At 66.8% G+C, this 57,671-nt stretch carries 48 protein-coding genes (2 of these 48 running past the window's edge); 24 read left to right on the top strand and 24 right to left on the bottom strand.

All coding sequences use genetic code 11. The features are described 5' to 3' along the window. A protein-coding gene (locus tag WJ542_RS16010; protein WP_411190183.1) for a glycosyltransferase family 2 protein crosses the window boundary here: on the top strand, position 1 shows a 1-nt sliver of it. The gene continues 833 nt to the left of window position 1, outside the view; just 1 of its 834 coding nucleotides falls inside the window; the start codon falls outside the window, past its left edge; only part of the stop codon is in view: it crosses the left edge, with 1 base visible at position 1. A gap of 24 nt (positions 2–25) precedes the next feature. Here WJ542_RS16010 and dnaE read toward each other — a convergent pair whose 3' ends face one another. Then, the gene (gene dnaE, locus WJ542_RS16015; protein ID WP_411190185.1) at positions 26–3,574 is read right to left on the bottom strand and encodes a DNA polymerase III subunit alpha; all 3,549 of its coding nucleotides are present in this window, start codon (positions 3,572–3,574) and stop codon (positions 26–28) included. A 228-nt stretch (positions 3,575–3,802) separates the two neighbouring features. Between dnaE and WJ542_RS16020 the strand changes: the two genes are divergently transcribed. Together WJ542_RS16020 and gluQRS are read left to right on the top strand one after the other, a co-directional pair. Beyond that, on the top strand, positions 3,803–4,687 hold the full coding sequence (locus WJ542_RS16020; RefSeq protein WP_411190187.1) for a sulfurtransferase: 885 nt from the start codon (positions 3,803–3,805) through the stop codon (positions 4,685–4,687). A 13-nt stretch (positions 4,688–4,700) separates the two neighbouring features. Further along, positions 4,701–5,633 (top strand): tRNA glutamyl-Q(34) synthetase GluQRS, encoded by a 933-nt coding sequence (gene gluQRS, locus WJ542_RS16025; RefSeq protein ID WP_411190189.1) that lies wholly within the window; start codon positions 4,701–4,703, stop codon positions 5,631–5,633. 85 nt (positions 5,634–5,718) lie between these two features. Here the strand turns inward: gluQRS and WJ542_RS16030 are convergent, their stop codons facing one another. The 5 genes from WJ542_RS16030 to purT form a co-directional block, all read right to left on the bottom strand. Next, complete coding sequence (locus WJ542_RS16030; protein WP_411190191.1) at positions 5,719–7,194, bottom strand: DEAD/DEAH box helicase; 1,476 nt, start codon at positions 7,192–7,194, stop codon at positions 5,719–5,721. 418 nt (positions 7,195–7,612) lie between these two features. Further along, the gene (locus tag WJ542_RS16035) at positions 7,613–9,049 is read right to left on the bottom strand and encodes an aldehyde dehydrogenase family protein (protein WP_411190193.1); all 1,437 of its coding nucleotides are present in this window, start codon (positions 9,047–9,049) and stop codon (positions 7,613–7,615) included. A gap of 17 nt (positions 9,050–9,066) precedes the next feature. After that, positions 9,067–10,713: an acetolactate synthase large subunit gene (locus WJ542_RS16040; RefSeq protein ID WP_411190195.1), complete on the bottom strand. Its 1,647-nt coding sequence runs from the start codon at positions 10,711–10,713 to the stop codon at positions 9,067–9,069. 125 nt (positions 10,714–10,838) lie between these two features. Then, complete coding sequence (locus WJ542_RS16045; RefSeq protein WP_411190197.1) at positions 10,839–11,225, bottom strand: MliC family protein; 387 nt, start codon at positions 11,223–11,225, stop codon at positions 10,839–10,841. 27 nt (positions 11,226–11,252) lie between these two features. After that, a complete protein-coding gene (gene purT / locus WJ542_RS16050) occupies positions 11,253–12,491 on the bottom strand; it encodes a formate-dependent phosphoribosylglycinamide formyltransferase (RefSeq protein WP_411190583.1) in 1,239 nt (412 codons plus the stop codon). 323 nt (positions 12,492–12,814) lie between these two features. Between purT and WJ542_RS16055 the strand changes: the two genes are divergently transcribed. Continuing rightward, positions 12,815–13,372: an META domain-containing protein gene (locus WJ542_RS16055; RefSeq protein WP_411190584.1), complete on the top strand. Its 558-nt coding sequence runs from the start codon at positions 12,815–12,817 to the stop codon at positions 13,370–13,372. A 191-nt stretch (positions 13,373–13,563) separates the two neighbouring features. Beyond that, positions 13,564–17,754 (top strand): FtsK/SpoIIIE family DNA translocase, encoded by a 4,191-nt coding sequence (locus tag WJ542_RS16060; protein WP_411190198.1) that lies wholly within the window; start codon positions 13,564–13,566, stop codon positions 17,752–17,754. Positions 17,755–17,799: 45 nt separating this feature from the next. Here the strand turns inward: WJ542_RS16060 and WJ542_RS16065 are convergent, their stop codons facing one another. Next, on the bottom strand, positions 17,800–19,032 hold the full coding sequence (locus WJ542_RS16065; RefSeq protein WP_411190585.1) for a lactonase family protein: 1,233 nt from the start codon (positions 19,030–19,032) through the stop codon (positions 17,800–17,802). Between the two features lie 178 nt (positions 19,033–19,210). On the opposite strand from WJ542_RS16065, the gene WJ542_RS16070 reads away from it, so the two are divergent. The 3 genes from WJ542_RS16070 to WJ542_RS16080 all read left to right on the top strand — a co-directional run bounded on the left by WJ542_RS16070 (position 19,211) and on the right by WJ542_RS16080 (position 22,877). After that, the gene (locus tag WJ542_RS16070; RefSeq protein WP_411190200.1) at positions 19,211–19,360 is read left to right on the top strand and encodes a DUF3096 domain-containing protein; all 150 of its coding nucleotides are present in this window, start codon (positions 19,211–19,213) and stop codon (positions 19,358–19,360) included. Positions 19,361–19,531: 171 nt separating this feature from the next. Continuing rightward, positions 19,532–21,385, top strand: coding sequence for a glycoside hydrolase family 15 protein (locus WJ542_RS16075; RefSeq protein WP_411190201.1), 1,854 nt, complete (start codon positions 19,532–19,534; stop codon positions 21,383–21,385). Between the two features lie 214 nt (positions 21,386–21,599). Further along, positions 21,600–22,877: a polyhydroxyalkanoate depolymerase gene (locus WJ542_RS16080; RefSeq protein WP_411190203.1), complete on the top strand. Its 1,278-nt coding sequence runs from the start codon at positions 21,600–21,602 to the stop codon at positions 22,875–22,877. A gap of 105 nt (positions 22,878–22,982) precedes the next feature. Here WJ542_RS16080 and WJ542_RS16085 read toward each other — a convergent pair whose 3' ends face one another. Beyond that, complete coding sequence (locus tag WJ542_RS16085) at positions 22,983–23,615, bottom strand: TetR family transcriptional regulator (RefSeq protein WP_411190205.1); 633 nt, start codon at positions 23,613–23,615, stop codon at positions 22,983–22,985. Between the two features lie 468 nt (positions 23,616–24,083). On the opposite strand from WJ542_RS16085, the gene rsxB reads away from it, so the two are divergent. From rsxB to WJ542_RS16100, 3 genes are all read left to right on the top strand, one after another. Beyond that, a complete protein-coding gene (gene rsxB, locus WJ542_RS16090) occupies positions 24,084–24,938 on the top strand; it encodes an electron transport complex subunit RsxB (protein WP_411190586.1) in 855 nt (284 codons plus the stop codon). Between the two features lie 18 nt (positions 24,939–24,956). Next, positions 24,957–25,601, top strand: a complete 645-nt coding sequence (gene nth / locus WJ542_RS16095; protein ID WP_411190207.1) for an endonuclease III — start codon at positions 24,957–24,959, stop codon at positions 25,599–25,601. A 78-nt stretch (positions 25,602–25,679) separates the two neighbouring features. Continuing rightward, positions 25,680–26,114 carry a DUF1841 family protein gene (locus WJ542_RS16100; RefSeq protein WP_411190209.1) on the top strand — a complete coding sequence of 145 codons (435 nt, stop codon included), beginning with the start codon at positions 25,680–25,682 and terminating at the stop codon, positions 26,112–26,114. A 139-nt stretch (positions 26,115–26,253) separates the two neighbouring features. Here the strand turns inward: WJ542_RS16100 and WJ542_RS16105 are convergent, their stop codons facing one another. Both WJ542_RS16105 and WJ542_RS16110 read right to left on the bottom strand, forming a co-directional pair. Then, positions 26,254–26,652 (bottom strand): c-type cytochrome, encoded by a 399-nt coding sequence (locus WJ542_RS16105; protein WP_411190211.1) that lies wholly within the window; start codon positions 26,650–26,652, stop codon positions 26,254–26,256. Between the two features lie 38 nt (positions 26,653–26,690). Next, complete coding sequence (locus tag WJ542_RS16110; RefSeq protein ID WP_411190213.1) at positions 26,691–27,068, bottom strand: c-type cytochrome; 378 nt, start codon at positions 27,066–27,068, stop codon at positions 26,691–26,693. A gap of 321 nt (positions 27,069–27,389) precedes the next feature. Between WJ542_RS16110 and WJ542_RS16115 the strand changes: the two genes are divergently transcribed. The 5 genes from WJ542_RS16115 to WJ542_RS16135 all read left to right on the top strand — a co-directional run bounded on the left by WJ542_RS16115 (position 27,390) and on the right by WJ542_RS16135 (position 32,608). Continuing rightward, positions 27,390–28,241: an AAA family ATPase gene (locus tag WJ542_RS16115; RefSeq protein WP_411190215.1), complete on the top strand. Its 852-nt coding sequence runs from the start codon at positions 27,390–27,392 to the stop codon at positions 28,239–28,241. A 27-nt stretch (positions 28,242–28,268) separates the two neighbouring features. Continuing rightward, positions 28,269–29,441: a vWA domain-containing protein gene (locus WJ542_RS16120; protein WP_411190217.1), complete on the top strand. Its 1,173-nt coding sequence runs from the start codon at positions 28,269–28,271 to the stop codon at positions 29,439–29,441. Positions 29,442–29,526: 85 nt separating this feature from the next. Further along, positions 29,527–30,750: a benzoate/H(+) symporter BenE family transporter gene (locus WJ542_RS16125; protein ID WP_411190219.1), complete on the top strand. Its 1,224-nt coding sequence runs from the start codon at positions 29,527–29,529 to the stop codon at positions 30,748–30,750. 256 nt (positions 30,751–31,006) lie between these two features. Then, complete coding sequence (gene tal / locus WJ542_RS16130; RefSeq protein ID WP_411190221.1) at positions 31,007–31,966, top strand: transaldolase; 960 nt, start codon at positions 31,007–31,009, stop codon at positions 31,964–31,966. A gap of 210 nt (positions 31,967–32,176) precedes the next feature. Next, positions 32,177–32,608, top strand: coding sequence for a VOC family protein (locus WJ542_RS16135; RefSeq protein WP_411190223.1), 432 nt, complete (start codon positions 32,177–32,179; stop codon positions 32,606–32,608). 79 nt (positions 32,609–32,687) lie between these two features. Here WJ542_RS16135 and WJ542_RS16140 read toward each other — a convergent pair whose 3' ends face one another. From WJ542_RS16140 to WJ542_RS16160, 5 genes are all read right to left on the bottom strand, one after another. Continuing rightward, complete coding sequence (locus tag WJ542_RS16140) at positions 32,688–33,869, bottom strand: FUSC family protein (protein WP_411190225.1); 1,182 nt, start codon at positions 33,867–33,869, stop codon at positions 32,688–32,690. Between the two features lie 35 nt (positions 33,870–33,904). Beyond that, positions 33,905–35,455, bottom strand: coding sequence for a monocarboxylate uptake permease MctP (gene mctP, locus WJ542_RS16145; protein ID WP_411190227.1), 1,551 nt, complete (start codon positions 35,453–35,455; stop codon positions 33,905–33,907). Then, positions 35,452–35,700, bottom strand: coding sequence for a DUF3311 domain-containing protein (locus tag WJ542_RS16150; RefSeq protein ID WP_411190229.1), 249 nt, complete (start codon positions 35,698–35,700; stop codon positions 35,452–35,454). The genes mctP and WJ542_RS16150 overlap by 4 nt, the downstream gene beginning before the upstream one ends. A gap of 169 nt (positions 35,701–35,869) precedes the next feature. Further along, positions 35,870–36,802 (bottom strand): class I SAM-dependent methyltransferase, encoded by a 933-nt coding sequence (locus WJ542_RS16155; RefSeq protein ID WP_411190231.1) that lies wholly within the window; start codon positions 36,800–36,802, stop codon positions 35,870–35,872. Positions 36,803–36,911: 109 nt separating this feature from the next. Further along, positions 36,912–37,499 carry an energy transducer TonB gene (locus WJ542_RS16160; protein WP_411190232.1) on the bottom strand — a complete coding sequence of 196 codons (588 nt, stop codon included), beginning with the start codon at positions 37,497–37,499 and terminating at the stop codon, positions 36,912–36,914. Positions 37,500–37,806: 307 nt separating this feature from the next. Between WJ542_RS16160 and WJ542_RS16165 the strand changes: the two genes are divergently transcribed. Together WJ542_RS16165 and WJ542_RS16170 are read left to right on the top strand one after the other, a co-directional pair. Further along, positions 37,807–38,169: a type II toxin-antitoxin system RelE/ParE family toxin gene (locus WJ542_RS16165; RefSeq protein ID WP_411190234.1), complete on the top strand. Its 363-nt coding sequence runs from the start codon at positions 37,807–37,809 to the stop codon at positions 38,167–38,169. Then, on the top strand, positions 38,166–38,489 hold the full coding sequence (locus tag WJ542_RS16170; protein WP_411190236.1) for a helix-turn-helix domain-containing protein: 324 nt from the start codon (positions 38,166–38,168) through the stop codon (positions 38,487–38,489). Before WJ542_RS16165 ends, WJ542_RS16170 begins: the two co-directional genes overlap by 4 nt. Positions 38,490–38,545: 56 nt before the next feature. Here the strand turns inward: WJ542_RS16170 and WJ542_RS16175 are convergent, their stop codons facing one another. The 4 genes from WJ542_RS16175 to WJ542_RS16190 form a co-directional block, all read right to left on the bottom strand. Next, entirely contained in the window at positions 38,546–39,055 is a 510-nt protein-coding gene (locus WJ542_RS16175) for a DNA-deoxyinosine glycosylase (protein WP_411190238.1), read from the bottom strand. 20 nt (positions 39,056–39,075) lie between these two features. Then, positions 39,076–39,741 (bottom strand): chorismate--pyruvate lyase family protein, encoded by a 666-nt coding sequence (locus tag WJ542_RS16180; protein ID WP_411190240.1) that lies wholly within the window; start codon positions 39,739–39,741, stop codon positions 39,076–39,078. 134 nt (positions 39,742–39,875) lie between these two features. Next, positions 39,876–41,783 carry a molecular chaperone HtpG gene (htpG, locus tag WJ542_RS16185; protein WP_411190241.1) on the bottom strand — a complete coding sequence of 636 codons (1,908 nt, stop codon included), beginning with the start codon at positions 41,781–41,783 and terminating at the stop codon, positions 39,876–39,878. A gap of 97 nt (positions 41,784–41,880) precedes the next feature. Beyond that, positions 41,881–43,383, bottom strand: a complete 1,503-nt coding sequence (locus WJ542_RS16190) for an aminotransferase-like domain-containing protein (RefSeq protein ID WP_411190243.1) — start codon at positions 43,381–43,383, stop codon at positions 41,881–41,883. A 180-nt stretch (positions 43,384–43,563) separates the two neighbouring features. Here WJ542_RS16190 and WJ542_RS16195 point away from each other — a divergent pair, with 180 nt between their 5' ends. The 5 genes from WJ542_RS16195 (at position 43,564) to WJ542_RS16215 (ending at position 50,032) form a co-directional block, all read left to right on the top strand. After that, positions 43,564–44,472, top strand: a complete 909-nt coding sequence (locus WJ542_RS16195; protein WP_411190245.1) for a DMT family transporter — start codon at positions 43,564–43,566, stop codon at positions 44,470–44,472. A 115-nt stretch (positions 44,473–44,587) separates the two neighbouring features. Continuing rightward, positions 44,588–45,787: an aminotransferase-like domain-containing protein gene (locus tag WJ542_RS16200; RefSeq protein WP_411190247.1), complete on the top strand. Its 1,200-nt coding sequence runs from the start codon at positions 44,588–44,590 to the stop codon at positions 45,785–45,787. Between the two features lie 55 nt (positions 45,788–45,842). Continuing rightward, entirely contained in the window at positions 45,843–46,307 is a 465-nt protein-coding gene (locus WJ542_RS16205; RefSeq protein WP_411190249.1) for a RidA family protein, read from the top strand. 113 nt (positions 46,308–46,420) lie between these two features. Continuing rightward, positions 46,421–47,326: a PhzF family phenazine biosynthesis protein gene (locus WJ542_RS16210; RefSeq protein WP_411190251.1), complete on the top strand. Its 906-nt coding sequence runs from the start codon at positions 46,421–46,423 to the stop codon at positions 47,324–47,326. A gap of 345 nt (positions 47,327–47,671) precedes the next feature. Next, positions 47,672–50,032, top strand: a complete 2,361-nt coding sequence (locus WJ542_RS16215; RefSeq protein WP_411190253.1) for a bifunctional diguanylate cyclase/phosphodiesterase — start codon at positions 47,672–47,674, stop codon at positions 50,030–50,032. 35 nt (positions 50,033–50,067) lie between these two features. On the opposite strand, the gene WJ542_RS16220 is transcribed toward WJ542_RS16215, so the two are convergent. From WJ542_RS16220 to WJ542_RS16230, 3 genes are read right to left on the bottom strand one after another with little or no spacing between them, the layout of a single operon-like run. Then, positions 50,068–51,096: a histone deacetylase family protein gene (locus WJ542_RS16220; protein WP_411190255.1), complete on the bottom strand. Its 1,029-nt coding sequence runs from the start codon at positions 51,094–51,096 to the stop codon at positions 50,068–50,070. A 16-nt stretch (positions 51,097–51,112) separates the two neighbouring features. Continuing rightward, positions 51,113–52,372 (bottom strand): Zn-dependent hydrolase, encoded by a 1,260-nt coding sequence (locus tag WJ542_RS16225; RefSeq protein WP_411190587.1) that lies wholly within the window; start codon positions 52,370–52,372, stop codon positions 51,113–51,115. Positions 52,373–52,403: 31 nt separating this feature from the next. Continuing rightward, positions 52,404–53,732, bottom strand: coding sequence for an MFS transporter (locus tag WJ542_RS16230; RefSeq protein ID WP_411190257.1), 1,329 nt, complete (start codon positions 53,730–53,732; stop codon positions 52,404–52,406). A 142-nt stretch (positions 53,733–53,874) separates the two neighbouring features. Between WJ542_RS16230 and WJ542_RS16235 the strand changes: the two genes are divergently transcribed. Continuing rightward, the gene (locus WJ542_RS16235; RefSeq protein WP_411190259.1) at positions 53,875–54,825 is read left to right on the top strand and encodes a LysR family transcriptional regulator; all 951 of its coding nucleotides are present in this window, start codon (positions 53,875–53,877) and stop codon (positions 54,823–54,825) included. Positions 54,826–54,845: 20 nt separating this feature from the next. On the opposite strand, the gene WJ542_RS16240 is transcribed toward WJ542_RS16235, so the two are convergent. Together WJ542_RS16240 and parC are read right to left on the bottom strand one after the other, a co-directional pair. Beyond that, complete coding sequence (locus WJ542_RS16240) at positions 54,846–55,304, bottom strand: CopD family protein (protein ID WP_411190261.1); 459 nt, start codon at positions 55,302–55,304, stop codon at positions 54,846–54,848. A gap of 158 nt (positions 55,305–55,462) precedes the next feature. Further along, positions 55,463–57,671, bottom strand: the 3' portion of a protein-coding gene (gene parC, locus WJ542_RS16245) for a DNA topoisomerase IV subunit A (protein ID WP_411190263.1). 107 nt of this gene lie beyond the right edge of the window; 2,209 of the gene's 2,316 nt are visible here — the last part of the coding sequence; the start codon falls outside the window, past its right edge — the gene reads right to left on this strand; it ends in the stop codon at positions 55,463–55,465.

Raw genomic sequence — 57,671 nt, forward strand, 5'->3', positions numbered from 1 at the left:
AACGCCCCGTGGGCACCCCGTTGCCTCAGTAAACGATCTCGATCGAGCTGTCGGCGAACTCGCCTCGCAGCGCTGCGAGCAGGTCATCGCTAGGCTTGACGCGCCAGGCGTCGCCGAGGCGCACCTCGCCCTCGGCGCGCTCGTTGCGGTAGACGATCTGGACGGCGAGCCCGTTGGGAATCGCGGCTTGCGTGCGTTCGCCGCGATCACGCCCGAAGCCGCCGCGTCCGCGCGCCTCGACCACCGGTGCCGGCAGCGTGTCGTCGGGCTTCGCGCGATGCGCTTCCAGCACGGCGCGCAACGTGTGCGCGTCGGCGTTGCCGTTCATCTGCAGCTTCACGGCCTGCGCATAGCGGCTGCGCGCGCGCTCCAGATCCATGACCGTATCCACCGTAAAGCGGATGCCGCCCGTGAACGCGTCGTTGCGCGCCCCGCCCTGCACGACGAGCAGTTCGTCTTCCTTGAAGAGCGCCTTGTGCGCCTCGTACTGCTCGTTGAACACCGTCACTTCGCACTGGCCGGAGCCGTCGTCGAGCAGCGCGATCAGCATCTTGCCGCGCTGGGTCATCTGCGTGCGCAGCGAGGCGATCACGCCCGCGATGAGCTTGTCGCGCCCTTCCTTCAGGTCGCCGATCTTCTGGCGTACGAAGCGGCGGACTTCGTCCTTGTACGCATCGAAGAGGTGGCCCGAGAGATAGAAACCAAGCGCGCCCTTCTCCTCCTGGAGCTTGCGCTTTTCGGCCCATGCCGGTTCGTCGACGAGTTCGTGCGCGGCGAGCGGCGCGTCGCCCATGTCGAAGAGGCCGGCCTGCATGGCATTGGCGCTCGCCTGATCGGCGGCTTCCATCGCCATCGACACGGAAGCAAGCAACTGCGCGCGGTTCGCGTGCACCGTGTCGAACGCGCCCGCGCGGATCATCGCTTCGATCGTGCGGCGGTTCACCACGCGGCGATCGATGCGCTCGCAGAAGTCGAACAGGTCCTTGAAGAGGCCGCCTTCTTCGCGAGCGCGCAGAATTTCTTCGATGGCGCTCTGGCCGCTGCCCTTGATCGCGCCGAGGCCGTAGCGGATCGTGCGCGAGCGCGAGCCGTCCGCCTCGGCTACCGGCTCGAAGCGGTACGCCGACGCGTTGATGTCCGGCGGCAGCACGACCATCTTGTTCGTCAGGCAGTCCTCGAAGAGGATCTTCACCTTGTCGGTGTCGTCCATGGCGAGCGACATATTGGCCGCCATGAATTCGGCCGGATGGTGCGCCTTGAGCCATGCCGTGTGATAGGCGAGCAGCGCATACGCGGCCGCGTGCGACTTGTTGAAGCCGTAGCCCGCGAACTTCTCCATCAAGTCGAAGGTTTCGTCGGCCTTCTCGCGCGTGAGGCCGTTCTTCGCGGCGCCCTCGGCGAAAATCTCGCGGTGCTGGGCCATCTCCTCGGGCTTCTTCTTGCCCATCGCGCGGCGCAGCAAGTCCGCGCCGCCGAGCGAGTAGCCGCCGATGATCTGCGCCATCTGCATCACCTGCTCCTGATAGACCATGATGCCGTAGGTCTCTTTCAGGACGGGCTCGACGCGCGGATCGGGATATTCCACCACTTCGCGGCCGTGCTTACGCGCGCAGAAGCTCGGGATCAGGTCCATCGGGCCCGGACGGTACAAGGCCACGAGCGCGATGATGTCCTCGAAGCGGTCGGGCTGGGCGTCCTTCAGCATGCCCTGCATGCCGCGGCTTTCCAACTGGAACACGGCGACCGTATTCGCTTTCTTGAGGATCTGGAACGAGGCCGCGTCGTCGAGTGGCACCTGGGCGAGCGACCAGTCCTGCTTCGACGGGTCGAGCATGCGGATATAGCGCTCGGCCCAGTCGAGAATCGTGAGCGTGGTCAGGCCCAGAAAGTCGAACTTCACGAGGCCGACGGCTTCCACGTCGTCCTTGTCGTACTGGCTCACCACGCCGCTTTCGTCGCCCTGTGTGTAGAGCGGGCAGAAGTCGGTGAGCTTGCCCGGCGCGATCAGCACGCCGCCCGCGTGCATGCCCACGTTACGCGTGAGCCCTTCCACGCGCTGCGCGAGGTCGAGCAGTTGGTGCACTTCGTCTTCGTTGTCGTAGCGCTCCTGCAGAAGCGGCTCTTCCTTCATCGCGTCCGCGATGGTGACGTGCTTGCCCGGCTTGAACGGGATCAGCTTCGCCACGCCGTCGGTGAAGTTGTAGCCGAGGTCGAGCACGCGGCCGATGTCGCGCACGGCCGCCTTCGCGGCCATCGTGCCGAAGGTGGCGATCTGCGAGACCGCGTCGGCGCCGTACTTCTCCTTCACGTACTGAATGACGCGGTCGCGCCCGTGCTGGCAGAAGTCGATGTCGAAGTCGGGCATCGACACGCGCTCCGGATTCAGGAAGCGCTCGAACAGCAGGTTGTAGCGCAGCGGATCGAGGTCGGTAATGCCAAGCGCGTAGGCGACGAGCGAGCCCGCGCCCGAGCCCCGGCCCGGCCCCACCGGCACGCCGTTGTTCTTCGCCCAGTTGATGAAGTCCGCGACGATCAGGAAGTAGCCCGGGAAGCCCATCTTGATGATGGTCTTGCACTCGAAATCGAGGCGCTCGTAATAGCGCGCGCGTTCGCTCTCGCGCCCGGCTTCGTTCGGATAAAGCTGTACGAGGCGCTTTTCGAGGCCCTCTTTCGAAAGCTGCACGAGGTAGTCGTCGAGCGACATGCCGTCGGGCGTCGGGAACAGCGGCAGCTTCGGCTTGCCGAGTTCGAGCTTGAGATTGCAGCGCTTCGCGATCTCGACCGTGTTCGCGACCGCCGACGGAATGTCCGCAAAGAGCACGGCCATTTCTTCCTGGGTCTGGAAGCGCTGGTCGGTGGTGAAGCGCTTCTGGCGGCGCGGATTCGCGAGAATGTCGCCTTCGGAAATACACACGCGCGCTTCGTGCGCCGTGTACTCGTCACCTTCCATGAACTGCATGGGATGCGTGGCGACCACGGGCAGCTTCAGTTCCGCCGCAATTGCCACGGCCTGCTGGACATACTGCTCGCCGCCGGGCTGCCCGCAGCGTTGCAGTTCGACATAGAAGCCGTTCGGGAAAAGGTTCGCCCAGCGCTGCGCATGGCGCTTCGCGCTTTCGACGTTGCCCGCCGCGAGCGCGAGGCCGATGTCGCCCTGCTGCGCGCCCGAAAGCGCGAGCAGCCCTTCTCCCAGTCCCGCTTCCAGCCACGCGACGTCCACCTCGGCGCGGCCCCGGTACTGGTTCGTGAGCCACGCCTTCGAAAGCAGCTCGCACAGATTCAGATAACCGCGCTTGTCCTTCACGAGCAGCAGCAGACGCGATGGCTTGTCGCGGTCGTCCGGATTCATGACCCAGACGTCGCAGCCGGCGATGGGTTTGACCCCTTTGCCGCGCGCTTCCTGATAGAAACGGACGAGGCCGAACGCGTTGCCGAGGTCGGTGAGTGCGAGCGCCCCCTGGCCGTCTTTGGCCGCAGCCTTGACGAGGTCGTCAAGGCGCACGATGCCGTCGGCAATCGAGAATTCGGAGTGGACGCGAAGATGAACGAAGCGGGGATCTGACATGGACGTCATTGTAACGCCTGCCTCGCGCGAATTCCGGTGGCAAGACGGTCCAGTGAAACGGGCCAACGGACCTGGTGTTTCAACGCCGCACTCGCTGCCGCGTCAAACGCTCGCACCGCCGCCGGGCGCCCCGGGTTCCCGCTTGAGGGATAATAGCGGATTGCGCCCGCCGCCTTACGCAAGTCCAAAGCCGCCCCAACGCGGATTTCAGGCGGGCGGGTTTTACCGGTTCAAGCCATGCCCATTCTCAATCTCTCCGCCTACCAGTTCGCGACGCTCGACAAGACCGCCGAGTGGCGCCCGCAAGTCCTCGATCGCTGCAAGTCGCTCGATTTGCGGGGCACGATCCTGCTCGCGCCGGAAGGCATCAACCTGTTCGTCGCCGGCGAGGAAGCTGCCGTTCGCACGTTCATGGATTACATCAACCACGACCCGCTGTTCGAAGGCAAGTTCGCGACGCTCCGGTTCAAGGAAAGCTTCTCGGATACCCGCCCCTTCAATCGCATGCTCGTGCGCCTGAAGCGCGAGATCATCACGATGAAGAAGCCCGCGATCCGTCCCGAAGAGGGTCGCGCGCCGTCGGTCGCGCCCGCCACGCTCAAGACCTGGCTCGACCGCGGCCATGACGACGAAGGCCGCCCCGTCGTGATGCTCGATACGCGCAATGCCTTCGAGGTGGATGTCGGCACGTTCGAGCGTGCGCTCGACTACCGCATCAGCAAGTTCAGCGAATTCCCCGGCGTGATCGAGGCGAACCGCGCGGATCTGGAAGGCAAGACGGTGGTGTCGTTCTGCACGGGCGGCATTCGCTGCGAAAAGGCCGCGATCCATATGAAGGAAGTGGGGATCGAGAGCGTCTATCAACTCGAAGGCGGCATTCTCAAGTATTTCGAGGAAGTGGGCGGCGCGCACTACACGGGCGACTGCTTCGTATTCGACCAGCGCACCGCGCTCAACCCCGAGCTCGAACCGACCGACACGGTGCAGTGCTTTGCGTGCCGCGCCATCGTCACGCCGGCCGAGCAGGCTTCGTCGCTCTACGTCGCGGGCAAGAGCTGCCCGGCGTGCCATCCGGCGCGCAATGAGGGCGGCGCAACGGCACAAGCCGACGCGGCGGCGTGAAGCCCGGGTTGGCATGAGCGTGACGGCGGCAGGCAGCGGCTCCCATCGCACGTACCGCGGCCGCTTCGCGCCCTCGCCCACCGGCCCGCTGCACTTCGGCTCGCTCGTCTCGGCGCTCGCGAGCTGGCTCGACGCGCGCGCACATAGCGGCGCGTGGCTCGTGCGAATCGAGAACATCGACGAGCCACGCACGGTACCCGGCGCCGCCGAGGACATTCTCGCGACGCTCGAACGCTTCGGCTTTCACCCCGACGAGGCGCCCGCCTGGCAGAGCGCGCGCCTCGATCTTTACCGCGCGGCGCTGGACCGTCTGCTCGCGACAGGCCACGTTTATCCTTGCGGCTGCACGCGCAAGGAAATCGCCGATTCGCAACTTCACGTCCACCGGCGCAACACCACGCTGATCTACCCCGGCACCTGCCGCGACGGCCTGCACGGCAAGCGCGCGCGGGCCTGGCGCCTGCGCGTGCCGGACGATGCCGATACGGATGCCACGATCCGCTTCGACGACCGCTGGCAAGGCCCGCAATCGCAGGACCTGGCGACCGAGGTCGGCGACTTCGTGTTGCTGCGCGCCGACGGCCAGTGGGCCTATCAGTTGGCGGTGGTCGTGGACGACGCCGAGCAAGGCATCACGCACGTGGTGCGCGGCGCGGACCTGCTCGACTCCACGGCGCGGCAGATCTGGCTGCAGCAGTGCCTCGGCGTGCCAACGCCCGCCTGGCTGCACGTGCCGGTCGTGACCAACGCCGAGGGCGAAAAACTGTCAAAGCAGACTGGCGCGCAACCGCTCGACCCGTCGCGGCCGCTCGATGCGCTCGTTGCGGCCGCACGGCATCTGGAACTCGATTTGCACGATCCGGCGCCAGCGTCGCTCGAAGCGTTCCAGGCCGATGCGATCGCCGCGTGGCGGCGCAGGCTTGCGCAACGGTCCGCTGCGGCCTGAACGCGGCGATGCTGAAAGCGCCGCCCAGAAATGCAAAACGGCGTGCCCCAAAGCACGCCGTTTCCTTACCCCTCAACGCCTCGCGTCAGCTCGACGAAGACGACGAAGGCTTGTTGCGCCACGCCGACCCAAGGCCACCCAGCAGCGCCGCGAGCGGCTGTTTCGACTGCGGTTTCTGCGACGCGCCGGTGTTCGCAGCCGGCTGGTCTTCGGCGGCCTTGCGCGCGCTCGGCGACGGTTCATAGGGCTTCAGGAAGAACTCGTCGACCGGCTGCGCGCGGTGATGCGGCCGGTCGAACGACGCCGTGCGGCGATGGCCGGCACGCTCGCCGCGTCCTTCGTAGCCGTCCCGCTCGCGCCGGCCGCGGCTGCCGCTCTCGTGATGCGGCACGGGCGTGTCGACGGTGAGCCGCTCCACGGTGAGCGGACGCTTGATGAGTTTTTCGATGTCGGCAAGCTGCTTCTTCTCGCTCGGGCTGCACAGCGAGAGCGCGTCGCCCGAGGCGCCCGCGCGGCCCGTACGGCCAATACGGTGCACGTAGTCTTCCGCGTTGAACGGCAGGTCGAAGTTGATGACGGCCGGCAGTTCGGCGATGTCGAGGCCGCGCGCGGCCACGTCGGTCGCGACGAGCGCCTCGATCTCGCCGCGCTTGAAGGCGTCGAGCGCCTGCATGCGCTCGCTCTGCGAACGGTCGCCGTGAATCGCCGTCGCGACGATGCCCTGCTTCTCGATCAGGCGCGCGAGACGGCTCGCGCCGATCTTGCTGTTGCAGAACACGATCACCTGCTTCAGGCCGCGATCGCGGATCAGCTGGACGACGGCGCCAGTCTTGTCGCCCTCGGGCACCTCATACACGATCTGCGTGACGTTGGTGGCCGTCGAATTGCTGCGCGCGACCTCGATGGTCTGCGGCGAACGCAGATAGGTCGAGGCGAGCTTCTTGATTTCGGGCGAGAACGTGGCCGAAAACAGAAGCGTCTGACGCTCCTTCGGCAGCAGGTTGATGATGCGCTGCAGGTCCGGCAGGAAGCCCATGTCGAGCATGCGGTCGGCTTCGTCGAGCACGAGCATCTGCACCTGGCCGAGATTCGTGGTCTTCTGCTGGACGTGGTCGAGCAGACGGCCCGGCGTCGCGATCAGGATCTCGACGCCGCGGCGCAATTCGTCGGACTGCGGATTCATGTCCACGCCGCCGAACACCACGGCGCTGCGCAGCGGCGTGTGCACGGCGTACGAGCGCACGTTGGCGGCGACCTGGTCGGCCAGCTCCCGCGTGGGCGTGAGGATCAGCGCGCGCACCGGGTGGCGTGCGGGCGAGGCGCTCGTGCTGGCGCCGGGCAACAGGCGCTGGATGATCGGCAGCGAGAAGCTCGCGGTCTTGCCGGTGCCGGTCTGCGCGGCGCCCATCACGTCGCGGCCCGTGAGCACGACAGGAATCGCCTGCGCCTGGATCGGCGTAGGCGTCGTGTAGCCCTGGTCCTTGATGGCCTTGAGAATTTCAGGTGCAAGGCCGAACTGGTCGAAGGTCGCAGTGCTGGGCTTGACGTCGGTGTCGGACATGGTGGCTTCGCTATAAAGGCGCTTTGGCGCATGGCGCGGTGGCATTTGCGCCACCCGTATCAACAGATCGCGGGTCGCCGCGGGTCACCGGGGGTCGCAAGTGGTACGCCCGGCGCAGGTCACCCGGCGTACGGCCGGGGTGGCCTCGGGGTGGTCGCGGGATTGCCTCGAAGGTCGGGGGTACCTTGAAGGTGCTTCTCACGCTCACAGCTCGGCCGTCAGGCAGACAGGCGCAGCAACGCGTACCCCCGCCGAAAGGGCGGTATTGTAGCACTGCGACATGAATCCCACGGGCAGCGCGCGACAGACCGCTTTCGCGGTGCTCCGGGCTGCCGGCATCAACCTCGGCATCCCAGCCCGGGCGCACGTTCAGGCCCCACATATCCGCAGGGGACGGCGGCGAGACCTGCCCGCGCCCTCACCACGTCTCGCGCATCACCATCAGCCGCAGTTCGGTCATGTCTTCGATGGCGTAGCGCACACCCTCGCGCCCCAGCCCCGAATCCTTCACGCCGCCATATGGCATGTTATCGACGCGAAATGACGGAATATCGTTGATCACCACGCCTCCCACTTCGAGCGTGTCCCAGGCGCGATGGGCGTTCGCGAGCGAATCGGTGAACACGCCCGCCTGCAGGCCGAAATCGCTGTCGTTGACGACCTTCAAAGCCTCGCCGAAATCGTCGAAACTCTCGAGGATCGCCACCGGTCCGAACGCCTCGCGGCGGTAGAGATCGGTGTCGCGGCCCACGTTCTCCAGCAGCGTCGCCTCGAACATCGCGCCGTCCACCTTGCCGCCCGCGATGATCTTCGCGCCCGCCAGCACCGCCGCCTCCATCCAGCCCGCGAGGCGTTTCGACTCCGACTCCGAGATCATCGGCCCCACGAAAGTCTTTTCGTCCTTCGGGTCGCCCATTTTCAGCGACTTCGTCTTCGCGATCAGCTTCTCGCGCAGCGCGTCGTAGATCGAGGCGTGCACGAGAATGCGCTGCACACCGATGCAGCTTTGCCCCGATTGGTAGTACGCACCGAACGCGAGTCGATCCACCACATAGTCGAGCTTGCCGCCCTGGTCCGCGTCGACGACAGCCGCCGCGTTGCCGCCCAGCTCCAGCACCACCTTCTTCTTGCCCGCCTTCGCCTTCAGGTCCCAACCGACTGCGGGCGAGCCCGTGAATGAGAGCAGCTTGAAGCGCTCGTCGGTGGTGAAAAGATCCGCGCCGTCGCGGTGGGCCGGCAGGATCGAGAACGCGCCCTTCGGCAGGTCGGTTTCCGCCAGCACCTCGCCGATGATGAGCGCGCCCACCGGCGTGCGGCTAGCGGGCTTGAGCACGAACGGCACGCCGGCCGCGAGCGCGGGCGCGACCTTGTGCGCCGCGAGATTGAGCGGGAAGTTGAACGGCGAGATGAACGAGCACGGCCCGATCGGCACGCGCTTCACGTAGCCGTGATAACCCTTCGCGCGCGCCGAGATTTCGAGGTTGACGATCTCGCCATCGATGCGCACCGACTCCTCGGCGGCGACGCGGAACGTGTCGATGAGGCGCGTGGCCTCGCCGCGCGAGTCGTTGATCGGCTTGCCCGCCTCGATGCACAGCGCCATCGCGAGCTCGTCGAAGCGTTCGCGAAAGCGCGCGACGCAGTGGTCGAGCACCGCCTGACGCTTGAAGGGCGGGAACGCGCGCATCGCGGGCATGGCCGCCTCGGCAGCGGCGATCGCCTGATCGATCGCCTTCGCATCGGCGAGCGCGACGCGGGTGGCGACCTCGCCGCTGTACTTGTCGGTGACTTCGAGGTCGGTGTTCGCCGCTACCGCGACGTTCGCGAGATAGTACGGGTAGGTCGGTTTCAGCATGACGGGGCTCCGTGAAGTCAGAGCTGCGCGGAAAGCCGCTTGATCTCGCGGTTCAGCACGCGCTCGTTGTCGGTGTAGTCGATCGGCACGTCGATCACATGCACGCCCGGCGTCGCGAAGCACTGTTCGAGAAGCGGCGCGAGCTCGTCCGCGGCCTGCACGCGGTGGCCGAACGCACCGTAGCTCTGCGCGTAGGCGACGAAGTCCGGGTTCTGCAGCGTCATGCCGTAATCGGGGAAGTTCATGTTTTCCTGCTTCCAGCGGATCATGCCGAACGCGTCGTCGCGCAACAGCAGCACGACGAGGTCGAGCTTCAGGCGCACGGCCGTCTCCAGCTCCTGGGAGTTCATCATGAAACCGCCGTCGCCGCACACGGCCATCACGCGCCGCTCGGGATGCACGATCTTCGTGGCGATCGCCGAAGGCAACCCCGCGCCCATCGAGGCGAGCGCGTTGTCGAGCAGCAGCGAATTCGGCTCGTGGGCGCGGTAGTAGCGCGCGAACCAGATCTTGTACATGCCGTTGTCGAGGCACAGGATGCCGTCCTCGGGCATGGTCTCGTAGACGTCGTGCACGAGCCGCACGGGATAGATCGGAAAGCGCGGATCGTGCTGCCCCTTGGCGAGATGGGCGTCGAAATGGCGCTTGATTTCCTCGAAGCGCGTGAAGTCCCACGCGTGTTCGCGCGTCTTCAGGCTCTCCTTCATCTGCCACACGGCGTTGGCGATGTCGCCCACCACCTCGATCTGCGGGAAGTACACCGGATCGACTTCCGCGCCGAGAAAGTTCACGTGGATCACGGTCCTCGCATCGGAGCTGCGCATGAAGAACGGCGGTTTTTCGATGACGTCGTGGCCGACGTTGATGATGCAGTCGGCATGCTCGATCGCGCGGTGGACGAAGTCGCCGTCGGAAAGCGTGGCGTTGCCGAGCCACAGCGGGTGCGATTCGTCGATCACGCCCTTGCCCATCTGCGTGGTGAAGAACGGGATGCCGGTGGCGTCCACCAGCTCGCGCAGCACGTTGCGCGTGGTCTTGCGGTTGCCGCCCGCGCCGATCATGAGAACGGGATAGCGCGCCGAGCAGATCGCCGCCACCGCATGCGCGACGGCCTTTTCCTCGGCAACCGGCCGGCGGCTATAGCTCTTCGGGATGGGCTTGCCGTCGCCCTCTTCGTCGGCCACGTCCTCGGGCAGCTCCAGATGCACGGCGCCCGGACGCTCCTGCTCCGCCTGGCGAAACGCCTCGCGCACAAGCGCCGGGATATTGCCGATGGAGACGATCTGGCGCGCGTACTTCGTGAGCGGCTCCATCATGCGCACGACGTCGACGATCTGGAAGTGGCCCTGCTTGCTCGACTTGATGGGCTTTTGCCCCGTGACCATCAGCATCGGCATGCCGCCGAGCTGCGCGTAGGCCGCGGCCGTGACGAAATTGGTCGCGCCGGGGCCGAGCGTGGCGAGACATACGCCGGTGCGGCCGGTGAGCCGCCCGTAGGTGGCGGCCATGAAACCGGCGGCCTGCTCGTGGCGCGTGACGATCAGGCGGATGTTCGAGCGCCGCAGCGATTCGAGCAGATCGAGGTTTTCCTCGCCGGGAATCCCGAACACGTACTCGACGCCTTCGGCCTCGAGCGCTTTGACGAACAGATCCGATGCCTTCATCGACTACCTCGCGAACGGGGACAGACAATGCCCGACAGCGTACTACCGTCGAGGATTTTCCGCCGTGACGCGGGCAGCGAGGCGCCGGTGCCCGCGGAGCGCGGGCTGCGGCGGCAGGGGCGCGCCTAGCGCATGATCGTCGCGCAGCCCGCGAGCACGGGCGCGGCGTTTTCGCCCGCCATCGCGTCGTAGAGATCGGCGCGCGGGCCCTTGGTCCACCACGTATAGCGATCGGCCTGGTACTTCACGCCCGAAGCCGCGAGGGTGGCGACGAACAGCAGGCTGCGCCCCGCCACCGGCACGACCGCGAAGCTCTGGCCGTTCTTCGCGTTGAGGTAGGAAACCTTGAAGGTCTTGCCGTTCGCGCAGGTGTAGCTGTACGTGTGGCGCATCTGCGTCTGGATCTCGCCTACGCTCAACGGCGCGGCGGAAACTGCCGCGGCAGCGGCGAGGCCAGCGACGGCCAGCAGCGCGGCGTGGACCGTACGGGCGGCAAACGGGGCGATTCTCATCGTGTCCTCCAGGTGTGACCGCTTTCCTCAGGGGAGATCCGCCGCCTCGACTGCCTTGGCCGGTACGGGCCGCACGGCCGCCGCCGCGGCGCGGGCACGCGTGCGCGCCTCGTCGATATCAGCGCCGCTCGCGAGCGCCACGCCCATGCGGCGCTTGACGAAGCTCTCCGGCTTGCCGAAGAGGCGCAGGTCCGCGCCCGGCACCGCCAGCGCCTGCGCCACCCCTTCGAAAGCGATGCCGCGCGCTTCGAGCCCGCCGTAGATCACCGCCGAGGCGCCCGGCGCACGCGCCGTCGTGTCGACGGGCAGGCCGAGGATCGCGCGCGCATGCAGCTCGAACTCCGAAAAGCGCTGCGACGCGAGCGTGACGAGCCCCGTATCGTGCGGACGCGGGCTCACTTCCGAGAACCACACATCGTCGCCGCGCACGAACAGCTCTACGCCGAAGAGACCGCGCCCGCCCAGCGCCGCAGTGACCTTGTGCGCAACCTCGCGCGAACGCTCCAGGGCCTTCGCGCTCATCGGCTGCGGCTGCCACGATTCCACGTAGTCGCCGTCCACCTGCAGATGGCCGATCGGATCGCAGAAATACGTCTGAACCAGGCCGCTCGCGGGGTCGATCGCGCGCACGGTGAGCAAGGTGATCTCGTAGTCGAAGTTGATGAAGCCCTCGACGATCACGCGGCCGCGATTCACGCGGGCGCCCGCGAGCGCGTACTGCCATGCCCGCTCCACGTCGGCTTCGCTCTTCACCACCGACTGCCCCTTGCCCGACGACGACATCACCGGCTTCACCACGCACGGATAGCCCACCTTCGCGATGCCCGCCTTCAGTTCGTCGAGCGAGTCGGCGAACGCGTACGGCGACGTGGGCAGGCCGAGTTCCTCGGCGGCGAGGCGCCGGATGCCCTCGCGGTTCATCGTGAGCTGCGTGGCGCGCGCGGTGGGAATCACTTCGGCCACGCCTTCGGATTCGACCGCCGCGAGCGCGTCGGTGGCGATCGCCTCGATCTCGGGCACGACGAGGTGCGGACGCTCGGCGTCGATGAGTGCGCGCAGCGCCTGCGGATCGGCCATGTCAATCACGTGCGCGCGATGCGCGACCTGATGTCCCGGCGCGTTCTCGTAGCGGTCCACGGCAATCACTTCGACGCCGAGGCGCTGCAGCGCGATGATCACTTCCTTGCCCAGTTCGCCGGCGCCGAGCAGCATGACGCGCGTGGCCGAGGCGGAAAGCGGCGTGCCGATGCGTTGCGCCGTTTGCAGGGTCTCCATGATGTCTCCGGAATGACGGTGTTGCACGATGCGAAAGAGCGCCGATGTTAACATGCGACCCGGCCGTCACGGTGCATGCGCGCGAACCCGAAAAGCCGCGCAGACGCACGCGATTCAACGTTTGCGCTCGCATGCAGCGCCACTACTGCGTTACGCTTACGCCTTCGCCGTTTTTTGCCGCTTTTTTTGCCGTTTACGAGAACGAGAGGACCCATGCGATGCCCATCCGTTTGAGCGCGCGCCCCGGCGGGCGCCCTTCCGAGCGCAACGTGCGCCTGCACGCGGGATGGATCGCGTCGCGCGTGGCGCCCCTCATGGTGCCCCTCGGGGCCGCCCTGATGCTGGCCGCCTGCAAGATGCCGGTCCACCAGGACTCATCCGCGCCGCCGCCCGATCCGTTTACGCCCGCCACGACGCAACTGCTCGACAACACGCAGTGGCAACTCGCCGAGTGGAAAAAGGCCGACGGCACGCTGCGCGCGCTGCCGGGCGCCGCCGATACCTCTGTCGCGTCGGCCGCCTCGGCAGCCGCCAGCAGCGCCGCGCCGAACGCGCGGGCAATCACGCTCGATCTCTCGGCGGCCACCGGCCAGCGCCGCGCAAGCGGTTTCTCGGGCTGCAACCGCTACTCCGGCAGCTACACCCTCAAGAACGGCCTGCTTTCGTTCGGGCCGCTCGCGGCCACACGCATGGCATGTGTTGGCGCGGGCGGCGACATCGAAGGCGCGTACCTCGACGCCCTCACGCATATTTCCCGTACAGGCGTGGAGATGCGCGCGCCGCAGGCGCTCTTCGTCATCCTCGATAACGGCGACCGCCTCACCTTCACGCATCCGGCCGGCGACGCGGGCGCCGGGCAGCCGGGACAGTGAGCGGCCAGCCCGACGCCAGCGGCGCCATGCCACGGCAGCGCCACCGCTTCATCGCTTGCGCCGGGGTTGACGGCGCGCGGCCCCCCTTGCGTCGAGGTAGACGTGGCGCTTTGGCAGCCCGCGATTCGGCCCGAGCGGGCCGAAACGTTACACTCGACGCGTTGCACTTTTCCCCTACGTAGATCTTTGGCATGCACACGGTAGTTCCTGGCTGGTTCGGCGCCTCGTCCATCTGGTTCGTCCCCCTGATCTGGCGTCTCGTCAGGGCCGCGCTGCCGGGCGGCGCTGGCTTGCGCGGACCGGGCACGATCCGGCTCTGGCTCGGCTTTTTCGGCGTGCTCGCCGCGAGTTGCACGCTCGAAGCGATGCTCGTCGACGTCGCCGGGTTCGACGCGCTCGGGCATGCGCTCGCGTCGTGGCCCGGCAGGCTCGCCGGCCGCGCGGGCATGGCGCTCGCCATGACGGGCCTCTTCCTCGTTAGCCTGCCCTGGTTCATCGATTTTCATTGGCGCGATGTACTGGTCTGGGCGGACCTGTCGCTCGGGCTCGGCCTGAACCTGCGCGCACGCCGCCGGGACGGCGACAGCGCCGCCGCGCCGCGCAGCCGCCGTGCAGTTCCCGACGAGCCTGGTGTGCCACAAGGCATGGCAGGCGTGAACACCCTCGATACGCAGCCCACGCTGGACGGTTCGCGCCGCCGGCGACCGACTGCGTGGCGGCCGCCCGCGGCCGGCGCGCGCGCCACGCCGGCCTCCGTGACGGGAGCGGCTAGCGCGAGTAACACGAATAACGCGCCGGAGCGCCCGGCGCCAGCCACCTGGCGCGCCGAACCGAGCCTCCCGGGCAACGCCCGCGCGACGCCTGCATTGTCGCGTACCGAACCGATCGTGCCCGACGGATGGCTAGGCGAACCGGTGACCACTGCGGCACGGACCGCTGCGTCGACCGCGTCGCCTTTCGACGCGCGCCGACCGGCGACGCCCCCCGCGCCGCCCGGGATACCGCCCGCCGCGCCAGCACCGGTCCGGCCAACCACGAACCAGACCGCGGGTCTGGCCGATTGGCGCGCCGACACGGCCCGTACCCCCCTGCCGGGCGCGCGCCCGATTGCGTCATCGGCATCGGCGGCAGTACAGCAGGCGCAGGCTGCCGCAGCCGCCAGCGCAGCCGCGCGCGGCTTTGCCGCCACGACCGCCACGGCGCTCGATCCGCTGATTTCGCCGTTCGCCAGCCCGGCGCCGACGCGCCGCAGCGCTCCGCCGCCGGTCGCGGGCAGCACGGCCGCACGCGCGGCGGCCAGCGCGCCGCTCGCGCCGCGGCCGAAGCCCCCGCGTCCGTTCGTCTGGCCGACACCGTCCACGCGCAACGTAACGCGGGCGCCCACCGGCTCGCTGGCGGCACGCATGCACACGGCCACTCCGCTCTCGCCGCGCCCCGCGGCCCCGGCGCCGTCCGATGCGCGCGAGCCGCTCCCGACAAGCGTGCTCGAAACGCTGCGCTCGATCGAGGAAAACGCCGCGCGCTGGACACAGCTCGCCGGCGCGAGCCTCGCGCGGCGCAACGGCATGGACGAAAGCACGGCAGGGGCGAGAAACGCCGCTGCGGTTGCGGACGACATCAGCAGGCACGACGCACGGCCCGCGGTGGCCGCGCCGGAGCCCATGGCCGAAGCGCCCGTGGCCGCGCCATCGTCAGCGTCTGCCGCCGTCGAAGCCCACGTGCCAACCGAACGCCCGGTGCCCGTATGGCGAGATCACCCTGCGCTTGCGCCCGACGCACTCCCGGGCATCGGCGCACAAAGCATGGCGGCGGTACCCGTTATGCCGTCTTTCGAGGCAGCGCCATCGTTCGTCCCTGACTTGCCCGCTGTCCCGGCCGACGCCGCACCCGCGTCCGGCGCACCCACGCCTGACGAGCCGCGAGAAAGTGTCGCCGCGAGCGCCGACACGGCCACCGCCAACACAATCCCCTCGCTCGCAGCGCACGAGAACGTGCCGGTGTCGATCCACGATGCGCTTCTTGTGCCCGAAACGGCACAGGCCGACGCGCCGACTCCGCCACTCGCGCCATTGGCGGCCGCCGCACAAGCGGCTGAGACGCCGCCCCCCGAATTCGTCGAACCAGCGTGGTCCGGAAACGAGCATGGCCTCGCGCCGTGGATCCTGCTGGACGACGACGCGCCGTCCGCATCCGAGCCCGCCGAGGAGGCCGTTCAGACGCTCGACCCCGTTCCGCAAGACCCGCCGGAGCCGGTCGCCCAGTCAGAGTCAGCACGCATCCATGACGCCACGCCGATCGCCCACGAGTTTGCGATCGATGAAGACACAGAGGCCGAACCGGCGGTCCGGATCGCCCCCGCGCCTGAAAGAGCGACGTCGGACGGTTCGAATATCGTGCGCTTCCCGCGCATGGCCGATGACGCTCAACCGACCGCTACCGTCACGCCAACCGCGCCGCACGTTGCATCAGACGTGATCGGTGCGAACACGTTTGACTGGCAAGTGACGGCGCCGCCTCCCGCCGAAGTCCCTGCACCCTCGCTCGCCGAAACGCACGACCCCGGTCCCGAGAACGCCGAACCCACGTCGCCCGTAGCCAAAGCGCCGGACATCGCGTTTATCGCGCCGGCTATCGCTCACGCGCAGACTGCTCCGGCACTCTCGGCGCCCGCCTTTGCGGCAACCGGGCTCCCGCCCGTCGCGCCCTGGGACCCGGCTCCCGTCACCGTGCAGGTACAGCCGCTGACCGCACCGGACACGCCATCGGCATTCATCGAGCCGCCGCCGGTCGCCCCCATCGTGTCCATCGCACCTGCCGCCGCCCCCGCGCCCGACCTCGCCTCGCGGCAGCCAGTACGCGGCCACGCGCCGGCGAGCTTCGAATTCCAGCCGCTCGCGGCCTCCGCCGTCGATCTGCCGGGCCTCGACCTGCTGGAACGCGCGTCGTCGGAAATCGAGCCCGTTTCCGAGCAGAAGCTCGCCGAAACGAGCCAGCTCATCGAGCAGCGTCTCCAGGAGTTCAAGGTGCCGGTCACGGTGGTCGGCGCCTCGGCGGGCCCGGTCATTACCCGCTTCGAAGTCGAGCCCGCGCTCGGCGTGCGCGGCAGCCAGATCGTCGGCCTCATGAAGGATCTCTCGCGCGGCCTCGGCCTCACGTCGATCCGCGTCGTCGAAACGATTCCCGGCAAGACCTGCATGGGCCTCGAATTGCCCAACGCGCGCCGCCAGACGATCCGCCTCTCGGAGATACTCGAATCGGTGCCCTACGAGCGCTCGCAGTCGAGACTCACGCTCGCGATGGGCAAGGACATCGTCGGCCATCCGATCGTCACCGACCTCGCCAAGGCGCCGCACATGCTCGTTGCGGGCACGACGGGCTCGGGCAAGTCCGTCGCGATCAACGCGATGATCCTCTCGCTCCTCTACAAGGCGACGCCCGAGGACGTGCGGCTCATCATGATCGATCCGAAGATGCTGGAGCTTTCGGTCTACGAAGGCATTCCGCATCTGCTCGCACCCGTGGTCACCGACATGAAGCTCGCCGCCAACGCGCTCAACTGGTGCGTGGGCGAAATGGAAAAGCGCTACCGGCTGATGTCGGCCGTGGGCGTGCGCAACCTCGCGGGCTTCAACCAGAAGATCCGCGACGCCGAGGCCCAGGAGAAGAAGATCGGCAATCCGTTCTCGCTCACGCCCGACGCTCCCGAGCCGCTCTCGCCGCTGCCGATGATCGTGGTCGTGATCGACGAGCTCGCCGACCTCATGATGGTGGCCGGCAAGAAGATCGAAGAACTGATCGCGCGTCTCGCGCAGAAGGCGCGCGCCGCGGGCATCCACCTGATCCTCGCGACCCAGCGCCCTTCCGTGGACGTCATCACGGGCCTCATCAAGGCCAACATTCCGACGCGCGTGGCGTTCCAGGTGTCCTCGAAGATCGACTCGCGCACGATCCTCGACCAGATGGGTGCCGAATCGCTGCTAGGCCAGGGCGACATGCTGTTCCTGCCGCCCGGCACGGGCTATCCGCAGCGCGTGCATGGCGCGTTCGTGGCCGACGAGGAAGTGCACGCCGTGGTCGAGTACCTGAAGCAGTTCGGCGAGCCGGAGTACGTGGAAGGCATCCTCGACGGCCCCGCCAGCGAAGGCTCGCCGCAGGACCTCTTTGGCGACGCCCCCGAGGCCGAAGCCGATCCGCTCTACGACGAGGCCGTCGCCTTCGTCGTGCGCACGCGGCGCGCGTCGATTTCGTCGGTGCAACGGCAACTGCGCATCGGCTATAACCGCGCGGCGCGCCTCGTCGAGCAGATGGAAGCGGCGGGGCTCGTCTCGCCGATGGGCATCAACGGCAGCCGCGAGGTGCTCGTGCCCGGCCAGCCGGAATAAGCGTTCATAGCGGCGTGCGCCCCGGCGGGCGCACGCCGCCCGAACTCACGGCGCCACGAACTTGAAGTCGACCGGCGAGCCGATATCGAGCCGCTTCGGATCCGGCCCGAGCAGCCCCGTCTGCGGATCGCGGCGGAACACATAGGCCGTATCGCTGTTCTGGTTGCCGACAATCAGCCAATGCCCGGTGGGATCGATCGCGAACTCGCGCGGCGACCCGCCAAGGCTCGCCTGGCGCCCCACGCGTCTGAGCTTGCCGGTGCTTGCGTCGACGGCGAAGATCGAGATGTCGTTGGCGTCGCCGCGATTCGAGACGTAAAGGAAGCGGCCGTCCGGCGACAGATGCAGCGCGGCGGCGCCTACCTTGCCCTTGAAGCCCGGCGCGGCGAGCGTCTCGATCTGTTCCACGGCGAGATGGCCGTCGCGATAGCTCAAAACGCTGACCGTGCCCGCCAGCTCGCTCGTGAGATACGCGTGTCGGCCGTCGTTGCCGAACACCAGATGGCGCGGCCCGCTGCCGGCCTTCATGTCGGTATAGCGCCATTCGGTCGGCCCGACGAGGCCGCGGCTACCGTCCGGCGTGTAGCGATAGGCGTAGACCTTGTCGGCGCCGAGATCCTGGACGAAGAGGAAGCGGCCGTCCGGCGAAAACACCGTGGAATGCACGTGCGCATTGTCCTGGCGCCCCTTCACGGGACCGCCGCCTTCGTGGTGGACGGTGAGTACGGCCGTGCCCAGCTTGCCGTCCGCTTCGATGGGCAGCACGGCGAAGCTGCCGCCCGGATCGGCAGCGACCGAATAGTTCGCGACGAACAGATACTTGCCGTCCGGCGAGAGGCTCAGGTAGCACGGGTCGTTGCCCTCGGACGACACCTTGTCGAGGAACGTGAGCTGGCCGCTCGCGGGATCGAAGCCGAACGCGCTCACGTCGCCGCGCAGCGAGGCCGGCCCGTTGTCGCCGGGCAGTTCGTTCACGGCATAAACGAAGCGCCGGTCGCGGCTCACGACGAGGTAGGACGGATTCACGGTCTTCGCGGCGCTCACCTGGGTCGCATCGCCGGTTTTCGTGTCGAAGCGGTAGACGTACAGCCCCTCGCTCTTGCCGCCCGTATAGGTCCCGACGATCAGGTCGTAGACCCCGTCCGCCGGCGCGGCGGCAGGCGACGACTGCGCGAAGGCGTGCGTGGCGGCGATGGAAACCATGATGACGAGGCCCTTGGCGAGCGATCGAAGCAGCCCGCGCGGACGCGGGCCGAGTGGACGGGAAAGGCCAGGCATGCGGTATGCGGATGCTGGGCGCTGGGACATGTCGATCTCCTTTTTCTTGTGAGTCTGAAAGCGGCGCAATCATCGTGCGTGCGCGCCATGTTCTGAAGGATTTCGGCCCAGTATAAGAAAGGTTCGGCGCCCGCGCGCCGCGCGTGACCCGCTGCAAGGAAGAAACCAGGGAGGAAACATGAACGTCCATCTCGCCATCGGTCCCCTCGCCTCGCTGATCGCAGGCATCCTGATCCTCGCCGCCCCGCGCCTGCTCAACTACATTGTCGCGCTCTACCTGATCATCATCGGCCTCGTGGGCCTCTTCGGCACGAACGGCCACCTCTGATCGCCCCGGATGCATCGCCCTCGGCGCCCCGCGGCTCGGGGACCGGCCCCCTTGCAATAAAACGCGTTGCGCGAGCAGGCTCGCACCCACTAATCTTGTGCGTGAAATCTGCCGTTAAACCCGCTATCGGACTCGCTGCCGAATCGTCCGGAAGCTGTCAAATTGCTTACCATGCCTGCACCCATTGAAGACTATGCTCTGATCGGCGACGGCCATACGGCCGCGCTCGTTTCCCGCGCCGGCTCGATCGACTGGCTCTGCTGGCCGCGCTTCGACTCCGGCGCGTGCTTTGCCGCGCTGCTCGGCACCGGGGACAACGGCCGCTGGGTCGTCGCCCCCGTCGTCGACGATGGCGTCGAGATCAAAACCACGCGCCGCTACCGTGGCGAGACGCTGATCCTCGAAACCGATTTCGAGACACCGGATGGCGCCGTCACGCTGATCGACTTCATGCCGCCCGGCAACGGCTGGTCGGAACTCGTTCGCATCGTGGTGGGCCGGCGCGGAACCGTGCGCATGCAGACCGAGCTGGTGCTGCGCTTCGACTACGGCTTTTCGGTGCCGTGGGTGAGCCGTCTCACCTACGAGAGCGGCATCAAGGCGACGGTCGGCCCGGACACCGTCGTGCTGCGCACGCCCGTCGACCTGCAGGGCGAAAACATGCGCACGGTCGCGCAGTTCGAGGTGAAGGAAGGCGAACGCGTGCCGTTCTCGCTGGCCTATGCCGCCTCGCATCTGCGGCTGCCGCCGCCGCGCGATCCGTTCACGGCGCTCGCGCGCACCGAGAACTTCTGGTCCGAGTGGTCCGCGCGCAGCACCGTCGAGGGCCGCTGGGCCGAACCGATCCGCCGCTCGCTCATCACGCTCAAGGCGCTCGCCTACGAGCCCACGGGCGGCATCGTCGCCGCGCCCACCACGTCGCTGCCCGAGCAGCTCGGGGGCACGCGCAACTGGGACTACCGCTATTGCTGGCTGCGCGACGCCACGATCACGCTGCTCGCCATGATGCGCGGGGGCTACTACGACGAGGCGCGCGCCTGGCGCGCATGGCTTGGCCGCGTGATGGCGGGCTCGCCATCGCAGTTGCAGATCATGTACGGCATCGCGGGCGAGCGGCGCCTGCCCGAGTTCGAAGTGGACTGGCTGCCCGGCTACGAAAACTCCGCGCCCGTGCGCATCGGCAACAACGCGGTGGGGCAGTTGCAGCTCGACGTTTATGGCGAAGTGATGAACGCGCTGCACCTCGCGCGCGTGGGCGGGCTGCAGGCCGACGACACGGCGTGGTCGATCCAATGCGCGATGCTCGAACACCTCGAAACCATCTGGACCAAACCCGACGAGGGCATCTGGGAAACGCGCGGCGGCCGCCAGCACTTCACGTTCTCGAAGGTGATGGCCTGGGTGGCGTTCGACCGCGCGGTCAAGTCGGCGGAAAAGTTCGAGCTTCCGGGCCCGCTCGATCACTGGCGCGGGCTGCGCGACACGATCCACGAGACCATCTGCGCGCGCAGCTTCAACACGACGCTCAATACTTTCACGCAGGTCTACGACGGCACCGAGCTCGACGCGAGCCTCCTGCTCATGCCGCTCGTGGGCTTCCTGCCCGCCTCGGACCCGCGTATCGCGGGCACCGTCGCGGCCATCGAGCGCGACCTGATGTGCGAAGGCTTCGTCATGCGCTACCGCACCACCGAATTCAACGACGGCCTGCCGCCCGGCGAAGGCACCTTCCTCGCGTGCAGCTTCTGGATGGTCGACAACCTCGCGCTGCTGGGCCGCATGGACGACGCGCGCCGCATGTACGAGCGGCTCCTCTCGCTCGCGAACGACGTCGGGCTGCTCGCCGAGGAGTACGACCCGATAGCGGGCCGGCTGGTGGGTAATTTCCCGCAGGCGTTCTCGCACGTGGCGCTGGTGCACACGGGACTCAATCTCATGCGCCACGAGCAGGAAATGGCGAAGGAAACGGGCCATCCGCCGTACACGGGCGTGTCGGCGGAATTCGAAACTGTTGCGGCGCCCTGACGCAGCGATCGGCTTTCATGGAGGTGCGTTACACTATGCTTGTTGCGCCGCACAACAATATGGGGTCCGATGTGTTAGACCTCGGTTGCCGGGCGGCGCGAGCCATTTGTCTGATTTTTCCGAAGCGATTTTCCCCCAAACCCGTCGTCCCGATATTGCGCTGCGTAAGCGTTGCGTGCCCCGGTGCGAATCACCCCATGATGCTGGAGCGTCCATGCTCTACCAAATCCGTGAATTTCAGCGCGCTTTGCTGAGCCCGCTGACGGCCTGGGCCCAGGCCGCCTCGAAGTCCTTCTCGAACCCGGCCAGCCCGTTCTCCCTCGTGCCGGGCGCCACCCGCCTCGCCGCCGGCTACGAGCTGATCTACCGGCTCGGCAAGGATTACGAAAAGCCCGAGTTCAACATCCGCCAGATCACGAAAGACGGCTTCAACATTCCCATCGTCGAACAAACAATCGTCGAAAAGCCGTTCTGCCGCCTGTTGCGCTTCAAGCGCTACGCCGACGACAGCCACGCCGTCACCACGCTCAAGGACGAGCCCGCGGTGCTCCTGTGCGCCCCGCTTTCGGGCCACCACTCCACGCTGCTGCGCGACACCGTGCGCACGCTGCTGCAGGACCACAAGGTGTACATCACCGACTGGATCGACGCGCGCATGGTGCCGCTCGAAGCCGGCCCGTTCCACCTCGACGACTACGTCGCGTACATCCAGGAATTCATCCGCCATATCGGCGCGAGGAACCTGCACGTGATCTCGGTGTGCCAGCCCACCGTGCCCGTGCTCGCGGCGATTTCGCTGATGGCGAGCCGCGGCGAGGACACGCCGCTCACGATGACGATGATGGGCGGCCCGATCGACGCGCGCCGCAGCCCCACTTCGGTCAACTCGCTCGCCACCGAGCACTCCCACGAATGGTTTGCGAACAACGTGATCCATCCGGTGCCGGCGAATTATCCGGGCGAGGGGCGCGAGGTGTACCCGGGCTTCCTGCAGCACGCGGGCTTCGTCGCGATGAATCCGAGCCGCCACGCCGCCTCGCACTGGGACTTCTACAAGAGCCTCCTGCGCGGCGACGAAGAGGATGCCGAAGCGCATCGCCAGTTCTACGACGAATACAACGCCGTACTCGACATGGCCGCCGAGTACTACCTGGAGACGATCCAGACCGTGTTCCAGGAGTTCCGCCTCGCGGAGGGCACATGGGACGTGTCCGGCGAGCGCGTGCGCCCGCAGGACATCAGCACCACGGCCCTGCTCACGATCGAAGGCGAGCTCGACGACATTTCGGGCTCGGGCCAGACGCGTGCCGCGCACGACCTCTGCACGGGCATTCCCGAAGCGGACAAGCATCACCTCACCGCCGAAAAGTGCGGCCACTACGGCATCTTCTCGGGCCGCCGCTGGCGCACCATCATCTACCCGCAGTTGCGCGACTTCATTCGCCAGCACCAGAAGGCCAAGCATTCCGCGAGCGAAAACGCCGTCGCCTGAACGCACGCGAGCACGACAACACGCGCGCCGTCATGGACGGCGCGCATGTCGTTTCGGGCCTTGTCTTCGGATCGGATTCCGGCCGCTTCCCCTACACTTCCTGCGCTATTTGCGCATCAGGAAGGCGAGCAGCATCTCCGTATTGAGCTGGATGATCTCGGCGCGTTCGGCGCTTGTGCTGAAGTCGCGCCCGAGCGTTGCGGCGAGCGTAAAGCGGTTCGACACGATGTAATAGCCCATGCCCGAAAGCGTCACGTAAAGGCGCAGCGGGTCCACGTTCGAACGGAACAGCCCTGCCGATTCGCCGCGCGTGAGGATCGCGCCGAGCGTCGCCACGATCGGCGAAATCATCTCGCGAATGCGCGTCGACTTCTGCATGTAGCGTGCTTCATGCAGATTCTCGTTGTTGATGAGGCGCAGGAAATCGGGATGATCCCGGTAGTAGTCCCACACAAAATGCGCGAGCCGTGTCATCGCTTCCACCGGTGCGAGGCCGGCGAGGTCGAGCGTGCCTTCCGCTTCGTTGAGCGCGCAGAACGCGTGCTCGAGCACGGCCGTAAACAACTGCTCCTTGCTGCCGAAGTAGTAATAGAGCATGCGCTCGTTGGTTTCCGCGCGGCGCGCGATCTGGTCGACGCGTGCGCCAAACAGGCCGCCATTGGCGAACTCCTCCGCCGCGGCCAGCAGAATGCGGCGGCGCGTGCCTTCAGGATCTCTTTTGATTTTGGGTTGATTCATGGTGGCAGGATCGCTCGGTAAGCCGCGTGTTCCGGATCACGCCGCCGGACCGCTCCTTGCCCGGTGTTCGCCTTTCGGCGGCAGCGTTGTACGGGGCGCGCCAGGTTAATGGACACCCTTCATCCTACGGTCTTGCGTTCGCTGTTGTTGTATGCAGTCGTTTTTGCCGTATATTGCGCCGCGATGCGGCGCGCTGCGTCGGCGCCCTCTTCCAAAGCCTGTCCCTTTCCCGGCGCCGAAGTCATCAGCTTCGTTCGCGCCGCTGTTCTCCCTTTGTTCTTCCCGCTGTTCGTCTCTTTATTGTTCGAATTAAGCGCTTTGATTATGGCACATGGTCCGCCAATGGCAATGCGGGAAATCGGCGATAATGCGAGCTTTGGCGCCGTGCGCGCGCCCTCCCGCCGCGACGCTCCCGCAGGCGGCGGGCACAGATCCCGGCCTCGCCCGGCCCGCCCCGATGTTGCCACCGTGAACGATTCCAAGACACTCGCAGATCGCATCGAAGATCTGCTGCCCCAGACGCAATGCACGAAGTGCGGCTACGACGGCTGCCGGCCCTATGCCGAAGCCGTCGCCGCCGGCGCCGCGGACTACAACCAGTGCCCGCCCGGCGGCGCGGAAGGCGTGGCGCGCCTTGCCCGCCTGCTCGGCAAACCCGTCATTGCCCTCAATCCGGCCAACGGCGTCGAGCGGCCCCGCCCGGTCGCCTTCATCGACGAGAGCCTGTGCATCGGCTGCACGCTGTGCATGCAGGCCTGCCCCGTCGATGCGATCGTCGGCGCACCCAAACAGATGCACACCATCGTCGAGGACCAGTGCACGGGCTGCGACCTGTGCGTCGCGCCATGCCCGGTCGACTGCATCGCGATGATCCCCGTCACGGGCGACGCAACCGGCTGGGATGCCTGGACCGAACAGCAAGCCGCCGCGGCACGCGTGCGCCACGACCGGCGCCTCGCTCGCCTCGCCGGCGAGCGCGACGCAGCGGTTGCGCGCGCAGCGGCACGGCGGGCCGCAGCCGCCACGGCTACGACGACGGCGTCGTCGGCGGACGCTTCTGCTGCAAGCGCACACCCGCCCGCCGACGACGCCGAAGCGAAGAAGAAAGCGATTATCCAGGCGGCGCTGGAGCGGGCGCGCCGCAAGAAGGCCGAACTGGCCGAACAGGGTCTCGGCCCGCGCAACACGGAAAACGTGAGCTCCGACGTGCAGGCGCAGATCGACGCCGCCGAAGTACGCCGCCGGCGCCTCGGCATCGACGCACCTGCGGGCCGCGACACCGGCGCCACGCATCCGGACAAGAACGACGACACGTTGGCTTAAGCAGACGAAACCACGAACATGAATGCAACCAGGCGCCGGGCAATCTACGAAACGCTGCAAAGCCTCAACCCGCACCCGACCACCGAGCTCGAATACACGACGCCGTTCGAACTCCTGATCGCCGTGATGCTCTCGGCGCAGGCGACCGACGTTTCCGTGAACAAGGCCATGCGCAAGCTGTTTCCCGTGGCGAACACACCGCAGGCACTGCTCGCGCTCGGCGAGGAACGCGTGGCCGACTACATCAAGACCATCGGCCTGTACCGCACGAAAGCGAAGAACGTCATCGCCACCTGCGAAATCCTGCTCGCGCAGTATGACGGCGAAGTCCCGCCGACGCGCGAGGCGCTCGAAGGCTTGCCCGGCGTCGGACGCAAGACCGCGAACGTGGTGCTCAATACGGCATTCGGCCAGCCGACCATCGCCGTCGATACGCACATCTTTCGGGTTGCCAATCGTACCGGGCTCGCGCCTGGCAAGGACGTGCGCGCCGTCGAAACCGCCCTCGAAAAGTTCACGCCGCCCGAGTTTCGCCAGGACGCGCACCACTGGCTGATCCTGCACGGCCGCTACGTCTGCAAGGCGCGCCGGCCCGAGTGCTGGCACTGCGTGATCGAGCCGCTATGCGAATTCAGGCCGAAAACGCCGCCGCCCGAGCTGTGAGCGGGGCCGGCGCGTGCGCGCCGCGCGGCGTAAAATGAGCGCTCGCGCCACAGATAGCCACACGTAGCCCCACACGAGATGTTCAATCCCAGCCGCGACGAAGTCCGCCGCTTTTTCACCGAGACCTGGCGCAAGCAGCGCGCGGGCGAAATCCTGACCCCGCTCGAAGCGATCGCCGCCGACTGGATCGTCGAGCATCCCGAGTACCATGCCGAACTCGCCGATGCCGAGGCGGCCTCCGCGCAGGACTATTCGCCCGAACGCGGCCAGAGCAACCCCTTCCTGCATCTGTCGATGCACCTTGCAATCAGCGAACAGCTGTCGATCGACCAGCCGCCCGGCATCCGCGCGGCGCACGACCGGCTTGCCGCGCGGCTCGGCTCCACGCATGACGCGCAGCACGCGATCATGGAATGTCTCGGCGAAACGATCTGGGAAGCGCAGCGCACCAACACCCCGCCCGACACGGACGCCTATCTCGCACGCATCGAACGCCGCGCCTCGCGCGACTAGGCGCACCCTCCCGGACGGTCCCGCCGAACTCTCCGGATACCCGGCATGCATGAAAAACCCCGCGAACGCCCCGCCCTGCCGGCGGGACCCTCGCGGGGTCTTGTCCTCGCACGCTGCGCGGCATGGGCCGCGCAGCGCATCACTTCTTGTCGACCAGATTGCCCTGGAGCGATTCGATGTACGCGGCCAGGTCCTTCATGTCGTTCTGCGAGAGGCTCTGCACCTGCGCCTGCATGATCGGATTGTTGCGGCCCAGATGCGGGTTGCCGGTGCCCATCTGGTACTGGCGCAGCGCCCAGTAGATGTAGTCCGCATGCTGGCCCGCGAGTTTCGGATATTCCGGGCTCACCGGGTTGTTCAGGCCGACGCCGTGGCAGGCGGCGCAATTGTGGCTGTCGGCGAGCACCTTGCCGTTGGCCGCGTCGGCCGCGTATGCGGGATGCAATGCAACGGCCGCGGCCAGCGCGGCGGCGCATGCGGCGCCTTTCGCAAACGCGTGGGCAAAGACAGACTGCGCGGCCTGGGTGGGCTTGTTCATGAATTTTCCTCTTCCGTGCATACCCGGTCAGGTGCCGGTTACTTGTCGGGATTGTTCTTCGAGCTGGCCGTCTGCGACGAGTAATAAGCAGCGATATCGGCGATGTCCTGATCGGACAGCGAAGCGGCAATGGCGTGCATGGTCTCGAAGTGGCGATCGCCCTTCTTGTAGGCGTGCAGCGCGTTTGCGAGGTATTGAGCGTTCTGGCCGCCGAGGATCGGCACGTGGTAAACCTCGGGATAGGCAGTGCGATAGTCGGGAATACCATGACACCCGATACACATCGCGACTTTGCCCTGACCTGCCGTCGCATTGCCCACGACATCCGCATACGCCGTGGACGCCGCCGTGGCCGCGAACGCCGCCAGCACCGTCAACGCCGTGCTCACGACGTGCCTGCCGACAATTTTTTTCATAGCACTCAACCTGGCTCAAGTGGCTTAAGGGGACTCGAACGCCCGAACCGCAAGCCGCGACCTGCGCCGTGCCTGCGCCGTTTGTACCGCCTGTACCGCCGTTCTCACTGCCGTTTGTACTTTTGCGTCGCCGTGCCGGGCGAAAAAAATCGAACCGATTGTACCGCGCCCCCGCGCCGGCCGTCCACACGGCGCGCCACGCGCGGCCGGCCGGCCCGCCCCCGCCGGTCTCCCCGGGTGGCCTTACCATACGCGAGGCGTCTCCGACGCGACACCCCATCTGACTTATACTGGGATTTTTTTCAGTGGGCGGTCTCCACCATGTGCGCCACGCGTTTCGAAGGCTCATCGCAGTACGTCGCCACCGACGACCTCAAGCTCGCGGTCAATGCCGCGATCACGCTCAAGCGCCCGTTGCTGATCAAGGGTGAGCCCGGCACCGGCAAGACCATGCTGGCCGAAGAAGTCGCCGCCGCGCTGAACATGCCGCTCATGCAGTGGCACATCAAATCGACGACGAAGGCGCAACAGGGCCTCTACGAATACGACGCGGTCTCGCGCCTGCGCGACTCGCAGCTTGGCGACGAGCGCGTGAAGGACATCCGCAACTACATCGTTAAGGGCGTGCTGTGGCAGGCGTTCGAGTCGGACGAGCAAAGCGTGCTGCTGATCGACGAGATCGACAAGGCCGACATCGAGTTCCCGAACGACCTGCTGCGCGAGCTCGACCGCATGGAGTTCTACGTGTACGAGACGCGCGAGCTCATCAAGGCGAAGCAGCGCCCGCTCGTGATCATCACGTCGAACAACGAGAAGGAGCTGCCCGACGCCTTCCTGCGCCGCTGCTTCTTCCACTACATCACGTTCCCCGACCCTTCCACGATGCAGCAGATCGTGGAGGTGCACTATCCGGGCATCCGCAAGGAGTTGCTGAACGCGGCGCTCTCGAGCTTCTTCGAACTGCGCAGCGTCGCGGGGCTGAAGAAGAAGCCGTCCACGTCGGAACTGCTCGACTGGCTGAAGCTGCTGCTCGCCGAGGACATTCCGCCCGACGCGCTGCGCGCGGCCGACGGCCAGAAGTCCATGCCGCCGCTCGCGGGTGCGCTGCTCAAGAACGAGCAGGACATGACGCTGTTCGAGCGCCTCATCTACATGAACCGCCACAACCGCTGAAGCGCCGCGCGCGCCCGGAGGCCCCGCATGCTGATCGACTTCTTCTACACGCTGCGCGACGCGAAGCTGCCGGTTTCCGTGAAGGAGTACCTCACGCTCGTCGAAGCGCTCAAGGAGCGCGTGATCGCGCCGTCGCTCGACGACTTCTACTACCTCGCGCGCATGACGCTCGTGAAAGACGAGCAATACTTCGACCGCTTCGACCAGGCCTTCGGCGCGTATTTTCGCGGCATCGAGAAGAAGTCGGAGCTGGCGTTCGAGATCCCCGAGGACTGGCTCAAGAAGCGTCTCGAACGCGATTTCACGCCCGAGCAGCGCGCGCAGATCGAGGCGATGGGCGGTCTCGACAAGCTGATGGAGCGCCTGAAGGAACTGTTCGAAGAGCAGAAGGAGCGCCACGAAGGCGGCAGCAAGTGGATCGGCACGGGCGGCACCTCGCCGTTCGGCAACGGCGGCTATAACCCCGAGGGCATCCGCATCGGCGGCGAAGGCGGCCAGCGCAGCGCCGTGAAGGTATGGGACGCGCGCGCCTATCGCGACTACGACGATCAGGTCGAGATCGGCACGCGCAACATCAAGGTCGCGCTGCGGCGGCTGCGCCGCTTCGCGCGCGAGGGCGCCGTGGAAGAGCTCGATCTCCCCGGCACGATCCGCAGCACCGCCGCCAACGCGGGCTGGCTCGACCTCAAGATGGTCCCGGAGCGCCACAACAACGTGAAGGTGCTGATGCTGCTCGACGTAGGCGGCTCGATGGACGACCATATCCGGCGCACCGAAGAGCTCTTTTCGGCCGCGAAGGCCGAGTTCAAGCACCTCGAGTTCTACTACTTCCACAACTGCGTCTACGACTACCTGTGGAAGAACAACCGCCGCCGCCACGCCGAGCGCACGCCCACCTGGGACCTGCTGCACAAGTTCACGCCCGACTACAAGCTGATCTTCGTCGGCGACGCCACGATGAGCCCCTACGAAGTGCTGCAGCCGGGCGGCTCGGTCGAATACAACAACCCCGAGGCCGGCGCCGTGTGGCTGCGCCGCCTCGCCGACCACTTCCCGCACTTCGCGTGGCTCAATCCCGAACCGGAGCGGCTGTGGGAATACCGCCAGTCGGTGTCGGTCATTCGCGAGATTCTCGGCCACCGCATGTACCCGCTCACCCTCGCCGGGCTCGAAACGGCCATGCGCACGCTCAGCAAGTAAGGGCGCACCAAACGCACCACCGGGCACCACCCAGGCGCCGCCAGGCACCATCACGACAACAACGCATCAAGAGGAGATTCACCGCATGACCGCGCCTTCGTCGCCCGACCTTCAGGCTCTCCGGCCGGGACCGCTGCGGCCCTTCGCCGACACTTCGGTGTCCGCAGTGGTCGCCGGCTTCGTCGCGATGATGACGGGCTACACGAGTTCGCTCGTGCTGATGTTCCAGGCCGGCCAGGCCGCCCATCTCACCGAAGCGCAGATTTCCTCGTGGATCTGGGCGCTTTCCATCGGCATGGCCGTGTGCACCATCGGCCTCTCCCTGTGGTTCCGCGCCCCCATCGTGGTCGCGTGGTCCACGCCGGGCGCCGCGCTCCTGATCGCTTCGCTGCCGCACGTGCCGTACGCCGAAGCCATCGGCGCCTACCTCGTCTGCGCGCTGCTGCTCACGGCGGTCGGCCTTACGGGCTGGTTCGACTCGCTCATGAAGCGCATTCCCGGCGGCATCGCCGCCGCGCTGCTCGCGGGCATCCTGTTCGAGATCGGCATCGAGATCTTCCACGCCGCGCAGGTCCAGACGCCGCTCGTGCTCACGATGTTCTTCGCCTACCTCGTCTTCAAGCGCACCGTGCCCCGCTATGCGATCGTCGCGACGCTTGGGGTGGGCATCGCCGCCGCCGCCGCGCTCGGGCTGCTCGACTTCAGCCATTTCCGCGTGGCCGTCGCGAAGCCCGTCTTCACGATGCCCGTTTTCTCCGTGGCCGCGGTCGTCAGCATCGGCATTCCGCTCTTCGTCGTGGCCATGGCCTCGCAGAACGTGCCCGGCATCGCCGTGCTGCGCGCCGACGGCTACGACCACAAGGTCGCACCCTCCTCGCCCCTCATCGCCACGACCGGCATCGCTTCGCTCGTGCTCGCGCCGTTCGGCTCGCACGGCGTGAACCTCGCCGCCATCACCGCGGCGATCTGCACCGGCCCGCACGCGCACGAGGATCGCGCGAAGCGCTATATGGCGGCCGTCTGGTGCGGCGTGTTCTATCTGATCGCCGGCACGTTCGGCGCGACCATCGCCGCGCTCTTCGCCGCGTTCCCGAAAGCGCTCGTCGTCTCGATCGCGGCGCTCGCGCTGTTCGGCTCGATCATGAGCGGCCTCACCAACGCGATGCAGGACCCGAAGCAGCGCGAGGCCGCGCTCGTCACCTTCATGGTGACCGCCTCGGGGCTCACGCTGCTTTCGATCGGCGCGGCGTTCTGGGGGCTCGTCGCAGGCGTCCTCACGCAGGTCGTGCTGAACGCGCGCCGAGCCTGATCGCGCCTCTGCAGACGGCAGGACACAGGCCCGGTCGCGCAACATCCCAACGTCTGCCGATCCGCCATAAAATGGCAGATGTGCGCCGCGCCCCGTGCGCGGCCAGGGCGCCGTCCACTACCCAGGTGCGCCGTATGCGACTAAGCACCGGGGGCGGCGGCGCAGCAGCGCCCCTTCGCGTTTCGCCCGGGCGCCTTCGGGCGTCCGGCCGTTCAACACCAACCGACACGGCGCGAGAGCGCCCTCAAGGCCTGACATGACTACCGCACTCGATCAGCTCAAGCAGTACACCACCGTCGTCGCCGACACGGGCGACTTCCAGCAGCTCGCGCAGTACAAGCCGCAGGACGCAACGACGAACCCGTCGCTGATTCTCAAGGCCGTGCAGAAGGCCGAATACCGTCCGCTGCTCGAAAAAACCGTGCGCGATCACTCGGGCGAGTCGGTCGAATCGATCATCGACCACCTGCTGATCGCCTTCGGCACCGAGATTCTGAAGATCATCCCGGGCCGCGTCTCGACCGAAGTGGACGCACGTCTCTCGTTCGACACGAAGAAGTCGATCGAAAAAGCGCACCACATCATCGACCTCTACAAGGCGGCCGGCATTGCGCGCGAGCGCGTGCTGATCAAGCTCGCTTCGACGTGGGAAGGCATTCGCGCAGCCGAAGTGCTGCAGAAGGAAGGCATCCGCTGCAACATGACGCTGCTCTTCTCGCTCGCGCAGGCAGCCGCGTGCGCAGAGGCCGGCGCGCAACTGATCTCGCCGTTCGTCGGCCGCATCTACGACTGGTACAAGAAGGCCGCGGGCCCGAACTGGGACGAAGCGAAGGACGGCGGCGCGAACGATCCGGGCGTGCAGTCGGTGCGCCGCATCTACGCTTACTACAAGAAGTTCGGCTACAAGACCGAGGTGATGGGCGCGAGCTTCCGCACCACGAGCCAGATCGTCGAGCTCGCGGGCTGCGACCTGCTCACAATCAGCCCCGACCTGCTGCAGAAGCTGCAGGACAGCACGGAGAAGATCGAGCGCAAGCTTTCGCCCGAAGCGTTCAAGGACCAGCAGATCGCGCGCGTGCCGGTGGACGAGTCCTCGTTCCGCTTCCTCGTGAACGACGAAGCCATGGCGACCGAGAAGCTCGCCGAAGGCATCCGCGCCTTCGCCGCCGACGCCGTGAAGCTCGAAAAGCTGATCGAAGAGCTGCGCGCGCACTGACGCGCCTCGCGCAGGGCCTCGCCTTCGTGCGGCCCTGCGCAAATTCCAGTCCCACCTGCGCTCTCGCAAACCCTGGCGACACCAGGGAACGCCGACTCGCCCCGGCGGCTCCTAGAATCAGGGCAGCGGCTCATCCGGGCCGCGCTATCCGGCTCCGCCTCCGGCCGCGGGTCCAGCCGGCCGGTCATCTGCTCCGCAAGGAAACCGACGATGCAAATCCAGCCCTACCTCTCCTACAACGGCGCCTGCGACGAGGCGATCGCGTTCTACGGCGAAGCGCTTGGCGCGAAGGAACTGTTCAAGATGCGCTTCAAGGATGCGCCTCCCGACCCGGCGCGGCCGATGCCGCCCGAGCTGGCCGACAAGGTCATGCACGCGACGCTCCAGATCGGCGATGCGCAGCTCATGATGTCCGACGGCGGCTGCATGACCGGGCACGACAAGTTTCAGGGCTTCAGCGTTTCGCTGACCGCACCCGACGCCGGCACCGCCGAACGCTACTTCAACGCGCTCGCCAAGGGCGGCCAGGTGACGATGCCGTTCCAGAAGACCTTCTGGTCGCTCGGCTTCGGCATGCTGACCGACCGCTTCGGCGTGCCGTGGATGGTCAGCGCGCCGCCGCAGGAGGCTCCCGCCGCCTGACGAACGCCGGCGACGCCTGGCGTGTTTTCCTCGCAGTTTCTCCGCGCAGTTTCCTTGCGGTTGGCAAACGAAGCGCGCCTCATGCCACGTGGTGCATCGAGGCGCGCTCGATATTCCAGCGCGGCTCCATTTCGAGCAGCAGCGCGCGCAGCGCCGCAACCTGCTCCTCCACTCGCTGGCCGAGCCAGTATGGCCCCTGTAATTCCGGTGCGAGCGGGCCCGCCGTGAGCGGTAGCGGGGTAAGCTCGCCACCTGCCTCGTCCGCAAGGCCCGCTGGCGCGACGGCCGGCTCCGCGCGCAGCGCCCGCGCGGCCGCCTCCGGATGGCGCCCGCCGCCAAAGCGCAAGGCCCGCGCCGTCGCCAGCAACGCGCCCCGCACGCCGGCGCCGCCCTCCGCAAACGCCGCGCGCACGCTCTGCTGCTCGCAGTGCTCCATCCCTGTCGACATCATTTCGAGCGCGCTCAAGAGTGCGCGGTGCAGACGCTGAACCTGCTCCAGCCGCGCGACGGGCACGTCGATCTCCCTCGCCACCGAAGGCATCAGCGCACGCAACTGCACGAGCCGCCCGTTCAGGCGCATGAACGTGCGCACCGGCTCGTCGGGGTCCGCGTGCTCGCCGTGCACCACCTGGACGTAAAGGCGCGCGCAGTCGCGCAGGTTGTCGGCGAGCCGGTAGCGCCACGAGTACGTAGCGTGCAGCGGCAAGGCGAACGAGAACGCCAGCGCGATCACGATGCCCACCATCACGTTCAGCGTGCGCCAGAGGCCCGTGTCGATCAGGTTGTCGCCGTGGCCCGCGACGATACACATCGTGATCGCGGTAAGGAGCGCAACATAGCCGGGCTTGCCGATGGCGTACCACGCGCAGACGCCCGCGACGATCGACATCAGCGCGTAGGTGAGCCAGAGCGAATGCGTGAAGCCCTGCACGACGATCAGCGCGAGACCGATACCCGCGCCGAGCAGCGTGCCGAGCGAGCGCTCGGCCGCCTTCTTGCGGATGTTGCCGTGATGCTGCAGCCCGCCGATCACCACGAGCACGGTGACCGACGACCAGATGCCGTGCGGAATGTCGATACCGGTGCTCGCGAGAATCGAGGCCAGCATCGCGAGGCCCACGCGCACGCTATGGATCATGCGCGCGTTGCGATAGCGGTAGTACGGCGAGGCGAGCGAGCGCCACAGCCGCGCGAGCCGCGAGCGGCCGCGGCGCGGCGGCGTGGCGCCGATGACGGCGGTTTCGGGTTCGGATCGGGCCATGGTGCGCGCGGACAGCCGCTTACGTTCGAGCCGGCTCAGTTCTCGACGACGTCGAGATAATCCTCCGGACGCGTGCGGTCCTCTCCCTTGCGCACGCCAAGCGCATGCACGAGCGCGGAAACGACGATGGCCACGACGAGGTTCACGATCAGCGACCAGACCGCCGCGTAGCCCGGCACGGCCATGCCGAACAGATGCACGACGAAGATCGAGCCCTTGAGGTCCAGCGAAATCGCCATCCAGGTGCCGGTAGCGATACCGGCAAGCCAGCCGAGCAGAAGGCCGCGCCAGTCGAGCATGCGCGTATACAGACCGAGCACGATGGCCGGCAGCGTCTGGATGATCCAGATGCCGCCCAGGAGCTGCAACTGGATCGCGTACGTGAGCGGCAACCCGAGGATGAACGCCACCGCACCCACCTTCACGATCAGCGAGACCATCTTGGCGATGTTGGTCTCCTGCTCGTTCGTCATGTTGCGGTTGATGAACTCCTTGTGGATGTTGCGCGTATACAGGTTCGCGGCGGCAATCGACATGATCGCTGCGGGCACGAGCGCGCCGATGCCGATGGCGGCGAACGCCACACCCACGAACCACGGCGGGAAGAAATGCAGGAACAGCGCCGGCACCGCGAAGTTCGGGCCGAAGGCCTTGAAGTACGGCGCGTACTCCGGCATGTCCTTCACGCCCGAGGCGAGGGCCATGAAGCCGAGCAGCGCGAGCAGGCCGAGCACGAGCGAGTACGCGGGCAGCATCGCCATGTTGCGGCGGATCGTATTGCCCGACGACGACGAGAGAACGGCCGTGATCGAATGCGGATAGAGGAACAGCGCGAGCGCCGAACCGACCGCGAGCGTGGCGTAGGCGCTGTAGCCGTTGAGGCTCGATGCATCGGGGGCCTTGAGCAGGAGCTTCGCGGGCGGCACCGCGCCGAAGATGTAGCTGAAGCCGCCCATCTGCGCGGGAATCACGATGATCGCGGCAGCGATCGTGATATAGATGAGCAGATCCTTCACGACGGCGATCATCGCCGGCGCGCGCAGGCCCGAAGTGTAGGTGTACGCGGCGAGGATCGCGAACGCGATGATGAGCGGCAGGTCGCCGACGAAACCGGTCGTATCGAAGCCGAGCGCGCCGATCACCACCTCGATGCCCACGAGCTGCAGCGCGATGTACGGCATGGTCGCGACGATGCCCGTCACGGCAATGGCGAGCGCGAGCGTGCGGCTGCCGTAGCGCGCGCTGACGAAGTCCGCCGATGTGACATAACGATGACGCTTCGCGATGGCCCAGAGCTTCGGGAACACGACGAACGCGAACGGATAGATGAGGATCGTGTAAGGCAGCGCGAAGAAGCCCGTTGCGCCCGCGCCGAACACGAGCGCGGGAACGGCGACGAAGGTATAGGCGGTGTAGAGATCGCCGCCGAGCAGGAACCACGTGACGACGGTGCCGAAGCGGCGGCCGCCGAGACCCCACTCGTCGAGATGGGCGAGGTCGCCCTTACGCCAGTGCGCGGCAACGAAGCCGAGTATGGTGACGCCGATGAAGAACAGAACGAAGACGAAGGTCGCGGTCAGGTTCATCGCGCGCCCCCTGCGTGGCCTTTGCTGCGGTTCTTCGTCCGGTTCTTTGTCTTGTGATAGACGAGCGCCGTAATGCAGGCGCTGATCAGAACCCAGGCCAGCTGGTACCAGTAGAAGAACGGGAAATCCCACAGCGTGGGCTCGACCTTGTTGTACGACGGCACCCAGATCATGGCGATCCAGGGCAAGAGCAGCAACCAGAGCCAGTGTTTGCTGCTCTTGCCGGCGTCGGCGTCGTTAGCCATGACGTCTCCTCTTTCCTTATCGTGTCGCGCGAGCCGCCCAGTGGGGCGGATCCTGGCCCGGCAGGCGGGTGGCCGGCCAGGTCCCCGAAAACGACAAAGAGAGTATAGAGCGCACGGCGCCGGGTCAAGCCGGGGGGATCCCAATCCGGGAGCCTCCCGAGGGACGATCTCAGATCGAGAACGTCTCGCCCTTCTGGCCGCTCGCTTCGCGCAGGGCCTTCACCCACTGATGCGCGGGCAGGCCGAGGCGGGTTTCCAGCACACGCGCGCGCTTGTCGAGCGTGGCCCACGTGACCTCGAGCGTCGGGCCCGAGAACGCAACGGCGATGCGGTTGCCGTCGTGCACCTCGGGCAGCGCGATCACGCGGCCCTCGAACGCTTCATTCAGACGCTTCATGTTGCGCACGAAGCTCGGGTGATCGCCGAACAGGTTGATCGTCGCGATGCCCGCATCCGTCAGGCACGCGCGCGCGGCGCGATAGAACGCGACGCTGTCGAGCACCGGGCCGCGCGCCGTCGCGTCGTAAACGTCGATCTGCAGCGCGCCGATCGTGCCGTGGTTCGCGCGGTCGTTCACGAAGTCCCATGCGTCGAGCTCGCGTACGGCAAGGCGCGCGTCGTCGGGCGGCAACTCGAACATCGTGCGGGCGGCCACCACCACGGCCGGATTCAGCTCGATCGCCTCGACCTTCGCGGGACGCAGATACTGATGCGCGAACTTCGTGAGCGCCGCGGCGCCGAGGCCGAGTTGCACGATGCGCTTCGGCGTCGCGAGGAACAGCAGCCACGCCATCATCTGCTGCGCGTATTCGAGTTCGATATGATGCGGCTTCTTCAGGCGCATCGCACCCTGCACCCACTCGGTGCCGAAGTGCAGATAGCGCACGCCGCTCTCTTCCGAGAACGTCACGGGCGCGAAACGCGGCTTGCGCGGCGCTTCGATGAGCGGCGCGTGTTCGAGGTCTTCGGCGGCGCGGCGCGCACGAGCGGCGTTCTTCGCGGCCTTGTCGACCTTCACGCGCGGCGCGGCTGCGGAATCGGCGTTGCGGGCGGTGCGAAATGCGCGCGCTTCAGCCGAGGCGCGTTTGATCAAAGTCGTCATGAAAATTCTTCTTGCTGGATAGGCAAATTAGCGGGCGGACGAGAGCATAGCATTCGCAGCGGCTCATACCGGCGCAAAGCGGCATCGACGGAACTGGCGACCGGCTCGCTCAGTTGCACGCCGTCGCGGAGCCAACGGTGTTGCAATGATGCACGCTCCAGTGGCTCTCGCCTGTGAGCCCCGCGCCTGCATTCGTTCCGTCGATTGCCGGCACGCCTTCTTTCAGCGCAATGGGGTCGATCTTCGCGGGCCGGAAATGCATGTCCACCCGCGAGACATGCAGGGAGGGCGGTACGGCCGGCAGAGGCGAAGCGGCGTCGATCGCGCGCCGGGCGGCTTCGTCCCATTCGTCGCTGCCGCTCGTGCCGGCCAGCGCCACCGAGGTAATCGCGCCGTCCGGCGCGACGCGGATTGTGACGACTGCCACGGGGTCGCCGGTCAGCTTGCGGCTCCGTGCGTGCAGATTGCTTTCGATCTTGCAGGCCACGTAGCGTCGCCATTGCGGCGCGCTCAGCGTGGTTTCGGTCGGTGCCGCGAAGCCGGGCGTCGCAACGTAGGCGAGGCAGCGCTGTGTCACTTGCTCGGGCGTGAGCCAATGGTGAGGACCCGTCGACGATGCCTCTTCGGATGCGCAGGCACCCAGCGTCAGTGCGAGTGCGGCTGGGACAGCGGTTAGAAGCCGGCGTTTCCCGTTCACTGTCGTCTCCTCTCCCCGGGGATCGTTGTGCGTGCAGCAACGCATGCCACAGCATGCTAACGCGGCGGCGCAGGCCTCGCAAATAGCAGGCTCGGCGAAACGTCATATATCCGGTGGCCGACTTCCCGCCTGCTTCGACCAAAAGAAAAATACGGAGCACGGCGCCGCAGGGTTCGGCATTCATGAAAACAAGCATTCCTGACGACTTCATGGCCGTCTCCCTGCAGCCTGCACGTCAACCCTGCGCGCGGTCATGTCTTTTGCGCACATCTCTTGCGATTATACACAAATAGGTATAAATTAGTCGATGAAACAGGACATCCAACCCCTCTACTGGCTCGGCACTGCGCGCAAGGACTTGAAAGCGATGCCCGAATCGGTACAAGACACGTTCGGCTATGCATTGCATCTGGCCCAAACGGGACGAAAGCATGATCGGGCGAAGCCGTTGAAGGGCTCCGGATCGGCTGGCGTACTCGAAGTGGTCGAGTGGGCGGAGAGCGGCACGTACCGCGCCGTCTACACGGTGAAGCTGGGTAATGCCGTATACGTGCTGCACTGTTTCCAGAAGAAATCTCGTTACGGCATCGTGACACCCAAGCCCGACATGGACCTGGTTCGCGAGCGTATCAAGGCAGCCGAAGCGCATGCGAAAGGAGAAGTGAAATGATCGAAATCGAACGCGGCAGCGACAATGTCTATGCCGATCTGGATATCCCCAACGCCGACGAAATGCTCGTCAAGGCGCAGCTCGCCACCAAGATCCGGGAGATCATCCACGCGCGGAAATGGACTCAGCAGCAGGCCGCAAGGGTGCTGGGCATGACGCAACCCAAGCTCTCGAACATGCTGCGCGGGCAGTTTCGCGGCGTGAGCGAAACGAAGATGCTGGAATGTCTTGCGAAGCTCGGGCGCGATGTGCGCATCGTCGTTGGCCCGGACCGTCATTCGGAAGCCGAAGGACATATCGAGGTCGTATTCGCCGCCTGACTGCGTAGTCCGAAGTGCGGGCCGAGGCACGCCCCTAAACGCCCCTAAACGTAACCCTAAGCGCGCGCCGGCGCGAGCCACCTGCGCAATTCCTCCCACACACGCAGCTTTCCGGCATAAGGCACGGCCGCATAGGCCGGACTGCTCGAAGGCAGTCTGACGAAATCGAGCGGCCTGCCGCATTCCGCCAGCGCCAGCATGCCGAGCCTGGCCGCCGTGCCACCGTTGAACGCCACCGCCGCGAGATTCGGCAGCGAGGTCACGAGCGCCGCAAGATCGTTCGCGGCGTGATCGCGAATCCGGCTGTCGAGACTGCCTTCGCGACGCGCCTCTGCAATGACGTCCCACAAGCCGACGCGATGCGCGAGCAACGCCTGGAGTCGCTGCGCGTATTCCATTGCCGGCAGGTCCTCGCCGATCACGTCGCCGATCAAATGCCAGAAGCGGTTCTGCTTGTGCGCGTAATACTGCTGCTGCGCGAGCGACGCTTCGCCCGGCAGGCTGCCGAGGATCAGTACGCGCGTCTCGTCGTCGACGACGGGCGGAAAGGAGCGTTTGAACGTCATGGGCAAAAAGCCGCGCAAATTCAGCGCGGCACAGGATGCTCGCGTTGCGCTGCATGCGCACGCGAAGCGGTATGGTCGAGCGGGCCGCGTTCGCGCCCCAGATGGACGGCGCGCGTACCGCTCGCGGCGACGCCGTCCAGGTGCAGCCACAGCGCGGGCAGCATGCATTCCGTCACGAGCAAAGGCGCGCCGTGCCGCTCGAACACCGAACGCCGGGCAAAGAATGCGTGCGGTGCATGCCCCGCCGTCTGCCGCGCCGCGAGGTCATGCAGCGGATGCCGCGCACTGACGCGCCGGCTCACGAGCGCCGAGCGCGCCACGCCGCTATCGCTGTAGAGCAGTTCCGCGAGCGGCCGCGTGCGCAGGCTGCGCATGGCCTGCCAGACGCCGTGGCTCGCGGCGAGTGGCGTTGCGCTGTGCGCGGCCACGAACGGCACTCCATCCACCACGAGCGCGATTTCGCGCACCCATGCCCGCTCGCGCGGCGCGAGTCCGAGCGCCGCGCGCTCGTCGGGCCAGGGCAGGTCGACCGCTTCGCGCGTCACGCGCACCTCCACCTGGCCTAACGTACGCAGATGCGCGGTCAGCGACCCCCCGCGGGTGAGCCAGTCTTTCTGATTGGAACTGAAGGCCGGCAAGGGCGCGACGCGCCAGTGCGCGTCGGCGGCATCGAATCGAATGGACATGGCGCGCATTATAGGCCCCGCCCCAAACGCGGCGCCCGCTCGCGCGCAAAAGAAAACCCCTCGGGGCACAGCATGCCGCAAGGGGTTGAGAGAGTCCTACGCCGAGCGGGCCGACTGCATGGCGGCCTTGTCCATCAACGCGCGAGCAGCAGCGCGTTCGTGCGCTTGACGAAGCTCGCCGGATCTTCCAGCGCACCGCCTTCGGCCAGCAGCGCCTGATCGAAGAGCAGATGGCACCAGTCGGCAAAATCGGCGCGGTCCGCCGAAAGCGCCTTCACGAGCGGATGTTCCGGGTTCACTTCGAGAATCGGATGGAACTCGGGCGCATTCTGGCCCGCCGCCTTCAGCATGCGCTGCAGGTAACCGCTCATTTCGCCCTCGTCGGCTACGAGGCACGAGGGCGAATCGGTGAGGCGGAACGTGAGGCGCACGTCCTTCGCCTTGTCCTTGAGCGCTTCCTTCATCTTTTCGACGAGCGGCTTGAGGTCTTCGCTCACCTTCTCCTGCTGCTGCTTTTCTTCGTCGTTGAGCGCACCCAGGTCGAGGTCGCCGCGCGCCACGCTCGCAAGCGGCTTGCCTTCGAACTCGGTGAGGAACGAGAGCATCCATTCGTCCACGCGGTCGGTGAGGAGCAGCACTTCCACGCCCTTCTTGCGGAACACTTCGAGATGCGGACTGTGTGTCGCCGCCTGCCACGTGTCCGCCGTGACGTAGTAGATCTTCGTCTGCTCGGGCTTCATGCGCGCAACGTAGTCGGCGAGCGAAACGCTCTGCTCGGCCGTGTCGTTGTGCGTGGACGCGAAGCGCGCAAGCTTCGCCACGCGTTCGCGATTGGCATGATCCTCGCCAATGCCTTCCTTGAGCACCTGGCCGAACTCCGTCCAGAACGTCTTGTACTTCGCCTTGTCCTCTTCCTTCGCTTCGGCGTCGGTTTGCGCCGAAGCCAGCTCTTCGAGCATCGAGAGCACGCGCTTGGTCACGCCGTCGCGAATCGCCTTGACGTCGCGGCTTTCCTGCAGGATTTCACGCGAGACGTTGAGCGGCAGGTCGCTCGAATCCACCACGCCCTTCACGAAGCGCAGGTAGTTCGGCAGCAACTGCTCGGCATCGTCCATGATGAAGACGCGCTTCACGTAGAGCTTCAGGCCGCTCTTGTGATCGCGGTTCCACAGGTCGAACGGCGCATGCGCGGGCACGTAGAGCAGCTGCGTGTACTCGCTGCGGCCCTCCACGCGGTTATGCGTCCACGCGAGCGGATTCTCGTGGTCGTGCGCGAGATGCTGGTAGAACTGCTGGTACTGCTCGTCGCTGATGTCGTTCTTCGCGCGCGTCCACAGCGCGCTCGCCTGGTTGATGGTCTCGTACTCGTCCTTCGTGACCATCTCGCTCTTTTCGGCGTCCCATTCTTCCTGCTTCATCTCGATGGGCAGGCCGACGTGATCCGAATACTTCTGGATGATCGATTTGATCTTCCATGCGGAGAGCAATTCGTCCTCGCCCTCGCGCAGATGCAGCGTGATCGTCGTGCCGCGCTGGGCGCGCTCGATCGTCTCGACCGAGAAGTCGCCCTCGCCCGCGCTTTCCCAGCGCACGCCCTGCGCGGCCGAGAGGCCGGCGCGGCGGGTCTCGACGGTGATCTTGTCCGCGACGATGAAGCCCGAATAGAAGCCCACGCCGAACTGGCCGATCAGCGCCGCGTCCTTCTGCTGGTCGCCGGAGAGCTTGCCGAAGAACTCCTTCGTGCCCGAGCGCGCGATCGTGCCGAGATTCGAAACGGCTTCGTCGTGGCTCATGCCGATGCCGTTGTCGTCGATCGTGATCGTGCGCGCGGCCTTGTCAAAACCCACGCGGATACGCAGGTTCGGATCGTTCTCATAGAGCGCGCTGTTCTCGATCGCCTCGAAACGCAGCTTGTCCGCTGCGTCCGACGCGTTGGAGATCAGTTCGCGCAGGAAGATTTCCTTGTTGCTGTAAAGCGAATGGATCATCAGATGCAGAAGCTGCTTCACTTCCGCCTGGAAGCTCATCGTTTCCTGGGCCATAAGGTCCTCGTTCGTGGTTTCGTTGCAATGCGGATGGGATGGCTTTCGCGCCGTCTATGGCGCGCCGACCGCGCAGATGGGGACGGCCCGGCGACTTTCAAGGGCCGGTGCCCGTGCCGCGGCGCGCCACGCCGTCCAGGTAGCTCGCGAGAAACGCGGACAGCGCCGGATCGCCGCAGTTGGCCACGTTAAAGCGCATCCACGTGGTGGGCGACTGGTGCGGGGAGAAGAGGCTGCCCGGCGTGAGCAAAAAACCCGCTTCATGACCGGCGGCGGAGAGCGCATCGGCGTCGACGCCGGTATCGGCCCAGAGGAACATGCCGGCTCCCGGCGCCACGAACAGGCGCATGCCCGTGCGCTCCAGCATCCGCGCGGCCTTGTCGCGCACGCCGTCGAGGCGCGCGCGCAGGCGCTCCACATGGCGCCGGTAGTGGCCTTCGGTCAGCACCCGGTAGACCACGCGCTCGTTCAGCTCGGGGCTCGTCATGCCGACGAGCATCTTCTGGTCGGTCACCGCCTGGGTGACGTCGAGCCGCGACGCGATGAATCCCACCCGCAGATTGGGCGCGAGCGTCTTCGAAAAGCTGCCGAGGTAGATCACGCGGCGCAACTGGTCGAGGCTCGCGAGACGCGTGGCGGGATAGCCCGGCGGGCAAAGATCGCCATAGATGTCGTCTTCGACGACGATGAAATCGTACTGCTCGGCCAGACGCAGGATGCGAAACGCCTGCGCGGCCGTGAGCGACGTGCCGGTGGGGTTCTGCAGCACGGAGTTGATGACGAGCATCTTCGGCCGCCACGTCTCGACCAGCGCCTCCAGCGCGTCCAGATCCGGCCCTTCCGGGGTGTAGGGCATGCCCACGAGCCGTGCGCCCTGCGAGGCGAAGCGCCCGAACATCTGGAACCAGGCCGGATCGCCCACCACCACGGTGTCGCCCGCCTCCACGTAGAGGCGGGCGAGCAGGTCGATGGCCTGGGTGACGCCGGAGACCAGCACGATCTGGTCGGGCGAGGCGCCGATCTCGAGCTCGGCGAGGCGCGTCTGCAACTGCTGGCGCAGCGGCAGGAAACCCTGCGGCGAGCCGAAGCCGAGCATCTGCGTGCCGCTCTGGCGCCCGAGCGAACGCAGCGCCCCCGTAATCAGATCGCCTTCCAGCCAGCGCGCGGGCAGGTAGCCCAGTCCGGGCTTCTTCTCGGGATTCACCGACGAGTGCAGCATGTTGCGCAGCAGCCAGACCACGTCGAGCGTGGGTGGAGGCGGCGGCGCAGCCGGTTCGGGTGCGCCGTTGACCGCACCGCTGCCGGCGGCGGCGCGCCGCTCGACCGAAGCCACCGTGGCAAGCCGCTCGCGCACGTAAAATCCGGAGCCGCGCCGCGAATCGAGATAGCCCTGCGCGACGAGGCGCTCGTAGGCCTCGACGACCGTGAAGCGCGACACGCCCTTGTCGAGCGCGAGCTTGCGGATCGACGGCATGCGCATACCGGGACGGAACACGCGCTCCTCGATGCGGCGGCGGCCCCACTGCACGAGCTGGTCGACGAGGGTGAGCGTGGCCGCGTCGTGCGGCGCCGGAATCTGGTCGAGCGGAACGGAGGACATGGCGGCTCCAAACTGTACCGAACACTATCGGACCGATTGTACCGTTACTGTCAGCGTCCATACCGGTACATTTATCGGCGTGCGTACCGGTAAGGATCCGGTCGAAACCCCGTCGGGCTCGTGGTCTTCGGCCCGTCGCCTGTATCCGTGCCCGGCGGCCCTCCATACCGAACACCCATAATGAAAGCACGCGAAACCCAGGGCATGCTGCTCGGCCTCGTCGGCGTCGTGATCTTCAGCCTCACGCTGCCGATGACGCGCATCGTCGTCCTCGAATTCCACCCGCTGCTCAACGGCCTCGGGCGCGCCCTCGTTGCGTCCGTACCGGCTGCCGCCCTGCTCGCCTGGCGCCGCGAAAAGCGGCCCACCTGGCCGCAGGTGAAGAGCCTCGCCGTGGTCTCCCTCGGCGTGATCGTGGCCTACCCCGTGTTCTCCGCGTGGGCCATGAAGAGCGTGCCCGCCTCGCATGGCGCAATCGTCAACGGCCTGCAGCCGCTCGCCGTCGCCATCTATGCCGCCTGGCTCTCGCACGAGCGGCCCTCGAAGGCGTTCTGGGCCAGCGCGCTCGCAGGCAGCGCACTCGTCATCGCGTTCGCGCTGCAGGCGGGCGGCGGCTCGCTCCATGCCGGTGACGCGTGGATGCTCGTCGCGGTCGGCCTCGGCGCGCTCGGCTATGCCGAAGGCGCGCGCCTCGCGCGGCAACTCGGCGGCTGGCAGGTGATCTGCTGGGCGCTCGTGCTCTCGGCGCCGTTTCTCGCGCTGCCGGTCGGCTGGCTCGCCTGGGAACACCATCTCGCGCATCCCGGCCCCGTCGCGCTCAAGACCTGGCTCGCATTCGGCTATGTCACGCTGTTCTCGCAGTTCATCGGCTTCTTCGCCTGGTACGCGGGCCTCGCCATGGGCGGCACCGCGCGCGTGGGCCAGGTGCAGTTGCTGCAGATCTTCTTCACGATGGCGTTCTCGGTACTGCTGTTCGGCGAGCAGGTGGCCCCTTCGGCGTGGCTCTACGCGGCGGCCGTGATTCTCACCGTGATGCTGGGCCGCCGCGCCGCGATCCAGACCGCGCCGCAGCCCGTACGGGCCGCTTGACGGCGGATAAGGGCCGTCCTGCGAGACGCGTCATATTCGAAAATTTTCCGGCGGCGCGGTGTGGCGCCGTGCCCAACCTGGCGTTTCATCCGTTCACCTGAAAAAAGGAGACTTCATGGACCACAGCGAACTTCAAGCCGCCCGCGGCTGGCAACTGTCCGAGCGCGCCATCAAGCTGACCAGTTCGGCCATTCGCGAAATCCTGAAGGTCACCGAACGCCCCGAGGTCATCTCCTTCGCGGGCGGCCTGCCCTCGCCGGCCACCTTCCCGGCCGAGGCCATGCGCGCCGCCTCCGACCGTATCCTGCGCGACAACCCGGCCGGCGCGCTTCAGTACAGCGCGACCGAGGGCTACCTGCCGCTGCGCGAATGGGTGGCCGAGCGCCATTCGGTGGGCGGCGCGAAGATCCGTCCGTCGCAGGTGCTCATCACCACGGGCTCGCAGCAGGCGCTGGATCTGCTCGGCAAGGTGCTCGTCTCGCCGGAGAGCCCGGTGCTGGTCGAAACGCCCACCTACCTGGGCGCGCTGCAGTCCTTCTCGCTTTACGAGCCGCGCTACGTGCAGGTGCCCACCGACGATCTCGGTCTCGTGCCCGAAGCGCTCACGCCCGAACTGACGGCCGGCGCGCGCCTGCTCTACACGATCCCCAGCTTCCAGAACCCGACCGGCCGCCGCCTGCCGCTCGCGCGCCGCGAGGCGCTCGCGGACTACGCTTTGCGCGCACCGTTCCCCGTCGTCGAGGACGATCCCTACGGCGCGCTCGACTACGCGGGCGAGCCGCTGCCGACGCTGCTCTCGATGGCCCCCGAGCACATCGTGTATCTGGGCTCGTTCTCGAAGGTGCTCGCGCCGGGCCTGCGCGTGGGCTACGTGATCGCACCCGAGGCGCTGCACTTCAAGCTCGTGCAGGCCAAGCAGGCAAGCGACCTGCACACGCCGAGCTTCACGCAGCGCATCGTCCACGAGGTCGTGAAAGACGGCTTTCTCGACACGCACGTGCCGACCATCCGCGCGCTCTATCGCAGCCAGTGCGAGGCGATGCACGGGGCATTGACGCGCTACATGCCCGAGGGCGTGAGCTGGAACCGCCCCGAGGGCGGCATGTTCATCTGGGTCAACCTGCCCGCGCACATCGACAGCATGAAGCTGCTCGAAGACGCGATCGCGCAGAACGTGGCCTTCGTGCCCGGCGCGCCGTTCTTTGCAAACGAAGCGCGGCACAATATGCTGCGTCTCTCGTTCGTCACCGTGCCGCCCGCGAAGATCGACGAAGGCGTCGCGAAGCTCGGCGCGCTGATTCGCGCGCGCGGCTAACGGCGAGGCGCATCCGATTTCCCTTGTTTTTTCTCTCCCACGAGGACTCCTGACCATGGCTGACATCAACATTTACGACCGTCTCGAACAGCTCGGCATCGAACTGCCGCAAGCGGGCGCACCCGCCGCGGCGTACGTGATGAGCGCACAGAGCGGCAACACCGTGTACCTGTCCGGTCACATCGCCAAGAAGGACGGCAAGGTGTGGGCCGGCAAGCTCGGCGACACGCTCGACACCGAGGAAGGCAAGGCCGCCGCGCGCGCCATCGCCATCGACCTGCTCGCCACGCTGCACACCCACACGGGCGACCTCAACAAGGTCAAGCGCATCGTCAAGCTGATGAGCCTCGTCAACTCGACGCTCACCTTCACCGAGCAGCACCTCGTCACGAACGGCGCCTCGGAGCTGATCGCCGACGTCTTCGGCGAGAAGGGCAAGCATGCCCGTTCGGCGTTCGGCGTCGCGCAGATCCCGCTCGGCGCGTGCGTCGAAATCGAGCTGATCGCCGAAGTCGAATAAGCGCACGGCCGCATCGGCCGCCGGCGGCGCCGGCAACCCGCCCCGCCCCAACGCGCAGGCCGCCTTGCCCGAGGCGGCCTGCGCGCGTTCCTCCTCCCCCGAGACTCCCCGCCATGTCCCAACGCAGCGTCCGCTTCAAACAGGTCGACGTGTTCACGTCGGTGCCGTTCAAGGGCAACCCGCTCGCCGTCGTGTTCGACGCCGACGGACTCGATACCGCGCAGATGCAGGCCATCGCGCGCTGGACCAACCTCTCCGAAACGAGTTTCCTGCTCGCCCCGACCGATCCGCGCGCCGACTATCGCGTGCGCATCTTCACGACGCGCGGCGAGCTGCCGTTCGCCGGACACCCGACGCTAGGCACGGCGCACGCGTTGCTCGAAAGCGACCATCAGCCGAAAACGCCCGGCCGCCTCGTGCAGCAATGCGGCGCCGGTCTCGTCGAACTGGCCGAACAAGGCCGCGACGATCACCCCAATGACGACACGCCGGTGCGCTGGGCCTTCGCAGCCCCGCCCGCGCGCGTGACGCCGCTGCCCGCGGACCGCTACGACGCCCTGCGCACCGCGCTGCGCTCGGACGCCATCGACTTCGAGGCAGCCCCCTGCGCCGCCGACAACGGCGCGCCGTGGCTCGTCGTGCGCTTCGCCTCGGCCGAAGCCGTGCTCGCCCTCGACCCCGATCTGCAAGCGTTCACGACGATAGCCGAAAGCGTGGGCGCACGTGGCATCGCGGCCTACGGCCCGCACGCGGCGGGCGGCCCCGCCACGTTCGAGGTCCGCTGCCTGATGACGGGCCTCGGCAAGGGCGAAGACCCCGTCACGGGGAGTGCCAATGCCGCGATCGCCCTGCTTCTGCAGCAGCAGAACCTGCGCCCGGGCGCGCACTATACGGTGCGCCAGGGCACCGCGATGGGGCGCGACGGCCGCGTCTCGGTCGACTACGACGATGCCGCCGGCCGGATCTGGATCGGCGGCGCATCGGTGAGCGTCATCGACGGCTCCTGCCGCCTCCCCTGATCGCACTCCTGACCGTGCCGCCCCAAGAGGCGGCACGGCTTCCCCTCCGCGCAAGGTGCAAGATTTATGCGCGAACCCGCATCTATGCTCGCCAGATAGGCGATGTGAGCGCCGGGTAACACGATTCGTGTATACCCGGGGAGGCGGTGCTTCCTTAAACATTGCCCAACCATTAATATCGGAATATCGGGTGCCGGAAGGCCCCGCCGTGTCCATTTCCGCGTGCATCCTGCGCGCCACTCTCTCAGCCGTCCCGCATAGCATGCCGCCCATGAAACCGAGCGCCTCGTTGCCGTCCCGGCCGCCGCACCCGCGGCATGGCGAATCATGCGTGCGGCGGGCACGATGAGCACCGCCCGGCGACCGTTCTCCCGCGACCCGAGCCTGCGCGATACGTCCGGCCCGGCCTTCACGCGCCCGCGGACGCTGCTGGCCATTCCGCTCCTCGGCGTGCTCGTGCTGCTCCTGCTGTGGGCCGTGATCTTCATGCGGCTTTCGGTCGAAAAGGAAGCGACCCTGCGCGAGGCTACCGCCTCGGCAGCCATCCTGTCGGCAGGGCTCGAACAGCACACCGTCAAGGCGATCCACCAGGTCGACCAGATCACGCGGTTCGTGAAGTACGAGTACGAGAAGTCACCCGAAACGTTCGATCTCGCGACCACGGTCGAAAAGGGCGTCGTGCAGAGCGACTCGCTCGTGCAGGTATCGATCATCGACGAGCACGGCAAGCTCGTCGCCAACACCAGCGATCCGCATCCGAAGCCGATCAACCTCTCCGACCGCGACCACTTCCGCGTGCACGAGCACGAGAACGACGACCAGCTCTACATCAGCAAGCCGGTGCTTGGGCGCGTGTCGGGACGCTGGACGCTGCAGATGACGCGCCGCCTCAATCATCCCGACGGTTCGTTCGCGGGCGTCGTGGTGGTTTCGGAGGACCCGGGCTACTTCACGAGCGACTTCTACAACAACGCGGCCATCGGCCGCGACGGTGTGATCGCCGTGATCTCGGACACGGGCACCGTGCTCGCACGCCGTACCGGCAGCGCCGAACGCGCGAACGGGGCTTTCTCGGCCAGCGGCATCTATCCGATCGCCGAGCACGTCTCGGGCACCTATGTCGATCCGATCGACCACGTCACGCGCATCGTCTCGTACCGTCACATCGACGGTTATCCGCTAGGCGTGCTCGTGGGGCTCTCGCAAGCCGAGCAGTTCGCCGACTACAACCACACGCGCGACGTCTACCTGATGATGGCGACGTTCATCTCGCTCGCCATGCTGTCATTCTTCGCCGTTGCGACGGGGTTGATCGGCAAGCTGCTGGGACGCGAGCGCGAGATGTCGCAACTCGTGCAGTACGACCTGCTCACAGGCCTGCCCAACCGCTATGCCACGCTGCAGCGGCTGCGCCACGAAGTCTCGCAGCCCGGCAATCTCGGGCGCCTCGCGATCCTCTTCATCGACCTCGACAACTTCAAGACCGTCAACGACACGCTCGGCCACAACGCCGGCGACATCGTGCTGCAGATGAGCGCGGCGCGCCTCGCGGACGCCGTGGGCGCGGGCGGCACGCTCGCGCGCATCGGCGGCGACGAGTTCGTGGTCATCGTGAAAGGCGACGACATCGAGAAGCGCGCGATCTCGCTCGCGGAGGCCACCAACCTCGCGTTCACGCATCCGTTCGACGTGCGCGGCAGCGCGTTCGTGCTGCACGCGAGCACGGGCATCGCGCTCTTCGCGGTGGCGCACGAAAGCGAGATCGACCTGCTGAAGAAGGCCGACCTCGCGATGTACGCCGCGAAGGAAGCGGGCCGCAACTGCTTCCGCTTCTACTCGCCGCAGCTCGCGCACCGCGCCGACCATTTGATGAAGTGGGAGCAGCAGTTGCGCGTGGCGCTGGCCGAAGGGCAACTGTTCCTTGCCTATCAGCCGAAGATCGATCTGCGGCGCCGCTGCATTACGGGCTTCGAGGCGCTCGTGCGCTGGAACCATCCGCAGTACGGGCTCATTCCGGCAAGCGAATTCATTCCAGTGGCCGAATCGACCGGGCTCATGGTGCCGGTGGGCGACTTCGTGATCCGCACGGCCTGTGCGCAGCTCGCGCAGTGGCAGCAGCAGGGGTACGAAACCCTCTCGCTGGCCGTCAACATCTCGGCCGTGCAGTTCTGGCGCGGCGACCTCTACGAGACGGTTGCGCACGCCATCGAGGAAACGGGCATCGCCGCGCATCACCTCGAACTGGAGATCACCGAGACCGCGATGATGGAGTACCCCGAGCTCGTCTCCGAAAAGATCTTCGCGCTCAAGCGCCTGGGCGTGCGCGTGGCGCTCGACGATTTCGGCACGGGCTACTCTTCGCTCTCCTATCTGAACCGCTTCGCCGTGGATACGCTCAAGGTGGACCGCTCGTTCGTGCAGGCCATTCCCGCCGACCGCAGCGTGTGCGTGATGGTCTCGGCGATCGTGAATCTCGCGCGCTCGCTCGGCCTCACGGTGGTCGTGGAAGGCACGGAGACCGAGGAGCAGATTGCTTGGCTCGCGGCGCTCGGTCCGATCGAGGCACAAGGCTTCCTGTTCTCGCGCCCCGTGCCGGTGGAAGGCGTGCCCGCGCTGATCGAGCGCTTCGGCGTATGCGGCATGGCGCACGCCGCCGGCACGGCCGAGCATGGCGAGCACGTGAGCGACGCGTCTCAGCCGCGCTGAAGGCGGCGCGCGGCCGTTGCGTCGCTCAGTGTGCGTCAGCGGGCCTGCGCGCGCGTGAAACCTCCGAAGAACGCCCGCGCGTTGTCTTCGAGGCTCGCCAGGTGATAGCCCCCTTCCTGCACGATCACGCAAGGCTGGCCGAGCGCGCCGATCACCGCGCCTAGACGCCCGAAGCCTTCGGTGCTCACGGCCACCTTCGACTGCGGATCGTCCTTGTAGATATCGAAGCCCAACGCGAGCACGATCGCGTCGGGCTCGAAGCGCTTGAGCACGCGCAGCGCTGCCTCCACGCGCTCGAAGAACGCGTCCTCGGAGGCGCCGTGCGGCATCGGAAAATTGACGTTGTAGCCCTCGCCCGCGCCCTCGCCGCGCTCGTCCTCATAGCCGGCCACCACCGGATAGAAGTTCGTCGGATCGCCGTGGATCGAGACGTACAGCACGTCGTCGCGGCCGTAAAAAATCTCCTGCACGCCCTGGCCGTGATGCATGTCCGTATCGAGGATCGCCACACGGCTAAAGCGCTCCCTCAGCGACTGCGCAGCGATGGCCGCGTTGTTCAGGTAGCAGAAGCCGCCCGCGGCGTCGGCGCGCGCATGATGGCCGGGCGGACGGCTGAGCGCATAGCTCGCGCCCGCGCCGTCCTTGACCGTGGCCGCCGCCGCGAGCGCGCTCTGCGCCGACCAGTACGCCGAGCGCCATGTGTTCGCGCCCACCGGACAACTGCCGTCCGCGAGGTAGCGCGCGGCCTGCGCGAGCACGCCACGCAGCGGATTCGGATCGCGCACGTAAATGTTCGACATCACTTCGTCGCCCCAGTCCTCGGGCATGCGCTTCCATTCGCCGTGCGCCTCTTCGAGGAAGCGCAGGTAGCTCATGTCGTGCACGGCCGCGATGGGCGCCGTGCCGAAGTCGGCGGGCTCATGCACCTCGAAGCCGAGCGAGTGCGCCGCCGCCACGAGCCGCGCCGCGCGCTCGGGCACTTCCTGCGGCTCGCGCATCTGGCCGCGCGAGAGATAGCTGCGCGGGTGGTGCAGCAGTTGTTCGGGGTGAAACCAGGTCAGCATGCTCAGGACTCCTTTCTCATGCCTTGGCGGCTGCGGCAATGTACACACCCGCGCGCGCGGCCACCGCATTGAGCAGCACGTTCGCGCCCGCCGTGACGTCTTCGGGCAGCGCGTCCTCGGCCTCGTTGTGCGAGAGGCCGTCCACGCACGGAATGAATACCATGGCCGTCGGGCAATAGCGCGCGAGATGGATCGCGTCGTGGCCCGCGCCGCTCACGATACGCTCGTTCGAAAGCCCGAGCGTCGTCACCGCTTGAACCACGAGGCCCACACATTCGGCATCGAACGGCGTGGCCGGGCTCGTCCAGCAATGCGCGATCACCGCGTCGAGGCCGCGCGCCGCGGCCGCCGTCGCGCACGCCGCGCGCAGATCGCGCTCCATGGCGTCGAGCTGGGCGTCGTCGGGGTGGCGGATATCGACGGTGAACGTGAGGTTCGCCGCAATCGTGTTGCGCGACGAGTTTGCAATCTGCACCTGCCCGATCGTCACGAGACCGAGCGGCGCGTAGCGCGCCATCACGCGCTCGATTTCGAGCGCCATCTGGGCAGCACCGAAGAACGCGTCCTTGCGATAGCGCATCGGCGTCGTGCCCGCGTGCGCGGCCACGCCCGTCACCGTCACGTCGAACCAGCGGATCGCCTGGCCGCCCGTCACCACGCCGATGGTCGTGCCGTTCGCTTCAAGCACCGGTCCCTGCTCGATGTGCGCCTCGAAGTACGCGTCGACCGGCACGCCCGTCGCCGCGCGCGTGCCGCGTGCGCCGCATGCGTCGAGCGCCTCGCCCAGCGTCACGCCGTCGGCGTCTTCGCGCGCCAGCGCATCGGCAAGCGGCATCGCACCCGCAAAGACCGCCGAGCCGAGCATCGCCGGCGTGAAGCGCGCCCCTTCCTCGTTGGTCCACGAACAGATTTCGATGGGCTTTTGCGTCGTAGCGCCCGCGTCGTTCAGCGCGCGCACCACTTCGAGCGCGGCCAGCACGCCATAGACGCCGTCGAAGCGGCCGCCTTCGGGCTGCGTGTCGAGATGGCTGCCCATCAGCACTGGCGCCGCGTCCGGGTCCGTGCCCTCGCGGCGCGCAAACAGGTTGCCCGCCTCGTCGGTCCACACGCTCATTCCCGCCTCGCGGCACCAGCGCGCGAACAACTCGCGGCCGCGTCGGTCCTCGTCGGTCAGCGCAAGGCGGCGCACGCCGCCGCCCCGGGTCGCGCCGATCTTCGCCATCTCCATCAGGCTCGCCCACAGGCGCGCGCCATCAACCTGCAATAGCTCTTTCATCATCACATCCCTACTGGTCGAACACATCGATTCATCCGCGCGAACTCACCGCGCCTGTCGCTGCCCCGTCGTGCGCCTCTGCTACACGACGCGCGTCCAGCGCGACGATGCACAAGAGCGACACGCCCGCGAGACACGTATAGAACACGGCAAGCGGCCACCACTGCCCCGCATAGCGATGCGCGAGCCATGTCCCGACGAGCGGCGTGAGCCCGCCCGCCACCGCGCCGCACACCTGGTACGAGAGCGAAATGGCGGAGTAGCGCACGCGCGTGGGAAACACGCCGGAGACGAAGCCCGCGATCACCGAGTAGAAGCTGGCCATGCAGACCACGGCGAGCGCAATGCCGATCACCATCGGCACGACCCGGCCGCTCTCCACGAGCGCGAACATCGGGTACGGCGAGAGCATCGCCGCCATGGCCGCCCACTTCAGGAAGCGCGCGCCGCCCAAGCGCTCCGCGAGCCACGCGGCAACGGGCTGCAAGAGAAACTGGATGATGGCGACGACGAAGAGGCAGTCGAGGATCATCGAACGCGTGATGCCGACGTACTGCGTCGTGTACGCGATCATGAAGGTGTTCGTGAAGTACACGCCCGCGATGCCGATGGTGTTCGCGCCGATGCAGAGCAGCACGAGGCCCCACGCGGAGTGGAATACCTCGGCAATCGGCAGCTTGACCGTGCGGCGCTGGTCCTTCAGTTGCGCAAACTCGGGCGATTCGTTCACGCCGAGCCGGATCACGATGCCGACCACGAGCAGCACGGACGAAACGAGGAACGGCAGACGCCAGCCCCACGAGAGGAACGCGGCCTTGTCGAGCGAGGTGACGGCGCGAAACGCGAGCAGCGACAGGATCAGGCCCGCGGGCGAACCGAGTTGCGCGAACGAGGCGAAGAAGGTGCGGCGGCCTTGCGGCGCATGCTCGCCCGCCATCAGCACGGCGCCGCCCCACTCGCCGCCCACCGCGATGCCCTGCACGACGCGCAGCAGGATGAGCAGCACCGGCGCGAGCATGCCGACGCTCGCATATGAAGGCAGCAGGCCGACGCAGACCGTCGCGACGCCCATCATCATGAGCGTGGTCATGAGCGCCTTCTTGCGGCCGATGCGGTCGCCCAGGTGGCCGAAGATCAGCCCGCCGAGCGGCCGTGCGAAGAAGCCGACGGCGAACGTGGCGAACGAGGCCATCGTGCTGACGAAGCGGTCCTCGGACGGGAAGTAGAGTTCGCCGAAGACCAAAGCGGCCGCAGTGGCGTAGATGTAGAAGTCATACCACTCGATCATCGTGCCGATAAATGCCGCGGCGGCGGCGCGCACGGGCTGGCGGGTGGCGGCCGCCGGTTGGGCTGGGTTCATGGGGCGTCTCCTCGTGTGTCGTGTGGCGTCTCACGCGATATGCGCGTGCAAGGTTTATCGCCGGCCACAAAACATTAGTCAAATTTCGCGTTATTATTTCGTGCATAAATTTGGCTAATACCTATGACGGAGAGCCGCCGCCATGCGAGCAGAACCGACCCGATTTCTCAACGACCGGCTCGACTGGAACCTGTTGCGCACCTACCTCGTGATCATGCAGGAGCGCAGCCTGAGCCGCGCCGCGGCGCGTCTTTTCGTGACGCAGCCCGCCGTGAGCCAGGCGCTCAAGCGCCTCGAAGACGCGCTGGAGCGCAAGCTGATCGAGCGGCGCGGCGCCCAGTTCGTGCCGACCCAGGCCGGCGAGGAGGTCTATCGCATCGCGAGCGACATCTACGGCAACATCTCGCGCCTCGAAACCGAACTCGACGAACGGACCGCCGACATCACCGGCTCGATCCGGCTCCTCACGGTGAGCCGCATCGAATCGCGCGTCTATGACGAATTCCTCGCGGAATTTCACGTCGCCTACCCGCGCATCGACCTGCAGATCGAAGTCATGCGCTCGTCGGACATCATTTCGTCGGTACTGCAAAAGACGGCGACAGCGGGCCTGAGCCTGTGCCGCACGCCCGTGGAGAAGCTGGAGCGGCGGCTATTCCTGCGGCAGCGCTACGCCATTTTCTGCGGACGCCATCACCGGCTCTTCGGCCTGTCTCAACTGACGATGGAAGACCTGCTCGCCGAAAACTTCGTGTCGTTCACGAGCGACCAGATTGGCGACAGCCTCTCGCCGCTCACGGTGTTTCGCGACCAGCGCGGCTTCACGGGGCGTATCGTGGCGTCTTCGCCGAGTCTCGACGAGGTGCGGCGGCTCATCTATGCGGGCTACGGCATCGGCTGCCTGCCCGAACATGCGGTGCGGGACGATCTGGCGCGGCAGCGGCTGTGGCGGCTGCCGCCGGAAGACGGGCTCGCGGATGTCGATATCCACCTGCTGTGGCATCGCGAGCGCAAGATGAATGCGGCCGAAGTGGCCTTCTTCGATGCGATGGAGCGCTGCATGCAGCGCCATGCGCTGGCCGAGAGGCTTTGACCAGGTAACGCCGTCCGGCTTCAGAACCCGCGCGACATCACCGCGACGCCGATCGTCACGATGCCCAGCACGAGATTGACGAGCACGAGCCGGCGCACGGTGCCCACGGCACGCGCGCCGTCGGGCCAGCGCTGCGACTGCACGGCGCGGCGAATGCGCGGAAAGACCGCGAAACGGAGGTGGCCGTAAATCAGCATCATCAGCACGCCGAGCCCCGCCATCGTATGCAGTTGCCAGGTGGCGTGGCCGCCGCCGAACTGCATGAGCAGGAAACCGCCGGTGACCAGAATGACGAGCACCGCGCCCGCCACCCAGTTGAAGAAGCGGCCGAACACCGACTCCCAGAGCGGCAACCGCAGTTGTGGCGAAAGATCTTCGAGCGCCGGTCGCAAGCAGAAGTGCGCGAACACCATGCCGCCCACCCAGACGGCGACAGCCAGCAAATGCAAGAAAAGCGCGACTTCGATCGCGTGGCCCATGCTTCAGATTCCTGTATGTGTGGAGAGGCGGCGCAGCGCAAGGCACGTGCCCGCAATGCCAGTCTGCGCGCGATTATTCCATGCGGCACAAAGGCGCGCACCGGACGTGCGCGCCTTTGTGGCTGCTTTTTCGGCCATTCACCGTCCTGCCCCGCGCCTTACTGCGGCAACACCGGACGCAACGCCACGACCTGCTTGAGCTTCGAATCCGGCGTGCGGCCCTTGCGGGCACGCTTGCCGATCTGCGGCGCGAGCACCGCGCCCGCCATCAGGTCCTCGCCCGGTTTGCCGCCGCGGCCCGTACCGATCAGCACCACGCCGGCCGCGCTGATCGCGAGCGCCTGCACGAGCTTTTCGTTGTCTTCGAGCTGCATCAGTATGACGCCACGACCGCCGGCCGAAAGCGTCTTCATCTCGTCGAGGCCGAACACGAGCAGACGCCCGCCCGACGAAAGACACGCCACCTGGATCGCGCCCGGCAGCATGGGCATCGGCGCGAGCGGCAAGGCGCCCTCGTCGATGGTCATGAACGCCTTGCCCGCCTTCACGCGGCTCACCATGTCGCCGATCTTCGCGATAAAGCCGAAGCCGTTGCTCGACGCGAGCAGCAGTTGCTGCTCGGCGTTCGCGGCGAAGTAGTGCAGCAGGTGTGTGCCCGCTTCGAGCTCGATGAGCGAAGTCACCGGCACGCCGTCGCCGCGCCCGCCCGGCAGTTGTCCAACCGCGACCGAATAGACGCGGCCGTTGCTGCCCCACGCGATCAGCGTGTCGGGCGTGCGGCACAGGAAGGTGGCATAGAGGCCGTCGCCGGCCTTGAACGTGAAGCCCTGCGGGTCGAGCCCGTGGCCCTTCAGCGCCCGCACCCAACCCTTCTGCGAAACGACCACGGTGACGGGTTCGTCCACCACGCGCACTTCGAAACTGGCGCGCTTTTCCTGCTGGATCAGCGTGCGGCGGTCGTCGCCGTACTGCTTCGCGTCGCCTTCGATCTCCTTCACGATGAGGCGCTTCATCGACGACTCGTTCGCGAGCAGCTCTTCGAGCTTCGACTTCTCGTCGCGCAGCTCTTCGAGCTCCTTCTCGATCTTGATCTTCTCCAGCCGCGCCAACTGACGCAGACGGATTTCGAGAATGTCCTCGGCCTGGCGCTCGGAGAGGCCGAACGCGCTCATGAGCGCGGCCTTCGGCTCGTCCGACTCGCGGATGATGCGGATCACCTCGTCGATATTGAGGAAGACGATCATCCGCCCTTCGAGAATATGGATGCGGTCGTCGACCTTGGTCAGGCGGTGCTGCGTGCGGCGCGTGACCGTCGCGAAGCGGAAACCGATCCACTCGCCCAGAATCTCGCTGATGCCCTTCTGACGCGGACGGCCGTCGGCGCCGATCATCACGAGGTTCAGCGACGCATTCGATTCGAGGCTCGTGTTGGCGAGCAGCGAATTGACGAACTCGCCCTGGTCGATGCGGCTCGTCTTCGGCTCGAACACGATGCGCACGGGCGCGTCCTTGCCCGACTCGTCGCGCACGGCGTCGAGCAGCGCGAGCATGGTCTGCTTGCTCTGCAGTTGCTCGGGCGTGAGCGTCTTCTTGCCGAGCTTGAGCTTCGGATTGGTCAGTTCCTCGATCTCTTCCAGCACCTTCTGGCTCGAGGTGTTCGGCGGCAGCTCCGTGACCACCAGTTGCCACTGGCCGCGCGCGAGATCCTCGATCTTCCAGCGCGCGCGCACCTTCAGGCTGCCGCGGCCCGTTTCATAGGCCGCCGCGATTTCCGCCTCGCTCGAAATGATCTGGCCGCCGCCCGGAAAGTCCGGCCCCGGCACCTTCTCCATCAGCTCGGCGTGCGTGATCTTCGGATTACGGATCATCGCCACCGCCGCCGCCGCGACTTCGCGCAGGTTGTGCGACGGGATTTCCGTGGCGAGACCCACCGCGATACCCGAGGCGCCGTTGAGCAGCAGCATCGGCAGGCGCGCGGGCAGCGTCTTCGGCTCCTGGAACGAGCCGTCGTAGTTCGGCATGAAATCGACGGTGCCCATGTCGATTTCGTCGAGCAAGAGCTTCGCGATGGGCGTGAGGCGCGCTTCGGTGTACCGCATCGCCGCCGCGCCGTCGCCGTCGCGCGAGCCGAAGTTGCCCTGGCCGTCGATGAGCGGGTAGCGCATCGAGAAGTCCTGCGCGAGACGCACGAGCGCGTCGTACGCCGACTGGTCGCCGTGCGGGTGGTATTTACCGAGCACGTCGCCCACCACGCGCGCCGACTTCACAGGCTTGGCGTTGTCGCCAAGCCCCATCTCGTTCATCGCGAAGAGAATGCGTCGCTGCACCGGCTTCTGGCCGTCGCAGACGTCGGGCAGCGCGCGGCCC

The organism is Paraburkholderia yinzeri (genome assembly GCF_046581065.1).
In the GTDB taxonomy this organism is placed as follows: domain Bacteria; phylum Pseudomonadota; class Gammaproteobacteria; order Burkholderiales; family Burkholderiaceae; genus Paraburkholderia.

Coding starts and splice junctions, on each gene's coding strand:
- WJ542_RS16135 (WP_411190223.1), top strand. CDS start 32,177: ATGCAAATCCAGCCCTACCTCTCCTACAACGGCGCCTGCGACGAGGCG.
- WJ542_RS16235 (WP_411190259.1), top strand. CDS start 53,875: ATGCGAGCAGAACCGACCCGATTTCTCAACGACCGGCTCGACTGGAAC.
- htpG (WP_411190241.1), bottom strand. CDS start 41,783: ATGGCCCAGGAAACGATGAGCTTCCAGGCGGAAGTGAAGCAGCTTCTG.
- WJ542_RS16125 (WP_411190219.1), top strand. CDS start 29,527: ATGACCGCGCCTTCGTCGCCCGACCTTCAGGCTCTCCGGCCGGGACCG.
- WJ542_RS16205 (WP_411190249.1), top strand. CDS start 45,843: ATGGCTGACATCAACATTTACGACCGTCTCGAACAGCTCGGCATCGAA.
- WJ542_RS16170 (WP_411190236.1), top strand. CDS start 38,166: ATGATCGAAATCGAACGCGGCAGCGACAATGTCTATGCCGATCTGGAT.
- WJ542_RS16065 (WP_411190585.1), bottom strand. CDS start 19,032: ATGCCTGGCCTTTCCCGTCCACTCGGCCCGCGTCCGCGCGGGCTGCTT.
- WJ542_RS16225 (WP_411190587.1), bottom strand. CDS start 52,372: ATGAAAGAGCTATTGCAGGTTGATGGCGCGCGCCTGTGGGCGAGCCTG.
- WJ542_RS16115 (WP_411190215.1), top strand. CDS start 27,390: ATGTGCGCCACGCGTTTCGAAGGCTCATCGCAGTACGTCGCCACCGAC.
- WJ542_RS16045 (WP_411190197.1), bottom strand. CDS start 11,225: ATGAGAATCGCCCCGTTTGCCGCCCGTACGGTCCACGCCGCGCTGCTG.
- WJ542_RS16035 (WP_411190193.1), bottom strand. CDS start 9,049: ATGCTGAAACCGACCTACCCGTACTATCTCGCGAACGTCGCGGTAGCG.
- WJ542_RS16110 (WP_411190213.1), bottom strand. CDS start 27,068: ATGAAAAAAATTGTCGGCAGGCACGTCGTGAGCACGGCGTTGACGGTG.
- WJ542_RS16175 (WP_411190238.1), bottom strand. CDS start 39,055: ATGACGTTCAAACGCTCCTTTCCGCCCGTCGTCGACGACGAGACGCGC.
- WJ542_RS16240 (WP_411190261.1), bottom strand. CDS start 55,304: ATGGGCCACGCGATCGAAGTCGCGCTTTTCTTGCATTTGCTGGCTGTC.
- WJ542_RS16120 (WP_411190217.1), top strand. CDS start 28,269: ATGCTGATCGACTTCTTCTACACGCTGCGCGACGCGAAGCTGCCGGTT.
- WJ542_RS16085 (WP_411190205.1), bottom strand. CDS start 23,615: ATGAATCAACCCAAAATCAAAAGAGATCCTGAAGGCACGCGCCGCCGC.
- WJ542_RS16105 (WP_411190211.1), bottom strand. CDS start 26,652: ATGAACAAGCCCACCCAGGCCGCGCAGTCTGTCTTTGCCCACGCGTTT.
- WJ542_RS16195 (WP_411190245.1), top strand. CDS start 43,564: ATGAAAGCACGCGAAACCCAGGGCATGCTGCTCGGCCTCGTCGGCGTC.
- WJ542_RS16200 (WP_411190247.1), top strand. CDS start 44,588: ATGGACCACAGCGAACTTCAAGCCGCCCGCGGCTGGCAACTGTCCGAG.
- WJ542_RS16230 (WP_411190257.1), bottom strand. CDS start 53,732: ATGAACCCAGCCCAACCGGCGGCCGCCACCCGCCAGCCCGTGCGCGCC.
- tal (WP_411190221.1), top strand. CDS start 31,007: ATGACTACCGCACTCGATCAGCTCAAGCAGTACACCACCGTCGTCGCC.
- WJ542_RS16210 (WP_411190251.1), top strand. CDS start 46,421: ATGTCCCAACGCAGCGTCCGCTTCAAACAGGTCGACGTGTTCACGTCG.
- WJ542_RS16055 (WP_411190584.1), top strand. CDS start 12,815: ATGGTGCCCCTCGGGGCCGCCCTGATGCTGGCCGCCTGCAAGATGCCG.
- WJ542_RS16070 (WP_411190200.1), top strand. CDS start 19,211: ATGAACGTCCATCTCGCCATCGGTCCCCTCGCCTCGCTGATCGCAGGC.
- WJ542_RS16155 (WP_411190231.1), bottom strand. CDS start 36,802: ATGACGACTTTGATCAAACGCGCCTCGGCTGAAGCGCGCGCATTTCGC.
- WJ542_RS16100 (WP_411190209.1), top strand. CDS start 25,680: ATGTTCAATCCCAGCCGCGACGAAGTCCGCCGCTTTTTCACCGAGACC.
- WJ542_RS16020 (WP_411190187.1), top strand. CDS start 3,803: ATGCCCATTCTCAATCTCTCCGCCTACCAGTTCGCGACGCTCGACAAG.
- dnaE (WP_411190185.1), bottom strand. CDS start 3,574: ATGACGTCCATGTCAGATCCCCGCTTCGTTCATCTTCGCGTCCACTCC.
- WJ542_RS16150 (WP_411190229.1), bottom strand. CDS start 35,700: ATGGCTAACGACGCCGACGCCGGCAAGAGCAGCAAACACTGGCTCTGG.
- WJ542_RS16080 (WP_411190203.1), top strand. CDS start 21,600: ATGCTCTACCAAATCCGTGAATTTCAGCGCGCTTTGCTGAGCCCGCTG.
- WJ542_RS16215 (WP_411190253.1), top strand. CDS start 47,672: ATGAGCACCGCCCGGCGACCGTTCTCCCGCGACCCGAGCCTGCGCGAT.
- WJ542_RS16165 (WP_411190234.1), top strand. CDS start 37,807: ATGAAACAGGACATCCAACCCCTCTACTGGCTCGGCACTGCGCGCAAG.
- nth (WP_411190207.1), top strand. CDS start 24,957: ATGAATGCAACCAGGCGCCGGGCAATCTACGAAACGCTGCAAAGCCTC.
- WJ542_RS16040 (WP_411190195.1), bottom strand. CDS start 10,713: ATGAAGGCATCGGATCTGTTCGTCAAAGCGCTCGAGGCCGAAGGCGTC.
- gluQRS (WP_411190189.1), top strand. CDS start 4,701: ATGAGCGTGACGGCGGCAGGCAGCGGCTCCCATCGCACGTACCGCGGC.
- WJ542_RS16140 (WP_411190225.1), bottom strand. CDS start 33,869: ATGGCCCGATCCGAACCCGAAACCGCCGTCATCGGCGCCACGCCGCCG.
- WJ542_RS16220 (WP_411190255.1), bottom strand. CDS start 51,096: ATGCTGACCTGGTTTCACCCCGAACAACTGCTGCACCACCCGCGCAGC.
- WJ542_RS16190 (WP_411190243.1), bottom strand. CDS start 43,383: ATGTCCTCCGTTCCGCTCGACCAGATTCCGGCGCCGCACGACGCGGCC.
- WJ542_RS16075 (WP_411190201.1), top strand. CDS start 19,532: ATGCCTGCACCCATTGAAGACTATGCTCTGATCGGCGACGGCCATACG.
- mctP (WP_411190227.1), bottom strand. CDS start 35,455: ATGAACCTGACCGCGACCTTCGTCTTCGTTCTGTTCTTCATCGGCGTC.
- WJ542_RS16030 (WP_411190191.1), bottom strand. CDS start 7,194: ATGTCCGACACCGACGTCAAGCCCAGCACTGCGACCTTCGACCAGTTC.
- WJ542_RS16180 (WP_411190240.1), bottom strand. CDS start 39,741: ATGTCCATTCGATTCGATGCCGCCGACGCGCACTGGCGCGTCGCGCCC.
- WJ542_RS16060 (WP_411190198.1), top strand. CDS start 13,564: ATGCACACGGTAGTTCCTGGCTGGTTCGGCGCCTCGTCCATCTGGTTC.